This is a genomic window from Streptomyces sp. NPDC001157 (assembly GCF_053598255.1).
In genome coordinates this window covers 1-57,671 of sequence record NZ_JBSFJW010000039.1, presented here as the reverse complement: position 1 = coordinate 57,671, position 57,671 = coordinate 1, and the positions used below count along the sequence as shown (strand labels likewise).

At 75.4% G+C, this 57,671-nt stretch carries 5 protein-coding genes (1 of these 5 running past the window's edge); all 5 read right to left on the bottom strand.

What is annotated here, in order from left to right:
• Window positions 1-3,055, bottom strand: the 5' portion of a protein-coding gene (locus ACWDAG_RS40170; RefSeq protein WP_450700504.1) for an SDR family NAD(P)-dependent oxidoreductase. It extends 3,026 nt beyond the left edge of the window; only the first 3,055 of its 6,081 coding nucleotides appear in the window; its start codon is at window positions 3,053-3,055; the stop codon falls past the left edge of the window.
• A gap of 34 nt (window positions 3,056-3,089) precedes the next feature.
• Window positions 3,090-17,903 carry a type I polyketide synthase gene (locus ACWDAG_RS40165; RefSeq protein WP_450700503.1) on the bottom strand — a complete coding sequence of 4,938 codons (14,814 nt, stop codon included), beginning with the start codon at window positions 17,901-17,903 and terminating at the stop codon, window positions 3,090-3,092.
• Between the two features lie 46 nt (window positions 17,904-17,949).
• Window positions 17,950-29,589: an SDR family NAD(P)-dependent oxidoreductase gene (locus tag ACWDAG_RS40160; protein ID WP_450700534.1), complete on the bottom strand. Its 11,640-nt coding sequence runs from the start codon at window positions 29,587-29,589 to the stop codon at window positions 17,950-17,952.
• A gap of 13 nt (window positions 29,590-29,602) precedes the next feature.
• Entirely contained in the window at window positions 29,603-44,398 is a 14,796-nt protein-coding gene (locus ACWDAG_RS40155) for a type I polyketide synthase (RefSeq protein WP_450700533.1), read from the bottom strand.
• A 10-nt stretch (window positions 44,399-44,408) separates the two neighbouring features.
• Window positions 44,409-57,671: type I polyketide synthase (locus tag ACWDAG_RS40150; protein ID WP_450700502.1), on the bottom strand; the 13,263-nt coding region annotated here is incomplete at its 5' end.

Sequence of the window (57,671 nt, the reverse complement as noted above, 5' to 3'; positions counted from 1 at the left end):
GGCCGGGGGCGCCGACGGTGAGGCGCAGCCGACGGGCGTCGTCGGCCAGGATCAGCGGTGCGGACAGGGTGAGTTCCTCCACCGTGGCGCACCCGACGTGCGCGGCGGCGTGGGCGGCCATCTCCAGGAACGCCACGCCGGGAAGCAGCGCGCTTCCGGCGACGGCGTGGTCGGCCAGCCACGGGTGGGTGCGCAGGGAGAGGCGGCCGGTGAGGACCGTGCCCTCGCCGTCGGGCAGGTCGACGACGGCCGGGAGCAAGGGGTGGCCGGTGGCCGTCTGGCCTGCCGAGACCGGGTCGCCCACCGGGGCGGGGACGTCGAGCCAGAAGTGGGTGCGCTGGAAGGCGTACGTCGGCAGGTCGGTGCGGCGGGCGCCGGTGCCGTCGAAGAGCCGGCCCCAGTCGACGGGCAGGCCCTGGGTCTGGGCCTCACCGAGCGCCAGCAGCATGCGGCGCGGGCCGCCGTCGTCGCGCTGGAGGGTGGCGAGGACGGCCGTGTCGTCGGCGCCGGCGTCCGCGGCGGTGTCGGCGATGCCGTAGGTGAGCAGGGGGTGCGGGCTGACCTCCACGAAGGTGCGGTGACCGGCATCCAGCAGCCCCCGCACGGCCTCGTGGAAGCGGACGGTGTGGCGCAGGTTGCGGTACCAGTAGTCGTGGGTGAGAGTGCCGGGGCCCGCCCAGTCGGCATCCACCGTCGACATCATGGGGACCTCGGGCGCGTGTGACGTCAGCCCGGACAGGTCCTCGCGCAGCCGGTCACGCACGGCCTCGACGTCGTCGGAGTGCGAGGCGTAGGCGACCGGCATGGTCCACGCCATCATGCCCTCGCCGGTCAGGTCGTCGACGAGGCCCGCGACCTCGTCGCCGGGGCCCGCGACGACCAGCACCCGAGGGCCGTTGACGGCGGCGATCGTCACCTTGCCCGACCGGCGCTCCAGGTGGGGGGCGACCTCGTCGGGCGACATCAGGACGGTGGCCATGCCGCCCGCGCCGGTGAGACCGGCCAGGGCACGGCTGCGCAGGGCGACCACGCGGGCGGCGTCCGGCAGGCTGAGGGCACCGGCCACACAGGCCGCGGCCACCTCGCCCTGGCTGTGGCCCACGACCGCGGCGGGCTCGACGCCGTAGGAGCGCCATACGGCGGCCAGGGACACCATCACGGAGAACAGGACGGGTTGGACCACCTCCACCGGGTCCAGGTCCGGCGCGCCGGGCGCGCGGCGCAGGACGTCGGCGACGGACCAGTCCACGTACGGGGCGAGGGCCTGTTCGCACTCGCCGAGTCGGGCCGCGAACACCGGTGAGGCGTCGAGGAGTTCGGCAGCCATGCCGGGCCACTGGGAGCCCAGGCCGGGGAAGACGAAGACGGCCTTGCGGCCGGGCAGCGCACGGCCGGTGGCGACCGCCGGGTGCGGCCGTCCGGCGGCGAGGGCGGCGAGCCCGTCGAGGAGTTCGGTGCGGTCGTTGCCCGCCACGACCGCGCGGTCGGCGAAGAGCGAGCGGCCGGAGGCGAGGGAGTGGCCGACGTCTGCCGGACGGATGCCGGGGTCCGCCTCCAGGTGGGTGTGGAGGGCGGCGGCCTGGGCGCTCAGGGCGGCCGGGCCCTTGGCGGACAGGGGCCAGACGACCGGACCGGCCTCGGCGGACTCGGCCGGCTCGGGGAGCTGCTCGGACGGTGCCTCCTCCAGCACCGCGTGCGCGTTGGTGCCGCTCGCCCCGAAGGAGGACACCGCGGCCCGGCGCGGATGCCCGGTGTCGGGCCAGGCGCGGGCCTCGGTGAGGAGGGCGATGTCGCCCTCGCTCCAGTCGACCTGGGGGGTCGGTGCGTCGATGTGCAGGGTGCGGGGCAGCAGGCCGTGGCGCATGGCCAGCACCATCTTCATGATGCCGCCGACCCCGGCGGCGGCCTGGGTGTGCGTGAGGTTGGACTTGAGGGAGCCGAGCAGCAGCGGCCGCTCACGCTCCTGTCCGTAGGTCGCGAGCAGGGCCTGCGCCTCGATCGGGTCGCCGAGCCGGGTACCGGTGCCGTGCGCCTCCACCGCGTCCACCTCGGCGCCGCTCAGTCCGGCCGCGGCGAGCGCCTGCCGGATCACGCGCTGCTGGGACGGCCCGTTGGGGGCGGTCATGCCGTTGCTGGCGCCGTCCTGGTTGACGGCCGAGCCCCGCACGAGGGCCAGCACCGGGTGCCCGTTGCGGCGGGCGTCGGACAGCCGCTCCAGGAGCAGGACGCCGGCCCCCTCGCCGAAACCGGCACCGTCGGCCGCCGCGGCGAAGGACTTGCAGCGCCCGTCCGGGGCCAGCCCCCGCTGACGGCTGAAGCCGACGTAGAGGCTGGGCGTGGACATCACGGTGACCCCGCCGGCGAGCGCGAGGGAGATCTCCCCGCCGCGCAGCGCCTGGCAGGCGAGGTGGACGGCGACGAGGGAGGACGAGCAGGCGGTGTCGAGGGTGACCGCGGGCCCCTCCAGGCCGAGCGTGTAGGCGATGCGGCCGGTGACCACGCTGGGCACGGTCCCGGTGCCGATGAACGCCTCCACCTCGGGCGGCATGCTGGGCAGCCGGGCGCCGTACTCGTTGTACATGACGCCCGCGTACACGCCGGTGCGGCTGCCGCGCAGCGACAGCGGGTCGATGCCGCCGCGTTCGACCGCCTCCCAGCAGGTCTCCAGCAGGAGTCGCTGCTGGGGGTCCATGGCCAGCGCCTCGCGCGGCGAGATGCCGAAGAACTCGGCGTCGAAGGCGCAGGCGTCGTGCAGGAAGCCGCCCTCCTGGGTGCTGCTGGTGCCGGGGCTGTCGGGGTCGGGGTCGTAGAGACCGGCGAGGTCCCAGCCCCGGTCGACGGGGAATCCGGTGACGGCGTCCCGCTCGTCGACGAGCAGCTGCCACAGCTGCTCCGGGGTGTTGACACCGCCGGGGAAGCGGCAGCTCATGGCGACGACGGCGATGGGCTCGGTGATCTGCTCGCGCTGCTGCCGCAGTCGCAGGTTCTCGCCGCGCAGCCGCTCGGTCTCCTGGAGCGAGGTGCGCAGCGCCGCCACGACCTTGTCGTCGGTCATCGTGCTCCCCCTTTCGTCCGGGGTCGGTCGGGGCTCAGGCACGCTCGTCTCCCATGGCCAGGCGTACGAGGTCGTCGACACCCATGTCCTCGATCTCCTCGGTGCGGTCGGCGGCCGGGGCTTCGTCGGCGGCACCGTTCTCGTGGGGTGCGGGTCCGGCGAGCCGCAGGAGTGCGTCCAGCAGGCCCGAGCGGCGCAGTGCGGCGACCGGGATGGCCGAGACCATGCGGGCGATGTCGTCGTCGGCCGGTCCGGCGTCCTGGGTGACCGCGGGGGCCGCCGGGGCGAGGCGCTCCGCGCAGTACCCGGCGACCTCGGCCGGGCTGGGGTAGTCGAACACGAGGGTGGCCGGGAGGCGCAGTCCGGTCGCGGCGCCGAGCCGGTTGCGCAGTTCCACGGCCGTCAGCGAGTCGAACCCGAGCTGCCGGAAGGCGCGTTCGGGGTCGATCGCCGCGGCGCCGGAGTGTCCGAGCACGTCGGCGACGTGGGCGCACACCAGGTCGGTGAGGACGGCCCGGGTGTCGGCGGCGGACAGCCCGGTCAGCCGGCGGCGCAGCAGGTCCGCTTCGCCGGCGGTGCCGGTACCGGTGGCGGCGGTGCGGCGCGCGGGGACGCGCACCAGGTCGCGGAAGAGCGGCGGTACGCCCGCCGTGGCCGCCCGGGCCGCCACGCGGGCCAGGTCGAGCCGGACGGGGACGAGTGCCGGTTCGTCCAGTGCGAGCGCGGTGTCGAACAGGGTCAGGCCCTCCTCGTTGGAGAGGGCCGCCACGCCGCCCCGGGCCAGCCGTCGCAGGTCGACCTCGTCGAGCGTGCCGGTCAGCGCGCTGGTCTCGGCCCACATGCCCCAGGCGAGGGACTGGGCGGGCAGTCCCTCGGCGCGGCGGCGCCGGGCGAGGGCGTCGAGGAAGGCGTTGGCGGCGGCGTAGTTGCCCTGACCGGAGCTGCCGACGGTGCCGGAGGCGGACGAGAAGAGCACGAACGCGGTCAGCGGCAGGTGCTCGGTGACTTCGTGCAGGTTGAGGGCCGCGTCGGCCTTGGGGCGCAGGACACGGTCGATCCGTTCCGGGGTGAGGGAGCCGATGACTCCGTCGTCGAGGACGCCCGCCGAGTGGATGACGGCGGTCAGCGGGTGGGCGTCGGGGATGCCGGCGAGGAGGGCGGCGAGGGCCTCGCGGTCGGCGGCGTCGCAGGCCCGCGCGTCGACGTGGGCGCCCAGGGCGGTGAGTTCGCCGACCAGCTCCCGTGCCTCGGTGGTGTCGGGGCCGCGGCGTCCGGTCAGCAGCAGTCTGCGGACGCCGTGCTCGGTGACGAGGTGCCGGGCGACCAGTGCGCCGAGGACGCCGAAGGCGCCGGTGACGAGGACCGTGCCGTCGGGGTCCCAGGGCTTGGTGGTACCGCTCTCGTTCTCTGCGGGGGCGCGGACGAGGCGAGGCGCGAACAACTGCCCGTCCCGTACGGCGAGTTGCGTCTCCCCCGCGGCAAGGGCGGCGGCGATCGCCGGAACGTCGAGACCCTTGTCAGGGTCGCCGTCGGTGTCGAGGAGCACGATCCGGCCCGGGTGTTCGGACTGCGCGGAGCGCACGAGACCCCAGACGGCCGCCGCCGTCAGGTCGCCGATGTCGTCTCCGGGTGCCGTGGCGACGGCGCCCCGGGTGACCAGGACGAGCCGGGTGTCGGCCCAGCGGTCGTCGGCCAGCCAGTCCTGCACTAGGCGCAGTACGGCGGTGAGCCCGCCGCGGGCCGCGTCCGCGCTGTCGCCGCCCGCGGGCAGCGCGGTGACGACGGTGTCGGGCACGGCGGCGCCGGCCTCGACGGCGGCGGTGAGCGCGGCGAGTTCGGGGTGGGTCTCGGGCAGCAGCGGTTCGGCCCCGAGGGCGACCCAACGGCCGCTCGGCGGCTGAGCCGTGGCGGGCAGGAGGGTCCAGTCGAGCCGGAACAGCGAGTCCTGGCGGCTGTCCCGGGCCTGCCGCAGGGCGTCGAAGGAGACGGGCCGCACGGCGAGCGCGCCCACCTCGGCGACGGGTTGTCCCGTCGGGTCGGCCGCGGACAGGGCGATGGAGCCGGTGTCGTCGTAGCTGAGCCGGACGCGCAGGTCGGTGGCGCCCGAGGCGTGCAGCCGGACGGCACCCCAGGAGAAGGGCAGCCGCGCGGTGCCGGGTTCGTCGGTCTGGGCGGTGCCGCCGGGGGTGGTGAGCCACAGGCCGTGCAGGGCGGCGTCGAGCAGTGCCGGGTGGAGCCCGAAGGCCGCAGCCCGGTCCCGCTGGTCCTCGGGCAACCCGACCTCGGCGTAGATGTCGTCACCGAGGCGCCAGGCGGTGCGCAGGCCGTGGAAGGCGGGGCCGTAGCCGTAGCCGGAGTCGGCGAAGCGCTCGTAGAGACCGTCGACCGGGACCGGTTCCGCGCCGGCGGGGGGCCACGCGGAGGCGGTGAACGCGGCTGGGACCTGGTGGGGCTCCGGGGCGAGGACGCCGGTGGCGTGGCCGGTCCAGGCGCCCGTGTCGTCCTCGTCCCGCGAGAAGATTCCGAGGCTGCGGCGGCCGTCGTCGTCGGGGGCGCCGACCCGGACCTGGACGTGCACCACCTCGTCCCGGTCGACTACCAGGGGTGCCTGCAGCGTGAGTTCCTCGACCTGCGGGCAGCCCGCCTCGTCCGCGGCGCGCACGGCCATCTCGACGAACCCGGTGCCGGGCAGCAGGGTCACGCCGGAGACGGCGTGGTCGCTCAGCCAGGGGTGGGTGCGGGTCGACAGGCTGCCGGTGAGGAGGATCTCACCCGTGTCGGCGACCTCGACGGCCGTGCCGAGGATCGGGTGGCCGGTGGCGCCGGGCCCGGTGGGCAGCGCGGCCGGGGGCTTGATCCAGAAGCGGCGGCGTTGGAAGGCGTAGGTGGGCAGCGGCACCGGTGCGGCACCGCCGGCAGACGCGGCGGCCCAGTCGACCGTGCCGCCGCGCACCCACAGTTCGGCGGCGGAGCGCAGCATGCGGTGCGCGCCGCCCTCGTCCCGGCGGAGCGAGCCGACGGCCACGGCGGTGCGTCCGGCGGCCTCGACGGTCTCCTCGACCGCCATGGTGAGCACCGGGTGCGGGCTTACCTCGACGAAGGAGGTGAAGCCCTCGGTGGCCAGGGCACGTACGGCGGGTGCGAAGCCGACGGTCTGGCGCAGGTTGCGGTACCAGTAGTCGGCGTGCATCCGGGCGGTGTCGAGCCAGCAGGCGTCGACCGTGGAGTACAGCGGCACCTCGGCCTCGTTGGGCTCGAGCCCGGCCAGCACCTCCATGAGTACGCCCTGGATCTCCTCGACGTGCTCGGAGTGGGAGGCGTAGTCGACGTCGATGCGGCGGGCCCGTATGTCCTTGGCCTCGCAGTCGGCGAGCAGGGCGGTCACGGCGTCGGCGTCTCCGGCGACGACGGTCGCGGCGGGGCCGTTGAGCGCGGCCACGGACAGGGCGTCGGCCCAGGGGGCGATGGCCGCGCGTGCCTCCGTCTCCGGCAGGGCGAGGGAGACCATGCCGCCGCGACCGGCTAGCGCACCCAGCGCCCGGCTGCGCAGGGCGACCACCCGTGCCCCGTCCTCCAACGACAACGCACCCGCCACCACCGCGGCAGCGATCTCCCCCTGACTGTGCCCCACCACCGCATCGGGAACGACCCCGAACGACCGCCACACCTCCGCCAACGACACCATCACCGCGAACAGAGCCGGCTGGACCACGTCCACGCCCTCCCAGGCCCGCCCCGACCGCACCGCCTCCGTCAGCGACCAGTCCACGAACGGCGCCAAAGCCGCCTCGCACTCGACCATCCGCGCCGCGAACACCGGCGAGGAATCCAGCAGCTCGGCCGCCATCCCCGCCCACTGCGACCCCTGCCCCGGGAACACGAACACCGTCCGGCCCTCGGTGTCGGCGAAGCCGCGTACCAGGTCGGGGGCGCTCGCGCCGTCGGCGAGTGCGTCGAGGACGTCGGGCAGCCGGCCGGGGTCGCCGACGAGGACGGCACGGTGTTCGAACGCGGTCCGGCCCGCGAGGGTGGCGGCGACACCCGGGGCCGGGGTGTCGGGCGCCGAGGCCAGGTGCGCGGCGAGCCGCCGGGCCTGGCCGTTCAGGGCGTCCGGCGACTTGGCGGACAGGGGCCAGGCCAGGGCGCCGGAAGGCGTGCACTCCGGGGCTGCCACAGGCTCCTGCGGTACGGGCGCCTCCTCGATGATGGCGTGGACATTGGTGCCGCTCATGCCGAACGCGGACACGCCCGCGCGGCGCGGCCGGCCGGTCCGCGGCCATGGCGTCGGCTCGGTGACCACCTCGACTGCGCCGGCCGTCCAGTCGACCTCGGTGGAGCGCCGCTCCGCGTGGAGGGTGGGCGGCACCTGGCCGTGCTGGAGGGCGAGGACGGTCTTGATGACTCCGGCCACGCCGGCGGCGGCCTGGGTGTGGCCGATGTTCGACTTCAGGGAGCCGATCAGCAGCGGTCGGTCCCCGTCGCGTTCCCTGCCGTACGTCGCGAGCAGCGCCTGGGCCTCGATCGGGTCGCCCAGCTTGGTGCCGGTGCCGTGCGCCTCGACGACGTCGACCTCGGCCGGAGTGAGCCGGGCGTTGGCCAGGGCGGCCCGGATGACCCGCTGCTGGGAGGGGCCGTTGGGGGCCGTGAGGCCGTTGCTGGCGCCGTCCTGGTTGACGGCGGAGCCGCGCAGTACGGCCAGCACGGGGTGGCCGTTGCGGCGCGCGTCGGAGAGGCGCTCCAGCAGGACCACGCCGACGCCTTCGGCCATGCCCATGCCGTCGGCGGCGTCGGAGAACGCCTTGCAGCGGCCGTCGGCGGCGAGGCCGCGCTGGCGGGCGAAGCTGATGATGGCGCCCGGCGACGACATCACCGCGACGCCTCCGGCCAGGGCGAGCGAGCAGTCCCCGGAGCGCAGGGCCTGCGCGGCGATGTGGAGGGCGACCAGGGAGGCCGAGCACGCCGTGTCGACGGTGACGGCGGGGCCCTCCAGGCCGAGGGTGTAGGAGATCCGGCCGGATATCACGCTGGCGGCGCTGCCGGTGAGGAGATGGCCCTCGTTCTCCTGGGTCTGGGCGACGGAGGCGCCGTAGTCCTGGTAGTTGACGCCGGTGAAGACGCCGGTGTCGCTGCCGCGCAGGCGCTCCGGGTCGAGGCCCGCCCGTTCGAGGGTCTCCCAGGTGGTCTCCAGGAGCAGCCGCTGCTGGGGGTCCATGGCGACGGCCTCGCGCGGCGAGATGCCGAAGAAGTCGGCGTCGAACTCGCCCGCGTCGTACAGGAATCCGCCGTGCCGGACGTAGCAGGTGCCGGGCCGGTCCGGGTCGGGGTCGAAGAGGGTCTCCAGCGGCCAGTTGCGGTCGCCGGGGAACTCGGAGACGAGGTCCGCGCCCGCCGCCAGTACCTCCCACAGCTCCTCGGGGGTGTGCACCTGGCCCGGGAAGCGGCAGCCCATGGCGACGATCGCGACGGGGTCGTCGGCGGCCGCGGACACCGTCGACGGGGCTGCGGACACCGCCTGTTCACCCAGCACCTCGGCGCGGATGTGGTCGGCCAGGACGGCGGCGGAGGGGTAGTCGAAGACGAGGGTGGCGGGCAGCGGGAGGCCGGTGGCGGTGCGCAGGCGGTTGCGGAGTTCGACGGCGGTGAGCGAGTCGAAGCCCAGTTCCTGGAAGGCCCGGCCGGGCCGCAGTTCCTCGGGCGAGTCATGGCCGAGGACGGCCGCCGCGTGGCCGCGTACCAGGTCGAGGGTGACCCGGCGCTGTTCTGCCTCGGGCAGCCCGGTCAGGCGCTCGCGGAAAACGGACGCGGCGGGGGCGGTGGAGTCCGTCGCGGGTGCCTGCGCCTCCTCCAACTGGCGCCTGACCTCGGGGATGCCGGTGAGCAGGCGGCTGGGGCGTACGGAGGTGAAGACGGCGGCGAACTGCTCCCAGTCGACGTTGGCGAGGGCGATGACGCTCTCGTCGTCGTCGAGTGCCTGCTGCAGCCCGGTGAGCGCACGGTCGGGCTCGATGAGCGGCAGGCCCTGCTTCTGCACCCGGTAGAAGTCGGAGTCGTCGACGGTCTCGCGCACGGCCCACGGGTTGGCCGCGGCCCATACGCCCCAGTCGACGCTGGTGGCCGCCAGGCCGCGGGCCCTGCGGTGTTCGGCCAGGGCGTCGAGGTAGGCGTTTCCGGCCGTGTAGGCGGCGTGGTTGCTGCTGCCCCACACACCGGCGATGGAGGAGAACAGCACGAAGGCGTCGAGTTCGCGGTCGAGGAGCTCGTCCAGGTGCCGGGCGCCTTCCGCCTTGGCGGCGACGACTTCGGCGAAGGCGTCGAGCGGAGTGTCGTCGAGGGAGGCCAGCTGGATGTAGGCGGCGGCGTGGAAGACGGCGGTGACCGGGGTGCCCTGGGCGTCGAGTTCGGCCAGCAGCCGGGCCACCTGGTCGCGGTCGGCGACGTCGCAGGTGGGCAGGGTGAGGCCGGTACCCAACTCCGCCAGTTCGGCGCGCAGTTCGGCGGCGCCGGGAACGTCGCCGCCGCGCCGACCGGGCAGGACCAGGTGCTCGGCGCCGCCGCGGGCGAGCCAGCGGGCGAGGTGCGGGCCGAGGGCGCCGGTGCCGCCGGTGACCAGGACGGCGCCCCGGGGCCGCCAGGCCGGCCGGGACTCGGCGCCGGTCGGGCGGGGGGCGCGCACCAGGCGGCGGGCGAACAGGCCCGAGGCGCGCAGGGCGAGCTGGTCCTCACCGGTCGCACCGGCGAGGACGGCGCGCAGCCGTTCACGGGCCGGGGTGTTGAGGGCGGGCGGCAGGTCGATCAGGCCGCCCCAGCGGTTCGCGTGTTCGAGGCCGGCGACCATGCCGGTGCCCCAGGTCAGGGCCTGGTCGGGGGCGCTGAGCGGGTCGGCGGGGCCGGTGGAGACACCGCCGCGGGTGGCGCACCACAGCGGCGCGTCGATGCCGAGGTCGCCGAGTGCCTGCACCAGGACGAGGGTCAGCGCGGCGCCGGTGGAGACGGCGGGGTGGTGGGCGTGCGGCCGTCCGGCGAGGGCGACCAGGGAGAGGACGCCCTGGGGCTCGCGCCCGTCGAGGGTGTCGGCGAGTTTCGCGGCGAGAGCCGGACGGTCGGTGTCGGCGTCGCCGAGCCGCACAGTGGCCGTCTGTGCGCCGGCCTCTGCGAGGGCCTCCACCGTGTCGCGGACCGTGGGGTCCTCCTCGTGGCCCTCGGGCACGGCGACCAGCCAGAGGCCGGAAAGGCGGGCCGAGGAGGGTTCGGGGACCGGCCGCCAGTCGACGCGGTAGCGCCAGCTCTCGACGGTGGCGCTCTCGCGCCTGCGGCGCCGCCAGTCGCCCAGCGCGGGCAGCACCTGGCCGAGTGCGTCGGCGTCGACCTCCAGACCGGCGAAGGCGGCGACGGGGTCGGCGCCCTCCACGATGTCCCAGAACTCGGTGTCGTCGGGCGTCTCGGTGGCAGCGGCCACCGGCTCCGCCGGCCGCAGCCAGTACCGCCGGTGTTCGAACGGGTAGGTGGGCAGGTCGGCGCGGCGGGCACCGGAGTTCTCGAACAGCACCGGCCAGTCGACGGGCACTCCGCGCACCCACAGTTCGGCGGCCGAGGAGAGCGCGCGGGCGAGGCCGCCCTCGCCGCGCCGCAGTGTTCCGGTCACCACGGCCTGCGGTGCGTCGGCGGCGTCGAGGGAGTCCTGGACGGACATGGTGAGCACGGGGTGCGGCGAGACCTCGACGAAGATCTCGTGTCCTTGGGCGGCGAGGGCGGTGACCGCGGCGTCGAACTCGACGGTCTCGCGCAGGTTGCGGTACCAGTAGTCGGCGTCCATGGCCGTCGTGTCCAGCCAGTCCCCGGTGAGGGTGGAGAACAGGGGCACGTCCCCGGTGGCCGGGCGGATGCCGTCGAGCGCGGTGAGCAGTTCGTCACGGATCCGCTCGACCTGGGCCGAGTGGGAGGCGTAGTCGACCGCCACCATGCGGGCGCGGACGCCGTCGGCCTCGCAGGCGGCCTGGAGCTCGGCCAGCCCCTCGGGGGTGCCCGAAATCACCACGGCCGAGGGGCCGTTGACGGCAGCCAGGGACAAGTCGTCCCGGCCCGCGACGAGTTCGGCGGCCCGCTCGCGCGGGACGGCGACGGACAGCATGCCGCCGTGTCCCGCGAGGGCGAGGATCGCGCGGCTGCGCAGCGCCACCACCTTGGCACCGTCCTCCAGGGACAGCACTCCTGCGACGACGGCGGCGGCGATCTCGCCCTGGCTGTGCCCGAGCACGGCGTCGGGCTCGACGCCCCAGGAACGCCACAGGGCGGCCAGCGACACCATCACGGCCCACAGCGAGGGCTGGACGACATCCACCCGTTCGAAGGGGGGCGTGCCCTCCTCGCCGCGCAGGACGGCTTCCAGCGACCAGTCGACGTGCGCGGCGAGGGCGCGCTCGCAGTCGGCAAGGGCCGCGGCGAACACCTGGCAGGTGTCGAGGAGTTCGACGGCCATGCCGGCCCACTGGGCGCCTTGGCCGGGGAAGACGAAGACACGGCGGCCGTCGGTGTCGGCGGTGCCTCGGACTAGCCCCGGGCTCTCGCCGTCCGCCGCGAGGGCGTCGAGGCCGGCCAGCGGGTCCGTGCCGACGAGCACGGCGCGGTGCTCGAAGGGGGTGCGGCCGGTGGCCAGGGACCAGGCGGCGTCGAGGAGTTCGGGGGCGCCCGGGCCGTCGAGCCGGTCGCGCAGCCGCTCCGCCTGGCGGGCGAGGGCGCGCGGCGACCTGGCCGACAGGATCCAGGGCAGCGCTCCGGGGACGTCCCCGCTCTCGGTCGGCCCGGTCTCGGGCGGGGCTTCCTCCAGGATGGCGTGGACGTTGGTGCCGCTGAAGCCGAAGGAGGAGATGCCGGCCCGGCGGGGCTCGCCGGTCTCGGGCCACGGGCGGGCCTGGGTGAGCAGGGCGACGTCTCCGGAGTCCCAGTCGACGTGCGGGGAGGGCTCGTCGGCGTGCAGGGTGCGGGGCAGGACGCCGTGGCGCAGGGCGAGGACGGTCTTGATGACGCCGGCGACGCCGGACGCGGCCTGGGTGTGTCCGATGTTGGACTTCAGGGCGCCGATGTACAGCGGCCGTCCGTGCGGGCGCTCCTGGCCGTAGGTGGCGAGCAGGGCGTCCGCCTCGATGGGGTCGCCGAGCGTGGTGCCGGTGCCGTGGGTCTCGACGACGTCGACGTCGGCTGCCGTGACGTGGGCGTTGGCCAGGGCCTGGCGGATGACGCGTTGCTGGGCGAGGCCGTTGGGTGCGGACAGGCCGTTGCTCGCGCCGTCCTGGTTGACGGCCGAGCCGCGCAGCACCGCGAGGACGGGGTGACCGTTGCGGCGGGCGTCCGAGAGGCGTTCGAGGAGGACCACGCCGGCCCCCTCGGCGAGGCCCATGCCGTCGGCGCCCGCACCGAAGGCCTTGCAGCGGCCGTCGGCGGCGAGGCCGCGCTGCCGGGAGAAGCCGACGAAGACGCCCGGGGTGGCCATCACGGCCACGCCGCCGGCCAGCGCGAGCGAGCAGTCGCCACCGCGCAGCCCCTGGGCCGCGAGGTGGATGGCGACGAGGGAGGAGGAGCAGGCGGTGTCGACGGTGACCGCCGGGCCCTCCAGGCCGAGGGTGTAGGCGACGCGGCCGGAGACCACGCTCGCCGCTCCCCCGGCGACCAGGTGGCCCTCGCCGCCCTCCGGGGACGTGCCCGCGAGGGAGGTGTAGTCCTGGTAGTTGAGGCCGACGAAGACGCCGGTGCGGGTGGTGCGCAGGGTGCCCGGGTCGATGCCGGCGCGTTCGATCGTCTCCCAGGAGGTCTCAAGGAGCAGCCGCTGCTGGGGGTCCATGGCGACGGCCTCGCGCGGGGAGATCCCGAAGAAGGCGGGGTCGAAGTCGCCCGCGTCGTGCAGGAAGCTGCCTTCGCGGACGTAGGAAGTGCCCTGGTGGTCGGGGTCGGGGTGGTAGAGCCGCTCCAGCGGCCAGCCACGGTCGGTGGGCATGCCCGACAGCACCTCACCGCCGTCCTGGAGCAGCTGCCACAGCCGTTCGGGGGTGTCGATGCCACCGGGGAAGCGGCAGCTCATGGCGACGATGGCGATGGGCTCATCGGGTTCGGCGTGGGCCCTGGTCTCCGGTGGGGCCACCGGTGCCGGGGCGGCGCCGAACAGTTCGGTCCGCACATGCTCGGCGAGCAGGCCCGCGGTGGGGTGGTCGAAGACGACCGTGGCGCGCAGTCGCAGGCCGGTGGCCGCATTGAGCCGGTTGCGCATCTCGACGGCGGTGAGGGAGTCGAAGCCCAGCTCGCGGAAGGCACGGTCGGGCAGGACCGCGTCGGCGGAGTCGTGGCCGAGGACGGCGCTCGCGTGCGTGCGGACGAGTGCCAGCAGGGTGCGCCGGACCTCCGCCTCGGACAGCCCGGCGAGACTGCGGCGCAGGGCGGACGCGCCGTCGGCGGGGTCGTCCTCGGCGGGTTCCTCGGCGGCGGCGAGCGCGCGGACGTCGGGCAGGGAGGCGATGAGGGGGCTCGGGCGCACGGAGGTGAAGACGGGCACGAAACGCGCCCAGTCCACGTCGGCGACCACGACCACGGTCTCGTCGTCGTCCAGGGCCCGCTGGAGTCCGGTGACCGCGAGGCGCGGATCCATGAACGGGATGCCGCGCTGGAGCAGTTGCTGCTCCAGGTCGCTGGTGGCCAGGCCGCCGCCCTCGGCGCTCCAGATGCCCCACACGATCGAGGTGGCCTTCAGGCCGCGCCCGCGGCGGTGGCCGGCGAGCGCGTCGAGGTAGGCGTTGCCGGCGGCGTAGGCGGCGTGGTCGGCGCTCCCCCAGGTTCCCGAGACGGAGGAGTACAGGACGAAGGCGTCCAGGTCGGCGTCGGCGAACACCGCGTCCAGGTTGGCGGCGCCCTGGACCTTGGCGGCCAGGGTGGCGTTCATCGTCGCCGGGCTCTCGTCGCGCAGCGACAGCAGCTGGGCGGCCGCGGCGGTGTGCAGGACGGCGTCGATGCGGCGGCCCTCGGCGGCGAGCCGGTCGACCAGGTCGGACAGGGCCTGGCGGTCGGTGATGTCGCAGGCCGCGAGGGTGACGCCGACGCCGAGTTCGGTGAGTTCGGCGGCCAGTTCCCCGGCGCCGGGTGCCTCGGGACCGCGCCGGCTGACCAGGACGAGGTGCTCGGCGCCGCCACTGGCCAGCCGTCGGGCGGCGTGGGCGCCGAGTCCGCCGGTGCCGCCGGTGACGAGCACGGTGCCCCGGGGCTGCCAGGGGGTCGGCGTCTCGCCGCCGGCGGGTACGCGTTCGAGCCGGCGGACATGGATGCCGGAGGGACGTACGGCCAACTGGTCCTCGTCACCCGCTCCGGCGAGGATGTCGGCGAGATGCAGCGCCGCACGTTCGTCGCAGTCCTCCGGGAGGTCGATCAACCCACCCCACAGGCCGGGGAGTTCGAGCGCGGCGGTCCGGCCGAGACCCCATACGAGGGCCTGTACGGGGTGCGGCACGGGCTCGCCCGCGCGGACCGCGAGGGCACCGGTCGTGGCGCACCACACGCGGGCCGCGGTCGCGGACTCGTCCAGCACCTGGACCAGGGTGGTGGTCAGGGCCTGCCCGGTGGGCAGGGCGGGCAGACCGGGGTGCGGGCGCTCGTCGAGGGCCAGCAGGGAGAGGAATCCGGCTGGTTCGTCCGCCAGATGGGGGCGCAGTTCCCCGGCGAGCCGGGACCGGTCCGTGTGGGTGGCGTCGAGGACCACGACGCGGGGTTCGGCGCCCCGCTGTCGCAGCGCGTCCACGACGTGGGTCACGAGGGCGTCGTCGGCGCGGCCTTCGGGGACGAGGACCGGCCAGACGCCGTGCAGGGGTGCGGTGGGCCGTGCGGTGTGCCGCTGCCAGGTGATGTGGTAGCGCCAGCGGTCCAGCACGGAGGCGTCGCGGCGGCGTCGGCGCCAGTCGGCGAGAGCGGGCAGGACGTCGCTCCAGGTGTCGGCCGCGACGCCCAGGGTGGTGGCGACGGCGGCGACGTCCTCGCGCTCGACGGCGGCCCAGAAGGCGGCGTCGGCGGGGTCGTCCGCGACGGCACCGGTACCTGCCGGGGTCTCCGGTTCGAGCCAGAAACGCCGGTTCTGGAAGGCGTATGTGGGCAGGTCGACCCGCCGGGGCTCGTCGCCCTCGTACACGGCCCGCCAGTCCACGGACACGCCCGCCGCGTGCGCTTCGGCGAGTGCCGTGAGCATCCGGCGCAGTCCGCCCTCGTCGCGCCGCAGGGTGCCGGTGACGAGGGTGGGCGGGGCGGGGACGGCCGCGTCGGGGTCGGCGAGGTCGTCGACGATGTCCTGCGTCGGGACGGTGAGGACCGGGTGCGGGCTGATCTCCAGGAAGACGGTGTGCCCCTGGTCGGCCAGGGTTCGTACGGCGGTGTCGAAGTCGACCGTCTGCCGCATGTTGGCGAACCAGTAGGCGGCGTCCAGAGTCGCCGTGTCCAGCAGGGCCCCGGTCACGGTGGAGCAGAACGGGATGCGGGAGGCACGCGGCCGTACCTGGGCCAGGGCGTCGAGGACGCCCTCGCGCAGTGGGTCCATGTGGGCGGAGTGGCCGGCGACGTCGGCGGCGACGCGCCGCACCCGTGTCCCGTCGGCCTCGCAGCCCGCCAGGAACTCCTCAAGGGCCGCGGGGTCGCCCGCGACCACGGCGGAGGCGGGGCCGTTGACGGCGGCGACGGACAGCCGGTCCTCGAAGGGCCGCAGCCGCTCGCGCAGGGCGTCGGCGGGCAGCGCGACGGAGGCCATGCCGCCGGTGCCGGACAGCTCACGCTGGGCGCGGCTGCGGACGGCGACGATCCGGGCGGCGTCGTCGAGGGAGAGGGCGCCCGCCACGTACGCGGCGGCGATCTCGCCCTGGGAGTGGCCGACGACGGCGTCCGGTTCGACGCCGTACGACTGCCAGAGAGCGGCCAGGGAGACCATCACGGCGAACAGGACGGGCTGGACGACATCGATGCGCTGCAGGCTCGGTGCGTCCGGCTCGCCCCGGACGACGGCCGACAGCGACCAGTCCAGGTGGGGTGCGAGGGCCTGCTCGCACTCCGCCATGCGGGCGGCGAACACGGGTGACTCGGTGAGGAGGGTGCGGGCCATGCTCTCCCACTGACCGCCCTGTCCGGGGAAGACGAACACCGTCTTGCCGTCGCCCGCGCCGGTGCGGCCCACGACGGTTTCGGGGGTGCTGCCGCCGGCGGCCACGGCGGCGAGGCCGCGCCGGAAGCCCTCCGCGTCGTCGGCGACGACCACGGCCCGGTGTTCGAAGGCGGAGCGGGTGGTCGCCAGGGAGTGGCCGACGTCGGCAGGGCGTATGTCCGGGTGCTCGGCGAACCATGCCGCGAGGCGGACGGCCTGGTCGCGCAGCGCGTCGGGGGTGCGGGCGGCCAGCGGCCACAGAACGGGGGCGCCGCTCGCGGCCGGGGCGGCTTCGGTCTCGGTCTCGGTCTCGACCGCCGGCGCCTGCTCGATCAGGACGTGGGCGTTGGTGCCGCTCATGCCGAACGCGGACACGCCCGCGCGGCGCGGCGCCCCGGTGCCCGGCCAGTCGCGGGCCTCGGTGAGCAGCCGTACGGCGCCGGAGCTCCAGTCGACGTGCGGGGTGGGGGCGTCCACGTGCAGGGTCTGGGGCAGGACGCCGTGCCGGATCGCCATGACCATCTTGATGACGCCGGCCAGTCCGGCGGCCGCCTGGGTGTGGCCGATGTTCGACTTCACGGAGCCGAGCCACAACGGCCGTTCCACGGGGCGCTCCTGGCCGTAGGCGGCGAGCAGGGCGTCGGCCTCGATCGGGTCGCCGAGCCGGGTGCCGGTGCCGTGCGCCTCGACGACGTCGACGTCGGCGGGGGTCAGGCCCGCGTCTTGGAGGGCGGCCCGGATGACCCTTTGCTGGGAAGGCCCGTTGGGGGCGGTGAGGCCGTTGCTGGCGCCGTCCTGGTTGATGGCGCTGCCCCGCAGTACAGCGAGGACGGGCCGGCCGGCCGCCTGGGCGTCCCGCAGGCGCTCGACGAGGAGGACGGCGACGCCCTCGCCCCAGCCGGTGCCGTCGGCCGCCGCGGCGAAGGGCTTGCTGCGGCCGTTGGCGGCGAGGCCGCCCTGCCGGGCGATCTCGACGAACGCCCCGGGCAGGGCCATGACGTTGACGCCGCCGACGAGCGCCAGCGTGCACTCGTCGTTGCGCAGGGCGTGGGCCGCGAGGTGCAGGGCGACGAGGGAGGCGGAGCAGGCGGTGTCGACGGTGACGGAGGGGCCCTCCAGGCCCATGACGTACGACACCCGGCCGGACATGACGCTGACCGCGTTGCCGGTCATCAGGAAGCCCCGGACCGCCTCGGGCGCGCCGTCGGCCAGGGACATGTAGCCCTGGTCGATGGAGGCGGCGAACACGCCGGTGCGGCTGCCGCGCAGCGAGAGGGGGTCGATGCCGGCCCGCTCGACCGCCTCCCAGCAGGACTGCAGCATCAGGCGCTGCTGGGGGTCCATGGCGAGGGCCTCGCGCGGTGAGATCCCGAAGAAGTCGGGGTCGAAGCCGGCCGGGTCGTCGAGGAACGCGCCCTGGACGGGTACTCCGGAGGAGGCCAGCGCGCCGACCTCCCAGCCCCGGTCCGCCGGCATCCCGCCGATGGTGTCGCGGCCGGCGGCGACGAGCTCCCACAGGTCTTCGGGGCTGCGCACCCCGCCGGGGAAGTGGCAGCTCATCGCGGTGATCGCGATGGGCTCATGGTGTCGTTCCTCGGCCTCGCGCAGCCGCCTGCGGGTCTGCTGGAGGTCGATGGTGACGCGGTTGAGGTAGTCGCGCAGACGCTGCTCGTTGTTCTCGTTGTGCTCGCTCACTGGGCATCCTCGCCTTCTGGAAGCAGTGGTACGTGGATCCGGGGCGTCACGAGATGCCCAGCTGGTTGTCGATGAGGTGGAAGATCTCGTCGTCCGTGGCGGACTCGATGTTCGCGGCGGTGACCTCGCCGTCGGTCCCGCCGTCCGGGGCGGAGGCCTCCAGAGCGGTGAGGGCCTCGCGCAGGCGCCGGGTCAGCAGGTCGCGCTCGGGGGCCTGGGGGGACAGCCCCGCGAGGCGTTCGAGGAACCGGTCGAGTTCGGCCGGCGACGCGGCCGTCCGGGCCGGGCGGGTGCGCTCGCCGACGGCCGTGCCGATGAACCGGGCCAGCGCCTCGGGGGTGGGGTGGTCGAAGACCAGTCCGGCGGGCAGCCGCACGCCGGTCGCGGCGGAGAGCCGGTTGCGCAGTTCGACGCCGGTGAGGGAGTCGAAGCCGAGGTCCTTGAAGGGGCGGCCCTGCTGGACCCGTTCGGCCGAGGTGTGGCCGAGGACGGCCGCGGCGTGACTGCGCACGAGGTCGAGGAGGGCCCGGTGGGCGTCCGCCTCGGACAGCCCGCTCAGCCGCGTCATGAGGTCGTCGGCGGCCCGGCCCGCGGCCGCTTCGGTGGCGGCGCGTCGGCGCGGGGCGCGGACCAGGCCCGCCAGCAGCGGCGGGATCTCCTGGCCGCCCGTGCGCAGCGCGGCCGTGTCGAGCCGGGCGGCCAGCAGGTAGTCGTGGTCGCAGGCGAGGGCGCGGTCGAAGAGGTCGAGGCCCTCGGCGGAGGCGAGTGGTGTGACGCCGCCGCGGTTCATCCTGCTGAGGTCGGCGTCGCCCAGGTGCCGGGTCATGCCCGTGCGCTCCTCCCACATGCCCCAGGCGATCGACAGCCCCGGCAGGCCCTCGGCGCGCCGCCGCCGGGCGAGTGCGTCCAGGGCGGCGTTGGCGGCGGCGTAGTTGGCCTGCCCCGCCCCGCCGAAGAGGGCGGCGCCGGAGGAGAAGAGCACGAAGGCGGCCAGGTCGGTGTCCCGGGTCAGGTCGTGCAGGGCGAACGCCGCGTCGGTCTTGGGGCGCAGCACCTTGTCGAGGTGTTCGGGGGTGAGGGAGTCGACCAGGGCGTCGTCGAGGACGCCGGCGGCGTGCACGACGGCGGTGAGCGGGGCGGTGACCTCGGCGAGGGCGGCGGCGAGGCCGTCGCGGTCGGCGGCGTCGCAGGCGGCGATCCGCACCTCGGCGCCGAGGCCCGCGAGTTCGTCGCGCAGCTCGGCGGCGCCCGGCGCGTCGAGGCCGCTGCGGCTGGTCAGCAGCAGATGCCGCATGCCGTGCTCGGTGACGAGATGCCGGGCGACGAGACGGCCGAGCGTGCCGGTGCCGCCGGTGATGAGGACGGTGCCGTCCGGGTCGGGGGTGCCGGGCAGCAGCAGGACGTTCTTGCCGGTGTGCCGGGCCTGGCTCACGTGCCGGAATGCCTCGGGGGCCCGGCGTACGTCCCAGCAGGTGAGCGGCAGCGGGGTGAGGGATCCGTCGTCGAACAGGGCGACGAGGTGCCGCAGCAGCTCGCCGATCCGTTCCGGGCCGGCCTCGGCGAGGTCGTACGCCTGGTAGCGGACCCCGGGATGGGCGGCGGCCACGGCGTCCGGGTCGCGGATGTCGGTCTTGCCCATCTCCAGGAACCGTCCGCCGTGGGGCAGCAGGCGCAGTGACGCGTCCACGAACTCCCGGGCCAGACAGTCCAGGACGAGGTCGGCGCCCCGCCCGTCGGTGGCGGTCAGGAAGCGGGAGGCGAAGTCCAGGGTGCGGGAGGAGGCGATGTGCTCGTCGTCGAGGCCGAGCGCACGCAGGGTGTCCCACTTTCCGGGGCTCGCCGTGCCGTACACCTCGGCCCCGGCGTGCCGGGCGAGTTGCACGGCCGCCATGCCGACACCGCCGGCGGCGGAGTGAACGACGACCTTCTCCCCCGCCCGCAGACCGCCGAGGTCGAACAGCCCGTAGTGGGCGGTGAGGAAGGCGACGGGTACGGCTGCGGCCCGGGCGAAGGACCAGCCGGCGGGCATCGGGGCGACGGTGCGGCAATCCGCCACGGCGACCGGACCGAAGGCGGCGCCGAAGATGCCGAACACACGGTCGCCGGGGGCGAGGTCGCTCACCCCGGGCCCGGTCTCCAGGACCACCCCGGCACCTTCGCTGCCCAGGACGCGCTGGTCGGGGACGAGGCCGAGACTGATGGCGACGTCCCGGAAGTTGAGGCCGGCGGCGCGGACGGCGATCCGCACCTCGCCCTCGGCCAGCGGGGCGTGGGCGTGCGGGGCGGGCAGCAGGGCGAGGCCGTCGAGACTGCCGTCGCCGGTGACAGCCAGGTGCCAGGCAGCGGCGTCGGCCGGTGGTGCGAGGGCGGTGTCCCGGTCGGCACGGGCGAGCCTCGGCGCAAGCACCGTCCCGTCGCGCAGCGCGAACTGGGTCTCTCCGGTGGCGAGCGCCCGGGGCAGGGCGTCCTCAGAGGCGGTGGTGCCGTCCACGTCCACCAGCACGAAACGGTCCGGGTGTTCGGTCTGGGCGGCGCGTACGAGTCCCCACACCGCCGCCTGCGCCGGGTGGGGCGCGGGGGTGCCGAGGGCGGTGGAGACGGCGTGGCGGGTGACGACCACGAGGCGGGCCTCAGCGAGGGCGGGCTCGGTGACCCAGCGGGTGACGACGTCCAGCGCCTGGCCTGTGAGCGTACGCACGGCCCCGGCCCCGGACTCGGACTCGGACTCGGACTCGGTGGGACAGGACCACACGACCAGTGCGGGCACCTCGTCGGCGCCGTCCGCGAGGCGCGCGAGGAAGGTGTCGTCGAGCACCGCCGGATCCGCGGCCTCGGGCCCGTCGACGGGGACCGGTGTCCACTCCAGCCGGTACAGCCCGTCCCGGCCGGCGGCGGGCGCAAGCGCACCCGGGGTCAGCGGGCGCAGAAGCAGCGAATCGGCGGACAGGACGGGCTCTCCCGCCGGGTCCCAGGCGTCGAGGGTGACCGCGTCGGGCCCCGCGGGTCCGATCCGGATGCGCAGCGCGGCGGCGCCGGCGGCGTGCACCTCGACGCCGGACCAGGAGAACGGCAGTCGGGCCTGCCCGTCCTGCCCGGCGAGCAGCGCGGAGGCCTGGAGGGCGCCGTCGAGGAGGGCGGGGTGCACCAGGTAGCGGGCGGCGTCGGACTGCTGGTCGAGGGCGATCTCGGCGTAGACGTCGGTGCCGTGGCGCCAGGCGGCGCGCAGGCCGCGGAAGGCCGGGCCGTAGGCGTACCCGGCCTCGGCGAATCGGTCGTAGACGCCCGTCAGGTCCACTGGTTCGGCTCCCGGCGGCGGCCAGGCCGCGGGCGCGGCCGGAGCAGCCGTACGGTCGCCCGGGGCGAGGATGCCGGTGGCGTGCGGGGTCCATTCGGCGCCCGGGTCGCCTTCGGGCCGGGCGTACAGGCCGAAGGTCCGGCTGCCGTCGTCCTCGGCGGGCCCGACGCGCAGTTGCAGGTGGACGCCGTCACGCTCGGGCAGGACCAGCGGTGTCTGCAGGGTGAGTTCGTCGACGACGGCGCCGGCGGCCTCGTCGGCGGCACGCAGGGCGAGTTCCAGGAACGCGGTGCCGGGCAGCAGGTTCAGTCCGGAGACGACGTGGTCCGCGAGCCACGGCTGGGTGCGGGCCGAGAGCCGTCCGGTGAGGAGGTGTTCGCCGGAGTGGGCGAGGTCGACGGACGCGCCCAGCAGCGGATGGTCGGTGGCGCCGAGTCCGGCGGTGGCCACGTCACCGGTACGGACGGGCACGTCCAGCCAGTAGCGGGTGCGCTGGAAGGCGTAGGTGGGCAGGTCGGCGGCCGGGGTGCCGCTGCCGGGGAGGGCGGCTGCCCAGTCGACGGGCACGCCCCGGACGTGGGCCTCGCCGAGCGACAGCAGCAGCCGTTCGATTCCACCGTCGTCGCGGCGCAGCGACCCGACGACGAGGCCGCCCTCTGCCTCGTCCAGTGCTTCCTGGACGGCGGCGGTGAGTACGGGGTGCGGGCTGGTCTCCACGAACGTGGTGAACCCGGACTCGGCGAGCGCCTGGACGGCCGGTGCGAACCGGACGGTGCCGCGCAGGTTGCGGAACCAGTAGTCGGCGTCGAGTTCGGGGCCTTCGAGCCAGCCGGCTTCCAGGGTGGAGTACATGCGGACACGGGCCGGTGCGGGACGCAACCCGGACAGTGCGTCGTGGAGTTGGGCGCGCAAGGGGTCCATCTCGGCGGAGTGGGAGGCGTAGTCGACCTCGATCCGCCGGGCGCGGACGCCGTCGGCCTCGCACACGTCGAGGAGTTCGGCCAGGGCGGCCGCCTCGCCCGCGACCACGGTGGAGCGCGGGCCGTTGACGGCGGCGACGGACAGCCGCTCGCCCCAGCGCGCCAGCAGCTCGGCCGCGCGGTCGGCGGGCAGCGCCACGGACGCCATGCCGCCGCGGCCGGCGACGGCCCGCAGCAGCCTGCTGCGCAGGGCGACGACCTTGGCGCCGTCCTGAAGGGAGAGCGCCCCGGCCACCACGGCGGCGGCGATCTCGCCCTGGCTGTGTCCGAGCACCGCGTCCGGCTCGACGCCGTACGCCCGCCAGGCCGCGGCGAGGGAGACCATGACGGCGAACAGGGCGGGCTGGACGACGTCGACGCGCTCCAAGTCGGCCGCGCTGCCGAGGACTTCGGTCAGCGACCAGTCGACGTGCGGGGCGAGGGCCGCCTGGCAGTCGGCGAGGGCAGAGGCGAACTCGGGGCAGGTGTCGAGGAGTTCGAGCGCCATGCCGGTCCACTGTGCGCCTTGGCCGGGGAAGACGAAGACGGTACGCCCGACGGGTCCCGCGGCGCCCTGGGCCGTGCGGGGCCAGGGGTTGTCGTCGGCCAGGGCGCGCAGTCCGGCGGTGAGTTGCTCGCGGTCGCCGACGAGGACGGCCCGGTGCTCGTGCCGTGTGCGGCCGGTGGCGAGGGTGCGGCCGACGGCCGCGAGGTCGGCCTCCGGGTGGCTCTCGGCGTAGGCGGCGAGGAGTCCTGCCTGGGCGCGGAGGGCTTCGGGGGTGCGGCCCGAGACGGTCCAGGGGACGGGCGGCCCGTCCTGGCCCGTCTCGGCGGGGAGTTCGGGATCGGGGGACTGCTCCAGCACGAGGTGGGCGTTGGTGCCGCTCATGCCGAACGAGGAGACGGCTGCGCGGCGGGGCCGACCGGAGTCGACGGGCCATTCGCGGGCCTCGGTCAGCAGCTCCACCGCGCCCGCCGACCAGTCGACCTGTGACGACGGCGCGTCCAGATGCAGGGTCTTCGGGAGCAGCCCGTGCCGCAACGCCTGGACCATTTTGATCACGCCGCCCACTCCGGCAGCGGCCGAGGTGTGCCCGATGTTCGACTTCAACGACCCGAGGTACAGGGGCTGTTCGCGGTCCCGTCCGTAGGTGGCGAGCAGCGCCTGCGCCTCGATCGGGTCGCCCAGCCGCGTCCCCGTACCGTGTCCCTCGACGACGTCCACGTCCTCCGGGGACAACCGGGCGTCGGCCAACGCCGCCCGGATGACCCGCTGTTGGGCCGGGCCGCTGGGCGCCGTCAGCCCGTTGCTCGCCCCGTCCTGGTTCACCGCCGACCCGCGCACCACCGCCAGCACCCGGCGCCCGGCTGCCCGTGCGTCCGACAGCCGCTCCAGTACGACGACGCCGACGCCCTCGCCGAAGCCCGTGCCGTCGGCGGCGTCGGCGAAGGCCTTGCAGCGGCCGTCGGAGGCCAGGCCGCGCTGCCGGCTGAACTCCACGAACAGCTCGGGGCTGTTCATGACGGTGACACCGCCCGCCAGCGCGAGGGTGCACTCGCCGGACCTGAGGGCCCGTACCGCCAGATGCAGGGCGACCAACGAGGACGAGCACGCCGTGTCCACCGTCACCGCCGGGCCCTCCAGACCGAGGGTGTAGGAGATCCGGCCGGACAGGACGCTGCCCGAGTTGCCGGCGCCCAGGAAGCCCTCGACCTCCTCGGGGATGTGGGGCAGCAGCCGGGCCGCGTAGTCCTGGTGCATGACGCCGACGAACACGCCGGTCGGGGTGGCGCGCAGGGTGCTCGGGTCGATGCCCGCGCGCTCCAGCGCTTCCCAGGACGTCTCCAGCATCAGCCGCTGCTGCGGGTCCATGGCCAGCGCCTCGCGCGGCGAGATTCCGAAGAATCCCGCGTCGAACTCGCCTGCCGCGTCGAGGAATCCGCCTTCGCGCACGTACGACGTGCCGTGGCGTGCGCCGTCGGGGTCGTAGAGGGCGTCGAGATCCCAGCCGCGGTCGGCGGGGAAGGCGGCGATGCCGTCGGTGCCGGAGGCGACGAGGTCCCACAGGTCCTGTGGGGAGCGGACGCCTCCCGGGTAGCGGCAGCCCATGGCGACGACGGCGATGAGGTCGTCGTCGTCCGTCGCGGCCCGGGGCGCGAGGACGGTGGGCGCCTCGGCCGTGCCGGTCAGCTCCTCGTCGAGGTGGGCGGCGAGCGCCTCGGGGTTGGGGTGGTCGAAGACCAGGGTGGCGGGCAGCCGCAGTCCGGTGGCGGTGCCGAGCCGGTTGCGCAGCTGGACGGCGGCCAGCGAGTCGAAGCCGAGGTCGCGGAAGGCGCGTCCGGCCTCGACGGCCTGCCCGGAGGCGTGGCCGAGGACGGCGGCGACCTGTTCGCGCACCAGGTCCAGCAGTTCGCGCCGGCGCCCGGGGCCGTCCAGCGCGGCGAGCCGACGGCTCAGCGCCGGCCTGTCGTCGCGGGGGCCGTCGGTGGCGGCCTGCGGGCGGGCCGGGGTGCGGACCAGGCCGTGCAGCAGCCGGGGCAGGGGGTCGGCGGCGGTCCGGCCGCGCAGGGCGGCGGTGTCCAGACGCAGCGCGACCAGGTGCGGCGCGTCCAGGGTGAGCGCGCTGTCGAGCAGCGCCAGGCCCTCGTCGACGGTGAGGGGGCGCATGCCGGAGCGGGCGATACGGCGGACCTCCTCGTCGCCGAGGTGGCCGGTCATGGCGCTGCGCTGCTCCCACAGGGTCCAGGAGATCGACTGCCCGGCCAGACCGCGGGCGCGCCGGTGGTGGGCGAGGGCGTCGAGGAAGGCGTTGGCGGCGGCGTAGTTGCCCTGCCCGGGGCCGCCGAACGTGCCGGCCGCGGAGGAGAAGAGCACGAACGCGGCGAGGTCGTGGCCCTCGGTGAGGCGGTGCAGGGCGAGCGCCGCGTCGGTCTTCGGCCGCAGCACGGCGTCGACGCGGTCGGGCGTGAGGGATTCGATCACGCCGTCGTCGAGGACTCCGGCCGCATGGATCACGGCTGTCAGCGGGTGGTCCGCGGATACGTCCGCCAGCAGGTCGGCCAGTTGTCCGGGGTCGGCCGCGTCGCAGGCGGCGATGCGCGTATCGGCGCCGAGGGCGGCGAGTTCGTCGCGCAGTTCCGCGGCGCCGGGGGCGTCGGGGCCGCTGCGGCCGGCGAGCAGCAGGTGCCGTACTCCATGGTGGCGTACCAGATGGCGGGCGACGTGCCCGCCGAGGAGGCCGGTGCCGCCCGTGATCAGCACGGTGCCGTCGGGGTCCAGGGCGGGCGCCCGGTCGTCGTCCCGTGCCGGGGTCCGGGCCAGGCGCGGTGCCAGCCAGCGGCCGTCCCGCAGCGCCAGCTGCGGTTCGTCACAGGCTTCCAGTACGGCGACCAGGGCGGCCGGGTCGGTGTCGTCCCGGTCGGTGTCCACGAGGTGGAAGCGGCCGGGGTGTTCGGACTGGGCGGAGCGGACCAGTCCCCAGACGGCGCTCAGCGGCAGGTCCGTGAGGTCGTCGTCCGCCTGCGCGGCCACGGCTGACCGGGTGATCAGCACCAGCCGGGAGCCGGCCCGGCGGTCGTCTGCGAGCCACTCCTGAAGCAGGGCGAGCGCGTCGTGGACGGCGCGGTGGGTGTCGTCGGCGGGGGCGAGTTCGGCCAGGACGAAGTCCGCGTCCCGGGACTCGTCGAGGCGTGCCCAGCGGGCGCGGGCCGGTCCGGTCGCCGGGGCGAGGGGCGTCCAGTCCAGGCGGAAGAGCGCGTCGTGTTGGCGTGCCGGGCCGCGCAGTGCGTCGGGGGCGGCCGGGCGCAGGCCGAGGGAGGCCACGGACAGGACGGGCTGTCCGGCCGGGTCGTAGGCGGACAGCGCCATGCTGTCCTGGCCCGTCGGGGTGATCCGCAGGCGCAGGCGGGTCGCGCCCTGGGCATGCAGGGCGGCCCCGGTCCAGGTGAACGGCATCCGGCCGCCGCCCTCGCCGACCAGGCCGGTGGTGTGCAGGGCACTGTCCAGCAGGGCGGGATGGAGTCCGAAGCGGCCGGCGTCGCTGTGCCGGTCGTCCGGGAGGCTCGCCTCGGCGAAGTACTCCTCCCCCAGGCGCCATACGGCGTTCAGGCCCTGGAAGGCCGGTCCGTAGGCGAAGCCGCCGACCGCGAACCGCTCGTAGATCCCGGTGATGTCGACCGGTTGGGCGCCGGGCGGCGGCCAGTGCGTGAGCGGCTCGGTCGGCGCGGCGGGGGCGGTGGACAGGACGCCGGTGGCGTGCGGGGTCCAGTCGTCGGCGTCGGTGTCGTCGGGCCGGGAGTGGACGGTCAGCGGGCGGCGGCCCTCGTCGTCCGGTGCGCCGACGGTCAGTTGGAGGGCCACTCCGCCGGTCTGCGGCAGGCGCAGCGGGGCGTGCAGGGTGAGTTCCTCGACCTGGCCGCAGCCCACCTGGTCGGCGGCGGCGACGGCGAGTTCGAGGAAGGCGGTGCCGGGCAGCAGGGCGCTCTCCCCCACCGTGTGGTCGGCGAGCCAGGGGTGGGTGCGGGTGGACAGGCGTCCGGTGAGCACCTGGCCGGTGCCGTCGGCGAGGGAGACGACGGCGCCGAGCAGCGGGTGGTCGGCGGCGGCGAGGCCGGCGGAGGTCATGTCGCCCTGGGGCGCCGAGGTGTCCTCCAGCCAGTACCGGCGGCGCTGGAAGGGGTAGGTGGGCAGGTCTACGCGTGCGGGGGCCGGGCCGGTGTGGGCCGCGGTCCAGTCGACGGCCGTACCGGCCGCGTAGAGCTCGCCTGCCGCGGCGAGGAACCGGTCCCGGCCGCCGTCGTCCCGGCGCAGGGTGCCGGTGACGACGGTGTCGTCGGCGTCGGCCGCGCGGGCCGTGTCCTCCATCGGGAGGGTGAGCACCGGGTGGGGGCTGATCTCCAGCAGGATGCGGTGGCCCGCGGCCAGCAGTCCCCGGGTGGCGCGTTCGAACTCCACCGTGGTGCGCAGGTTGCGGTACCAGTAGTCGGCGGTCAGCAGTTCCCCGTCGACCGGCTCGCCGGTGACGGTGGAGTGGAAGGGGATGTCGGCCGTGCGGGGGTGGATGTCTTTCAGCAGGCGGAGCACCTCGTCGCGGATGCGTTCGACGTGCGGGCCGTGCGAGGCGTAGTCGACGGGGATGCGCCGCACGCGCAGGTCCCGTGCGGTGAGGTCGGCGAGGAAGGCGTCCAGGGCGGCCTCGTCCCCGCAGACCACTGCCGAGGAGGGCCCGTTGACGGCGGCGAGGGACAGTCCGTCGCCGCGGTCCGCGAGGAGCGCGCGCACCTCGTCCGCCGGGAGGGGGACGGAAGCCATGCCGCCCTGTCCGGCGAGCGTCCGAAGCGCGCGGCTGCGCAGCGCGACCACGGCGGCGCCGTCCTCAAGGGACAGGGCCCCGGCGACGACGGCGGCGGCGATCTCGCCCTGGCTGTGTCCGGCGACGGCGGCCGGTTCGACGCCGTAGGAGCGCCAGAGCGCGGCGAGGGACACCATCACGGCGAACAGGGCGGGCTGGACGACGTCCACCCGGTCGAGACCGGGTGCGCCCGGCGTGCCGCGGATCACCTCGTCGAGCGAGAAGTCGACGTGCGGCGCGAGGGCGTCGGCGCAGGCGGCGAAGCGATCGCGGAAGACGGGCTCGGTGTCGAGGAGGGCCCTCGCCATGCCGGCCCACTGAGAGCCCTGGCCGGGAAAGACGAAGGCGATGTCGCCGCCGGTGCCGGGCTGCGAACGGTGCTCCTCGGCAAGGGCGTTCAGGGTCTCGACGGCCGTGTCGCGGTGGGCGGCGACGACGAGGGCACGGTGCTCCAGCGCGGCCCGCCCGGTGGCCAGGGCGTGGCTCACGGCGGTGAGGGGCTGCTCGGGATGGGCCGCCAGGTGGGCGGCGAGCTGCCGGGCCTGGGCGCGCAGTCCGTCGCCGCTGCGCGCGGAGACGGGCAGGGGCACCGGGAGGCCGGTGTTGGGGGCGGGCGTGCCCGGGTCCGCCAGTTCCTCCTGTTCGTCGCCCTGTTCGAGGATGACGTGCCCGTTGGTGCCGCTGATGCCGAAGGAGGAGACGGCGGCGCGGCGTGGGGCTCCCGTCCGCGGCCAGGGTGCGGCCTCGGTGACCAGGCGGACGGCGCCGGAGGACCAGTCGACGGCCTGGGTGGGCCGCTCGGCGTGCAGGGTGGGCGGTACGGTGCCGTGCCGCATGGCCATGACCATCTTGATGATCCCGCCCACGCCGGCGGCGGCCTGGGTGTGGCCCATGTTGGACTTCAACGAGCCGAGCAGCAGCGGCCGTTCACGCTCGCGTCCGTAGGTGGCGAGCAGCGCCTGGGCCTCGATGGGGTCGCCCAGCGGGGTGCCGGTGCCGTGCGCCTCGACGACGTCGACCTCGGCCGGGGCCAGCCGCGCGTCGGCGAGGGCGCGCCGGATGACCCGCTGCTGGGCGGGTCCGTTGGGGGCGGTCAGTCGGCTGCTGGCGCCGTCCTGGTTGACGGCGGTGCCGCGGACGACGGCCAGCACCGGGTGGCCGTTGTGGCGGGCGTCGGAGAGGCGTTCGAGCAGGAGCATGCCGACGCCCTCGCCCCAGCCGGTGCCGTCGGCCTCGGCGCTGAAGGACTTGCTGCGTCCGTCGGCGGCGAGTCCGCCCTGCCGGCTCATCTCCACGAACGGCACCGGCGTCGACATCACCATCGCGCCGCCCGCCAGGGCCAGACCGCACTCCTGCCGGCGCAGCGACTGGCAGGCGAGGTGCAGGGCGACCAGGGAGGACGAGCAGGCGGTGTCGACGGTGACGGCGGGGCCCTGAAGGCCGAAGGTGTAGGCGAGGCGCCCGGAGGCGACGCTGTCGGAGGTGCCGTTGCCGATGTATCCCTGGATGTCGTCCGGCACGTGGCGCAGGCGCAGGGCGTAGTCCTGGTACATGACGCCGACGAACACGCCGGTGTCGCTGCCGCGCAGCCCGCCCGGGTCGACGCCGGCCCGTTCGAACGCCTCCCAGGTGGTCTCCAGCAGCAGCCGCTGCTGCGGATCCATCGCCAGGGCCTCGCGCGGGGAGATGCCGAAGAAGGCGGGGTCGAAGTCGGCAGCGCCGGTGAGGAAGCCGCCCTCGGCGGCGTAGGTGGTCCCCGGGCGCTCGCGGGTGGGGTCGTACAGCCCGGAGACGTCCCAGCCGCGGTCCTCGGGGAATCCGGCGACGGCGTCGGTGCCGGTGGCCACCAGGTTCCACAGGTCCTCGGGTGAGGCGACCCGGCCCGGGTAGCGACAGGCCATGCCGACGACGGCGACGGGCTCGTGCTGCCGGGCCTCGACCTCTTCCAGCTGCCGCCGGGTGCTGTGCATGTCGGCGGCGACCCGTTTGAGGTACGCGCGGAGCTTGTCGTCGTTCACCGTGCCGTCCGTCACTGGGCACCGTCCTTCGAGCGGGGGGCGTGGGGTCGCGGGGTCGCGGATGCGGGTCGGCCGGTCACGACGTGCCCAGCTCGTTGTCGATGAAGTCGAAGAGGTCGTCGTCGCTGGCCAGGTCGAGACGGTCCTCGGCCGTCTCGCCGGCCGTCGGGCGCAGGCTGCTGAGCAGGGTCTGGAGCCGGGCGAGCAGTTCCGCACTCGGCTCCGCGCCGGCGAGGGCCGCCTCCAGCTGGCCCAGTTCGGCCAGGCCTGTGGTGAAGCCCGTGGCGGCCTCGGGTGTCTCGGGGAGGAGTTCGGTGGCGAGGTGGGCCGCGATGGCCGCCGAGGTCGGGTGGTCGAAGAGCAGGGTGGCCGGGAGCCGCAGCCCGCAGGCCGCGCCGAGCCGGTTGCGCAGTTCGACGGCGGTGAGCGAGTCGAAGCCCAGGTCCAGCAGGCCTCGTTCGGCGTCCACGGAGCCGGGCCCGGAGTGTCCGAGGACGGTGGCGGCGTGGGTGCGTACCAGGTCCAGCAGGGTCCGGGTCCGCTGGGCCTCGGTCTGACCGGCGAGGGTGCGGCGCAGTGCGTCCGCCGCCTCGGGAGCGGCCGTCTCGCCGGTGGCGGCGGTGCGGCGGGCGGGTGCGCGGACGAGTCCGCGCAGCAGGGCCGGTACGCCGCCGGGGCCGGACCGGTCGGCGAGTGCGGCGGTGTCCAGGCGCAGGGGCAGCAGCGCGGGCTCACCTGTGGCGAGCGCGGCGTCGAACAGGCGGGCGCCCTCGTCGGGCGGGAAGGCGAGGATGCCGCCGCGGGCGATGCGCCGGAAGTCCGCCTCGTCCAGGCCGCCGCTCATGCCGCCCTTGTTGGCCCACAGGCCCCAGGCCAGCGATGCGGCGGGCAGTCCGAGCGAGCGCCGGTGCTGGGCGAGGGCGTCCAGGTAGGCGTTGGCCGCGGCGTAGTTGCCCTGCCCCATGCCGCCGAAGACACCGGCGATGGAGGAGAACAGCACGAAGGCCGACAGCTCGGCGTCCGCGGTCAGTTCGTGCAGGTTCCAGGCGGCGTCCGCCTTGGGCCGCAGCGCGGTGTCGAGCTGCTGCTGGGTCATCGCGTCGACGACACCGTCAGCGATCACGCCCGCCGCGTGGACGACCGCGGTCAGGGGCCGGTCGCCGGGGATGCGGGCCAGCAGCGCCGCGAGCGCGTCGCGGTCGGCGGCGTCGCAGGCCACGACCTCGGCCTCGGCTCCCCGTTCCGCCAGGTCGGCGACGAGTTCGACGGCGCCGGCGGCCGCCGGTCCGCGTCGGCTGGTGAGCAGCAGGTGCCGTACGCCGTGCTCGGTGGCGAGGTGACGGGCGATCACGGCGCCGATGGCTCCGGTGCCGCCGGTGATCAGGACCGTGCCGGGGCGGCCGAGGTCCGGGGCGGGGTCGCCGTCTCCGGTGTCGGGGACGTGTGCGAGCCGGGCCAGGTGCACCTGGCCGTCCCGCAGCGCCAGTTGGGGTTCGCCCGTGGCGACCGCGGCGGTGAGCGCCGTGTCGGAGGCTTCGGTGCCGTCGAGGTCGACGAGGACGAACCGGCCCGGGTTCTCGGTCTGGGCGGAGCGCACCAGGCCCCAGACGGCGGCCTGGACGGGGTCCGGCGCGTCGTCGCCGGGGCCGGTGACGACCGCGTGTCGGGTGAGCAGGACGAGGGCGGCGCCGCTCAGCGCCTCCTCGGCGAGCCATTCCTGGACCAGGGCGAGGGTGCGCCCGGTGACCTGGCGCACGGCCTCGGCCTGGCCCACGCCTGCTGCCGGGACCGGGGCGGCCACGAGGACGAACCCGGGCCGTACGGCCCCGTCGGAGACCTCCCGGGCGAGCCCGGCCAGGCCCGCGGCGGTACGGGTGATGCCATGGGCGGGTTCCTGCGCGACGAGTGCCCAGCCGTCGTCGGGGGCGACCGGTGCCGGCGCGGGCGCCGTCGGCCACTCGACCCGGTACAGGTCGTCGTGGTGGCCGGGGCGGACGGCGGCCACCTGGTCGGGCGCGACCGGACGCAGGCGCAGGGAGCCGACGTCGGCTACCGGGCGCCCGGTGGGGTCGGTGACCAGGACGGCCATCGCGTCGCGGCCCGCGGGGCGCAGCCGGATGCGCAAGGCGGTGGCGCCCGTGGCGTGCAGACGCACTTCGTTGAAGGAGAACGGCAGCCAGCCCTGGTCGGTGCCGTCGAGGACACCGAAGGCGAGCGCGTGCAGGGCGCTGTCCAGCAGGGCGGGGTGCAGTCCGAAGCGGGCCGCGTCGGCCCCGGTGCCGGACGGGAGTTCCGCCTCGGCGTACACCTCGTCGCCCGCGCGCCACACCGACCGCAGCCCCTGGAAGGCGGGGCCGTAGCCGAAGCCGTCCTCGGCGGACTGTTCGTACAGCCCGTCCAGGGCGACGGGTTCGGCGCCCAGCGGCGGCCACTCGGTGAGGGGCTCGGATGGGGCGGCGGAAGCGGTGGAGAGCAGGCCGCCCGCGCGCCGGACCCAGGGTCCGTCGGCCTGCCGGGAGTGCACCGAGAACGGGCGGGCGCCCGAGGCGTCGGGCGCGCCGACGGTGATCTGGAGGGTCACCGCGCCCCGCTCGGGCAGCACCAGCGGGGCCTGCAGGACGAGTTCGTCGACCTGGTCGCAGCCGGCCTCGTCGCCGGCCCGCAGGGCGAGTTCGAGCAGGGCGGTGGCGGGGACGAGGACGGTGCCGTAGATCCGGTGGTCGCCCAGCCAGGGGTGGGTGTGCAGCGAGATCCGGCTGGTGAACAGGTACCCGTCCGAGTCGGCGAGCGGGACGGCCGCGCCCAGCAGCGGGTGGTCGGCCGACTGGAGGCCGAGGGCGGTCGCACCGCCTGCCGGGGCGGTGGCCTCCAGCCAGTAACGCTCGCGCTGGAAGGCGTACGTGGGCAGGTCGGCCCGCCGCGCGTCGGTGCCGCGGAACACGGCCGGCCAGTCCACGGCCGTACCCCGCACACTGAGGTGACCGAGAGCGGCGGTGACGGCGTGGTCGTCGGGGCGGTCCTTGCGCAACAGGGGCACCAGGGGTCCGGCCGCGGTCGGGTCGGCAGGCTCGGGAAGGCAGTCGCGGCCCATGGCGCTGAGCGAGCCGTCCGGGCCGAGTTCGAGGTACGTCACGGCGCCCTCGGCGGCGAGGGTGCGCATGCCGTCGTGGAAGCGGACCGTCTCGCGTACGTGCCGTACCCAGTACTCGGGCGACGTCAGCTGCTGGGTGGTGGCCAGGGTGCCGGTGACGTCGGAGACGATCGGCACGGTGGGCGGCCGCAGGTCGAGCGAGTCCACGACCTGGCGGAACTCGTCGAGCATGTCGTCCATCAGCGGGGAGTGGAAGGCGTGGCTGACCGTCAGGCGCCGGGCCTTGCCGCCCGCCGCCTGCCAGCGCCCTGCGATGTCCGTGACGGCGTCCTCGGCACCGGAGACGACGACGGAGGCGGGGCCGTTGACCGCGGCCAGGGCCACCCGGTCCGCGTGGTCGGCGAGCAGCGGTTGCGCGTCCGCCTCGGAGGCGGTGAGCGCGACCATGGCACCGCCCTCGGGCAGGGCCTGCATGAGCCGTCCCCGGGCCGCGACCAGTGCGGCCGCGTCGCCCGCCGACAGGACGCCCGCCACGTGCGCGGCCGAGATCTCGCCGATGGAGTGGCCGAACAGCAGGTCGGGTTCGACCCCCCAGTGGGCGGCGAGCCGGAACAGGGCGACGTGCACGGCGAACAGGGCGGGCTGCGTGTACTCCGTCCGGTCCAGCAGCGCCGCGTCGGGGGACCCGGCAGGCGCGAACACGACGTCCCGCAGGGGCTTTTCGAGCAGCGGGTCGAGTACGGCGCACATCTCGTCGAAGGCGTCGGCGAAGACGGGTTGGCCGGCGTAGAGTCCGGCGGCCATGCCGGGTCGCTGGCTGCCCTGGCCGGAGAACAGGAACGCGGTCTTTCCGGTGACGGCCGTGCCGCGCAGTACACCGGCCCCGTCCGTCCCCTGCGCCAGGGCGCGCAGCGCGCCGGTGAGCGCGGGGCGGTTCTCGGCGACGAGCGCGGCCCGGTGTTCGAACGCACCGCGGGCGGTGGCCAGGGTGCGGGCGACGTCGGCGGTGGCGAGGCCGGGGTGGGCGTCGAGGTGGTCGAGGAGCCGCTCGGCCTGGGCGCGCAGGGCTTCGGGGCTGCGGGCCGACAGCAGCCAGGGCACGGCCGTGCCGTCGTCCTGTGTGCTCTCCCCTGCCTCCTCGGCCGGTTCGGCCGGCTCGGGGACGTGTTCCAGGATGGTGTGCGCGTTGGTGCCGCTGACACCGAACGACGAGACGGCGGCTCGGCGGGGGTGGCCGTTGTCCGGCCAAGGGGTGTCCTCGGTCAGCAGGGACACCGCGCCCGCCGACCAGTCGACGAACGGGGTCGGCGCGTCGACGTGGAGGGTGCGCGGCAGGACACCGTGCCGCATGGCGAGGACCATCTTCTGCAGGCCCGCGATACCTGCGGCGGCCTGGCTGTGGCCGATGTTGGACTTCAGCGAGCCGAGCAGCAGCGGCCGGTCGGCGGACCGCTCCTGTCCGTAGGTGGCGAGCAGGGCCTGCGCCTCGATCGGGTCGCCGAGCCGGGTGCCCGTGCCGTGCGCCTCCACCGCGTCCACCTCGGCGCCGGTCAGTCCGGCCGAGGCGAGCGCCTGGCGGATGACGCGTTGCTGGGAGGGGCCGTTGGGGGCGGTGAGGCCGTTGCTGGCGCCGTCCTGGTTGACGGCCGAGCCCCGTACGAGGGCCAGCACCGGGTGCCCGTTGCGGCGGGCGTCGGACAGCCGCTCCAACAGGACCAGGCCCGCGCCCTCGGCCCAGGCGGTGCCGTCGGCGGCGGCGGCGAACGGCTTGCAGCGGCCGTCCGCCGCGAGGCCGCGCTGCCTGCTGAACTCGATGAACGCGTCGGGCCTGGCCATCACCGTGACGCCGCCCGCGAGGGCCAGGGAGCACTCGCCGCCGCGCAGCGCCTGGGCGGCGAGGTGAACCGCGACGAGCGAGGACGAGCACGCCGTGTCGACGGTGACCGCGGGCCCCTCCAGGCCGAAGGTGTAGGCGACGCGTCCGGAGGCGACGCTGCCCGCGCTGCCGATGCCGAGATAGCCCTCGATCTCCTCCGTGGGCTGCTGGACGCGGGAGCCGTAGTCGCGATAGCTGGAGCCGACATAGACCCCGGAGCGGCTGCCCTTCAGCGACGTCGGGTCGATGCCGGCGCGTTCGAACGCCTCCCATGCCAGCTCCAGCAGCAGGCGCTGCTGCGGGTCGATGGCGAGGGTCTCGCGGGGCGAGATGCCGAAGAAGGCGGGGTCGAACCGGTCGGCGTCGTACAGGAACCCGCCCTCGCGGGCGTAGGTGCGGCCGACGGCCTCCGGGTCGGGGTCGTAGAGCTCCTCCAGGTCCCAGCCGCGGTCGGTGGGGAACGCGGAGATCGCGTCGGTGCCGAGGGACACGAGCCGCCACAGCTCCTCGGGCGTGGTGACGCCGCCCGGGAAGCGGCAGCTCATGGCGACGACGGCGATGGGGTCGTCGTCGGCAGGGACGGCTGCGGCAGCAGGGGTGCCGGGGGCGGCCGGCTCGGGCTCCGCGCCCCAGAGTTCGGTGCGGATGTGCTCGACGAGGGCGGTGACGGTCGGGTGGTCGAAGACGAGGGTCACCGACAGCCTGAGGCCGGTCGCCTCGGCGAGCCGGTTGCGCAGGTCGACGGCGGTCAGGGAGTCGAAGCCGAGGTCCTTGAAGACGCGGTCGGGCTCGATCGCACCGGGGTCCGGATAGCCGAGCACGGCGGCGACTTCGGTGCGGACGACGCGTTCGAGTGCGGTGAGCCGTTCGGCCGCGGGAAGGCCCGTCAGGGGGTTCGCGTCCGCGGCCGTGGAGTCGACGGCGACGGTGCGGGCGGCGGGCAGGTCGCGCAGCAGGGCGCTGGGGCGCAGCGCGGTGTAGGCGGGCAGGAAGCGTTCCCAGGCGAAGGCGCACAGCACCGGCCTGGTCTCGGCGTCGGACAGGGCCCGGCCGAGGGCGGTGAGCGCGAGCTCCGGCGGCATGGGCGGCAGGCCGTTGCGGACGAGTTGCTCGCTGGCGGCGCCCGCCGCGCTGTCCCCGGCCCACAGGCCCCAGGCGACGGAGGTGGCGGGCAGGCCCTGGGTGCGCCGCTGTTCGGCGAGGGCGTCGAGGAAGGCGTTGGCGGCGGCGTAGCTGCCCTGTCCGGTGCCGCCGAGGGTGCCGGCGAGCGAGGAGAACAGCACGAAGGCGGTCAGGTCCAGGTCCCGGGTGAGTTCGTCCAGGTTGAGAGCGGCATCCAGCTTGGGCCGCAGGACGGTGGCCGTCCGCTCGGGGGTGAGGGTGTCGAGGACGCCGTCGTCGAGGACGCCGGCGGTGTGCACGACGGCGGTGAGCGGGCGGTCGTCCGGGACGGCGGCGATCAGTGCGGCCAGGGCGTCACGGTCGGCGGCGTCGCAGGCCACGACCCGGGCCTCGGCGCCCAGTTCGGCGAGTTCCTGGACCAGGGCCGCGGCGCCGGGCGTGTCGGGGCCCCGCCGGCCGGCGAGCAGCAGGTGCCGGGTGCCGTCGGAGGCGAGCCGGCGGGCGAAGTGGGCGCCGAGCGCGCCGGTGCCGCCGGTGATGAGCACCGTGCCGGTGGGCGCCCAGGGCGTCGCCTCGGTCTGCGGCGCGGGGGGCGCCTGTTCGAGCCTGCGGCCGAAGGCGCCGGAGGCGCGGATGGCGATCTGGTCCTCGCCGTCGGCGCCCGCGAGGACGGCGGCCAGGCGGGCGCCGCTGCGGTCGTCGGGCTCGGCCGGCAGGTCGATGAGTCCGCCCCACCGCTCGGGGTACTCCACGCCCGCGACCGCGCCCAGTCCCCAGACGGTCGCCTGGAGCGGGCTGGTGAGGGCGTCGGAGCGGCCGACGGAGACCGCCCCGCTGGTCACGCACCACAGGGGCGCGGCGATCGTGGCGTCGCCGAGGGCCTGGAGCACGGAGGTGGTCAGGGCGAGTCCGGCCGGCAGCGACGTGCCGGAGGCGTACGGCTCCTGCGCCAGGGCGGCCAGTGACAACAGCCCGTCGGGGGCGCCGGATTCGTGCAGGCTGCGCAGGCGGGCGGTGAGCGTGTCACGGTCGGTCCCGTCGGGCGGGAGCTCCACGGTGACGGTGGTGGCACCGTGTCGGCCCAGTGTCCGCAGAACGCCCGCGGTCACGGGATGGTCCGCCGCCGTGCCGGGGACCAGGACCCACCAGGTTCCGGTCAGGGCCGGTGTGCCGGACGCCAGGGTGAGGGGCTTCCAGCCGACGCGGTGGCGCCAGCCGTCGATCGTGGTCCGGCTCCGACGGTCGCGCCACCAGTCGGCGAGCGCCGGCAGCACTCCGCTCAGGCCGGCGCGGGCGGCCTCGTCCGCCTCGGGCAGTCGCAGGGTGTCGGCCACGGCGGGCAGGTCCCGGCGTTCGACGGCGTCCCAGAAGGACGCGTCCACGGGCTCCCCGGTGTGCGCGGTGGTCGTGGCCGCGGTGGTTTCGAGCCAGTACCTCTGCTGTTGGAACGCATAGGTGGGCAGGTCGGCGTGACGGGCTCCGGTGCCCTCGAACGCGGGCCGCCAGTCGACGGAGACACCCCGGACGTGCGGCTCGGCGAGCGAGGTCAGGAAGCGGTCGAGGCCGCCCGCGCCGGTCTGCAGGGTGCCGGTGACGCAGCCCGTGCCGCCCGCCGCGTCCACGCTCTGCTGGAGCCAGACCGTGAGCATGGGGTGCGGGCTCGCCTCGACGAAGGTGTCGTACCCCGTGGTGATCAACGAGGTGACGGCCCGATGGAACTCGACCGGTTCGCGCAGGTTGCGGTACCAGTACCCGGCGTCGAGGGTCAGCGGGTCCACCGGGCCGCCGGTGACGGTGGAGCAGAAGGCGATGTCCGTCGGACGCGGGGTGACGTCGGCCAGGGCGTCGAGGATCTCGGTGCGCAGGGCGTCCACCTGGGGCGAGTGGCCGGCGAAGGTGACGCCCGGGATGCTCCAGCTGAGCACTCCGTCCTCGGCCAGCCGTTCGCCGATCTCCTCCAGTGCCCCGGGGTCGCCGGAGAGGGTCACGGACGTGGGCCCGTTGACGGCGGCGACGGCGACGCGGTCGCTGAAGTCGCTGATGCGCTCGCGCAGTTCGTCGGCCGCCAGCGCGGCGAACAGCATCGTGCCGTGCCCGACCAGCGGGGTCAGGGCGCGGCTGCGCAGGGCCACGACCTTCGCCGCGTCCTGAAGGGTCAGCGCCCCGGCGACACAGGCCGCGGCGATCTCGCCCTGGCTGTGGCCGACGACCGCGGCGGGTTCGATGCCGTAGGAGCGCCAGAGCGCGGCCAGCGACACCATCACGGAGAACAGCACGGGCTGGACCACGTCCACCCGCTCCAGCGGCGGACTGCCGAGTTCCTCGCGCAGTACGTCGGTCAGGGACCAGTCGACGTACGGGGCCAGGGCGCGTTCGCAGTCGGCGACGCTCTGGGCGAAGACGGGTGCGGTGTCGAGGAGTTCGGTGGCCATGGCGGACCACTGGGAGCCCTGTCCGGGGAAGACGAAGACGGTGCGGCCGGGTGCGGTGGCCGTGCCCCGGACCACGGCGGGGTGGGCCCGCCCGGCGGCGAGCGCGCCCAGGCCGTCGAGGAGGCCGTCGCGTTCGGTGCCGACGACGACGGCCCGGTGCTCGAATGCGGAGCGGCCGGTCGCCAGGGTCAGCCCGATGTCGGCCGGGCACAGTTCCGGCCGTTCGGTGGCGTGGGCGTACAACTGCTCCGCCTGGTCGCGCAGGGCCTGTTCGGTGCGGCCCGACAGGGTCCAGGCGATCGCGACGGGTGGTTGGCGGTCAGCGGGCCCGGCGGGTTCCTCGGCCTGCTCGACGATGACGTGTGCGTTGGTGCCGCTGAGGCCGAACGACGAGACTGCGGCGCGGCGCGGGTGTCCGTCCGCCTCCCAGGGCCTGGCCCGGGTCAGGAGTTCCACCGCGCCCGCCGACCAGTCGACGTCGGGTGTGGGTTCGTCGGCGTGCAGGGTGCGGGGCAGGACTCCGTGGCGCATCGCCTGGACCATCTTGATGATGCCGGCGACACCCGCGGCGGCCTGGCTGTGGCCGATGTTGGACTTCAGGGAGCCGAGCAGCAACGGCCGGTCGGCGGGCCGGTCCTGGCCGTAGGTGGCGAGCAGGGCCTGCGCCTCGATCGGGTCGCCGAGCCGGGTACCGGTGCCGTGCGCCTCCACCGCGTCCACCTCGGCGCCGGTCAGTCGGGCCGAGGCCAGGGCGCTGCGGATGACGCGCTGCTGGGCGAGTCCGCTGGGGGCGGTGAGGCCGTTGCTGGCGCCGTCCTGGTTGACGGCCGAGCCGCGCACGAGGGCCAGCACCGGGTGCCCGTTGCGGCGGGCGTCCGAGAGGCGTTCGAGGAGGAGCAGTCCGGCTCCTTCGGCGATGCCGAAGCCGTCCGCGCCGGCGCCGAAGGACTTGCAGCGGCCGTCCGCCGCGAGGCCGCGCTGGCGGCTGAAGCCGGTGAAGGACAGGGGCGTGCCCAGCACGGTGGCGCCGCCCGCGAGGGCCAGTGTGCATTCGCCCGACCTGAGTGCCTGGGCGGCCAGGTGGACTGCGACCAGGGAGGAGGAGCAGGCGGTGTCGACGGTGACGGCCGGCCCTTCCCAGCCGAAGGTGTAGGCGATGCGGCCGGACAGGACGCTGGTGGAGATCCCGGCGATGAGGTGACCCTCCACCTCTTCGGGGACGGCGCCCTGTCCGCCGTAGCCCTGATAGGCGGCGCCGGTGAAGACGCCGACCTGGGTGCCGCGCAGGGTGGCGGGATCGATGTGGGCGCGCTCCAGGGTCTCCCAGGCGATCTCCAGCAGGAGGCGCTGCTGGGGGTCCATGGCCAGCGCCTCGCGCGGCGAGATGCCGAAGAAGGCGGGGTCGAAGCGGCCCGCGTCGTGCAGGAACCCGCCGTCGGTGCTGTAGGTGGTGCCGGCGCGGTCCGGGTCGGTGTCGTAGAGCCGGTCGAGGTCCCAGCCGCGGTCGGCGGGCGGTCCGGAGACGGCGTCGCGGCCCTCCTCGACCAGCCGCCACAGGTCCTCGGGGGTGCGTACGTCGCCGGGATAGCGGCAGCCCATGGCGACGACGGCGATGGGGTCGGCGGGGTCGGCGGCCACGTGGGCGGGCAGGGCTGCCGCCGGGGCGTCGGGGCCGAGCAGTTCCTCGCGCACGTGGCGGGCGAGGGCGGTGGCGCTGGCGTAGTCGAACAGGACGGTGACGGGCAGCCGCAGCCCGGTGGCGGCATTGAGCCGGTTGCGCATCTCGACGGCGGTCAGGGAGTCGAAGCCGAGTTCGCGGAAGGCCCGCTCGGGCTGGACCGCGTCGGTGGAGTCGTGGCCCAGGACGGCGGCGGCGTGCTCGCGGACGAGGTCGGTCAGCAGCCGGTCGCGCTCGGCGGGGGCGAGCGGGGTCAGCCGTTCGCGGAGGGAGGAGGTGCCGCCCTCGGTGTCGGGCCGGGGCGCGGTCTCCTCGGCCAGGGCGCGGCGCACGTCCGGCAGGTCGCCGATGAGGGGGCTGGGCCGGGCCGAGGTGAAGACGGGGGCGAAGCGGTCCCAGTCGACGGCGGTGACGAGTTCGACGGCCGGACCGTCGGCGAGGACCTGGCCGAGTGCGGTCAGCGCGGTCGCGGGCCGCATGAACGGGATTCCCCGGCCGCGCAGTTGCTCCTCGACCAGGTTGGCGGCCATGCCGGCGCCGCCTTCGGGGTCCCAGATGCCCCAGACGACGGAGGTGGCCGTGCGGCCTCTGGCCCGCCGCTGGTCGGCGAGCGCGTCGAGGTAGGCGTTGGCGGAGGCGTAGGCGCCGTGGTCGCCGCTGCCCCAGACACCGGAGATGGAGGAGAACAGCACGAACGCGTCGAGGCCGTCGTGGTCGAAGAGGGCGTCGAGGTTGGCCGCGCCGGCGACCTTGGCGTACAGGGTCTCGGCGAACTCCTCGGGGTCGGTGTCGCCGAGCGGCACGAGCAGGCCGGTGCCGGCGGCGTGCACGACCGTCGTGATCGGGCCGTCCTGCTGTTCGAGGTCCCGCACGAGCGCGGCCAGCCGGTCGCGGTCGGCGACGTCGCAGGCGGCGACCGTGACCCGGGTGCCGTCGGCCCTGATGGCGTCGGCGAGTTCGGCCGCGCCGGGTGCCTCGATGCCCCGGCGTCCGACCAGTACCAGGTGCTCGGCGCCGCGGTCGGCCAGCCATCTGGCCAGGTGCGCGCCGACGCCGCCGGTGCCGCCGGTGACCAGGACCGTGCCGCGGGCGCGCCAGTCGTCGCGGTCCGCGCGGGCGGTGGTACGGCTGCGGACCAGGCGCCGCACATAGGCGCCTCCGGCGCGCAGCGCGATCTGGTCCTCGCCGTCCCAGCCGGCCAGGGCGCGGCACAGGCGGGCGCCGAAGCGTGCGTCGGGTGTCTCGGGGAGGTCGATGAGGCCGCCCCAGCGCTGCGGGTGTTCGAGGGCGGCCACCCGGCCCAGGCCCCACACCAGGTACTGAGCCGCGCTGGTGACGGCGTCGCCGCGCCCGGTGGTCACCGCCCCCTGGGTGGCGCACCACAGGGGGGCCTCCAGGCCGGCGTCGCCGAGGGCTTGGACCAGGCTCAGGGTGAGCGCGGTGCCGAGGGGGAGGTGCGGGCGGTCGGGACAGGGCCGCTGGTCCAGGGCGGTCAGGGACAGCACACCCTGGATCGGGCCCGCTTCCTCGACGGCCCGGCTCAGCCGGTCGGCGACGTCCGCGCGGTCGGCTCGGGTGCCTGTGGCGCCGAGCACCACGGGCACCGGGGCGGCGCCCGCCTCGCGCAGGGCCTTGAGGCAGGGGTGTGCGTCGACCGCCTCCGTGGTGGCGACCAGCCAGGTGCCGTCGAGGGTGGCCGGTCGTGCGGCCCGGACATCGGCGAGCGGGTGCCACTCGACGCCGTAGCGCCAGGAGTCGACGGTGGTCTGCTCGTCGCCACGGGTGCGCCAGTCGGCCAGGGCGGGCAGAACGGCGGAGAGCGGGGCCTCTGGGTCGACGCCCAGGGTCGTGGCGAGCCCCGTGAGGTCCTGCTCCCGCACGTTCTCCCAGAAGGCGTCCTGCAGCGGGTCCGCTGCGGCGCCGGTGCCGTCCCCGGTGTCGGCCGGTTTGCGCTGCAGCCAGTACCGGTCCCGCCGGAAGGCGTAGGTGGGCAGGTCGACCGGCCGCGCCGACCGGCCGGCGAAGAGGGTGTTCCAGTCGGGGGCGAGGCCGCCGGTGTGGGCCTCGGCCAGGGAGAGCAGGAAGCGGTCGACTCCGCCCTGGTCGCGGCGCAGGGTGCCGACGGCGACTGCGTCGGTCCGCGCTGCCTCGGCGGTCTGGTCGATCGCCATGGTCAGCACGGGGTGCGGGCTGGACTCGACGAAGAACCGGAAGCCCTCGGCGAGCAGTGCGCGGGTGGCCTCCTCCAGACGTACGGTCTGCCGCAGATTGCGGTACCAGTAGTCGGCGTCGAGGGTGCCGGTGTCCTGCCAGCGCAGGTCGACGGTGGAGTAGAACGGGATCTGTCCGGTGGTGGGGCGGATGTCGGCCAGGCTCTCCAGGAGCCGTTCGCGGATCTGCTCGACGTGCGGGCTGTGCGAGGCGTAGTCGACGGGGATCCGGCGGGCGCGGATGTCGGCTGCCTGGAGTTCGGCCACGAGTCCGTCGACCGCTTCGGTGTCGCCGGACACCACCATCGAGGCGGGGCCGTTGACTGCGGCGACCGACAACCGGCCCTCCCACCGCTCCAGATGGGCCGTCAGCTCGTCGGGGGCGAGCGGTATCGCGGCCATGCCGCCGCGTCCGGCAAGCTCGACGAGGGCGCGGCTGCGCAGGGCGACGACCTTGGCGCCGTCCTGGAGGGAGAGTGCCCCGGCTACCACGGCGGCGGCGATCTCGCCCTGGCTGTGTCCGAGGACGGCGTCCGGCTCGACGCCGTGCGCCCGCCACAGCTCGGCCAGTGACACCATCACCGCGAAGAGGGCGGGCTGGACGACGTCCACGCGCTCCAACTCGGCGGCGGAGCCGAGGACTTCCGTGAGGGACCAGTCGACGTGCGGGGCGAGGGCCGCCTCGCAGGCGGCCATCCGCTCGGCGAACACCGGTGAGGTCCGCAGGAGTTCGCGTGCCATGCCGGTCCACTGGGCGCCCTGTCCGGGGAAGACGAAGGCGACCCGTCCCGAGGCGCGCACCGTGCCCTGCACCAGCCCGGCGAAGGTGCTCCCGGTGGCCAGGGCGGTGAGCCCGGCCCGGAACCCGTCGGCCGAGTCTGCGACCACGACGGCGCGGTGCTCGAAGGCCGAGCGGGTGGTCGCCAGGGCTCGTGCGACGGCGGCGGTGTCGGCCGTGTCGTCCAGGGCCTCCAGCAGGCGCCCGGCCTGGGCCGTCAGGGCCTCCTCGGTACGGGCGGAGACGACCCAGGGCACAGCCGTGAGCGGCTTGGCCTGCGGCTCGGGCGCGGCCTCCTCCGCCAGGGGAGCCTCCTCGATGATCACGTGCGCGTTGGTGCCGCTGACACCGAAGCCGGAGACGGCGGCCCGGCGGGGCCGGTCCGCGTCGGCCGGCCAGTCCCGTGCCTCGGTCAGCAGCTCCACCGCGCCCGCCGACCAGTCCACCTGCGACGACGGCGCGTCCACGTGCAAGGTCTTCGGAAGCACCCCGTGCCGCAGCGCCTCCACCATCTTGATCACGCCGCCCACCCCGGCCGCCGCCGAGGAGTGGCCGATGTTGGACTTCAACGACCCCAGCCAGAGCGGCCGTTCACGCCGCTGCCCATAAGTGGCGAGCAGGGCCTGCGCCTCGATCGGGTCCCCCAGCCGGGTCCCGGTGCCGTGCGCCTCCACCGCGTCCACGTCGCCCGCCGACAACCGGGCGTCGGCCAACGCCGCCCGGATGACCCGCTGTTGAGCCGGGCCGCTGGGCGCCGTCAGCCCGTTGCTCGCCCCGTCCTGATTGACCGCCGTGCCCCGCACCACCGCCAGTACCCGGCGCCCGGCGGCCCGTGCGTCCGACAGTCGCTCCAGTACGAGCATCCCCAGCCCCTCGGACCAGGAGGTGCCGTCGGCGCCGTCGGCGAAGGCCTTGCAGCGGCCGTCGGGTGCCAGGGCGCGCTGGCGGCTGAAGGCGACGAAGGGGTCGGGGTGGGGCATGACGGTGACGCCGCCGGCGAGGGCGAGGCTGCACTCGCCGGACCTGAGGGCCCGTACCGCCAGATGCAGGGCGACCAGCGAGGACGAGCACGCCGTGTCCACCGTCACCGCCGGACCCTCGAGACCCAGGGTGTAGGAGACGCGGCCGGAGATCACACTGCCCGCGGTGCCGGCGTGCAGGAGTCCCTGGACGTCGGGCCGGTCGCGGGAGTCGTCGCCGTAGTCGTTGGTCATGGCGCCGATGAACACGCCGGTGGGGCTGGAGCGCAGGGAGGCGGGGTCCATGCCGGCGCGCTCCAGCGCCTCCCAGGAGGCCTCCAGAAGCATCCGCTGCTGCGGGTCCATCGCCAGCGCCTCGCGCGGCGAGATCCCGAAGAAGCCCGCGTCGAACTCCCCCGCCTCGTGCAGGAAGCCGCCGTGCCGGGTGCAGGAGGTGCCGGGATGGTCGGGGTCGGGGTGGTAGAGGGCGGAGGTGTCCCAGCCGCGGTCGGTGGGCCATTCGGAGATGGCGTCCCGGGCCTCGGCGACCAGGTCCCACAGTCGTTCGGGGGTGTCGGCGCCGCCGGGGTAGCGGCAGCTCGTGGCCACGATCGCGATCGGCTCGTGCCGGGCGTCCTCGGCTTCGCGCAGTTCGCGACGCGCCTCACCGAGGTCCGCGGTGGCCCGCCTGAGGTAGTCGAGGAGTTTCTGTTCGTCAGACATGATGGCGCGCTCCTCAGGCCATTCCGAAGTTGTTGTCAAGGAGTTCGAAGAGTTCGTCGGCGCTGGCCGAGCCGATGTCCTCGGTGTCGGAGGTCCGGTCCTCGGGCGTGGTACGCCGGGCCCAGACCCGCAGCAGGTTCTGCAGGCGGGGCCCGATGTCGTCGGCGCCGGGGGCGCCGGGGTCCGCCGCGGTCAGGGCGGCCTCCAGGGCGTCGAGTTCGGCGAGTGCCGGTGCGAGGGGGTCGGGCAGGCCGCACAGTCCTTCGTGGAGATGGTCGGCCAGGGCCAGTGGGGTGGGGTGGTCGAAGACGGCGGTAGCGGCCAGCGGCAGGCCGGTCGCGGCGCGCAGCCGGTTGCGGAACTGCACGGCGAGCATCGAGTCGAAGCCGACCGCGGAGAACGCCTGGTCCGGTGGGACCGACTGGCGGTCGGTGTGGCCCAGGACGGCGGCCGCGTGGTCAGTGACCAGATCCAGCAGAAGCCGTCGGCGGGCCGGTTCGTCCAACGGCGCGAGCCGTGCGGCGAGTTCACCGGCACCGGTCTCCTGGTCGCCGGACGGGGCGTCGGTGGTGGCTTCCGGCAGTTCGGCGAGCAGACGCAGCGCCCGGTCCGTCGGTACGGCGGCGACGACTCGGTCCCATTGCACGTCGGCCAGGACGGGATCGGGCTCGGCACCTTGCAGGGCCTGGCTCAGCGCCCGGGCGACCGTGTCGGCCGGGAGGGGACGCTCGGTCCGCGCGGACCGTGGGTCGAGTCCGCCGACGGCCATGAGGAAGCGACGCCCGCCCGAGGCCCGCAACAGTGCGCGCAGACCGGCGTAGGCGCTGGTGGACGCGGCTTCACGGGCTGCCCCCCAGACCCCGTCGAGCGGGCACAGGACGGCGACGGCGGTCTCGGGAGCGATCAGTTCGACGAGGTCGGGGACCGGGCCGAGTGTCTGGCGGACGGTCTGCTCCAGTGTCTCGGGGGTGAGGTCGGCGAGGGCCGCCCCGGGTGCCGCGGGGGCGTCGGCCAGGTGGACGACGGCCGCCGGCGGTGCCTCGGCGGGCAGCGCGGACAGCAGCCGGGGCAGGTCGGTGAGGGACTCTTCGACGGTCAACGAGGCGCCCAGTGCGGCGAGTTCGTCGCGCAGCCCGGCCGGCGGCTCGCCTCCGGTGGCAAGGACGACGTGCCGGGCACCGTCGGCGGCGAACCGGCGGGCGATGTCCGCGTCCAGCGCTCCCGTGCCGCCGGTGACCAGCACGGTGCCGCCCACCGGACTCCAGCCGGGAGATGCGGGTGCCGCGGCGGGCGACTCACGGACCAGACGTCGTACGTGGGCGCCGTCGGCGCGTACGGCGAGGTGGTCGTCCTCGTGGCCGCCGGCCAGCAGGACCGCGAGCCGCCGCACCTCGTCGGGCCCTGGGGCGGCGGGCAGGTCGGCGATGCCGCCCCAGCGCTGCGGCTGCTCCAGGCCCAGGACCTGACCGAGGCCCCAGAGCCGGGCCTGGCCCGGGTGGGTCAGGGGTTCGTCGGGGTGTACGGCGACGGCACCGCTCGTCACGCACCACAGCGGGGCCGGGGCACCGCGGGTGTCGAGTGCCCGCAGGAGTTCCAGGGTGGCGGTGAGGGTCGCCGTACTGCCGGACGCGGAGCGTTCGTCCAGTGCCAGCAGGGACAGCACACCGGTGTCGGTGGGGCTCGCGGCCTCGCTCACGGCGCGGAAGGTGTCGCCGGGGGAGGCCGGGTCCGTGACGACGGTCCGCACCCGAGCCCCTCCACCACCGAACCGCAACGCCTCCAAGCAGGCACCGGCCTGCGGGCTGTCCGCGTGCCCTTCGGGCATGACCACCAGCCAGTCGCCGGTGGGTGCGGCGGCGGGCGGTTCGGGCAGCGGCTGCCAGCGCAGTCGGTAACCGAACGTGTCCAGGGCCCGCTGTTCCTCGCGGGCGCGGCGCCAGCCGGACAGGACGGGCAGCACCTCGCGCAGTGCGGGACCGAAGCCGTCGGGGGCGTCGCCCGGGTCCGCGCCGAGGGCGGCGGCCAGCCGGGCCGGGTCACCCTCGGCGACGGCCGCCCAGAAGGCGCCGTCCACGGGGGCGTCCGCCTGCGTTGCACGGCCCGGGCTGGGCAGCCAGTAGCGGGTGCGCTGGAAGGCGTACGTGGGCAGGTCGACCCGCTGAGCGCCGGGGGCGCTGTGGAGCAGCAGCCGCGGCCAGGCCACCTCGGCACCGGCGGTCCAGGCCTCGGCGAGCGAGGTGAGCAGCCGGTCGGGGCCGCCGTCGTCGCGCCGGAGGGTGCCGACGGCGGTGGCGGGGCGTCCGGCGCGGTCGGCCGTGCCGTCGACGCCGGCGGTGAGCACGGGGTGCGGGCTGGTCTCGACGAACAGGTCGTGTCCGTCGGCGAGGAGCCGGTCGGTGGCGCGGTCGAAGGCGACGGGTTCGCGGAGGTTGCGGTACCAGTAGTCGGCGGTCAGCCGCGTTCCGTCGATCCGTTCGCCGGTGACGGTGGAGTACAGCGGCACGTCGCCCGGTCGGGGCCGTACGGCGGCCAGGGCGGTGAGCAGGTCGTCGCGCACCTGTTCCACCTGGGCCGAGTGGGCGGCGTAGTCGACGGGGATGAGCCGGGCGCGCACGCCGTCCGCCTGGCAGGCGGCGACCAGGGCGTCGAGTGCGGCGGGCTCGCCCGCGGCCACGACGGCGTCGGGGCCGTTGACCGCGGCCACGCAGACCCGGTCCCCGAAGGGAGCGAGAAGGGCGCGGGCCCGTTCCTCGCCGACGGCGAGGGAGGCCATGCCGCCCGCCCCGGACAGTTGGCGCAGCGCCCGGCTGCGCAGTGCCACGATCATCGCCGCGTCCTCAAGGGTCAGGACGCCTGCCACGCAGGCGGCGGCGATCTCGCCCTGGCTGTGTCCGACCACGGCGTCGGGCCGCACCCCTGCCGCCTGCCACTGCGCGGCGAGCGCGACCATCACGGCGAACAGGGCGGGCTGGACGACGTCGACCCGCTCCAGGTCGGCGGCGCAGCCCAGGACTTCCCTCAGGGACCAGTCGACGTGCGGGGCGAGGGCCCACTCGCACTCGGCGATCCGCGCGGCGAACTCCGGTGCGCTGTCGAGCAGTTCGACGGCCATACCGGCCCACTGCGAGCCCTGGCCGGGGAAGACGAACGCGGTCCTGCCGGCACCGCGGGCCCGGCCCTGAACGGGCGCGGCCGGCCCGTCGGCCAGCCCGTCGAGGGCCGCCAGAAGCCGGGCGCGGTCCGCACCGATCACCGCGGCGCGGTGGGGCAGGGCGGCCCGGGTGGTCGCCAGGGTGTGGGCGACGTCGGCCGGTGCGAGGTCCGGGTGTGCGGTCAGGTGGTCATGCAGGCGGCGGGCCTGGTCACGCAGGGCGGCCGGGGTACGGGCGGACAGCAGCCAGGGCAGCGGCGCGGAGGGGGTTTTTGCCGGCACGGCCGCCTGCCGCTCGGACTGGGGAGCGGACGCGGCTTCCGCCGGGGTCAAGGGCCCCTGCTCGGTATACGCGGCGACCACCTCTGCCGAGGCTGCGGGCGTGCTGCCGGCCGCCCCCACCGCCGCGTCCGGGGTCTCAGCCGACTCCAGGACCACGTGCGCGTTGGTGCCGCTCATGCCGAAGGCGGAGACGCCGGCGCGTCGGGGGTGGCCGGTGTCGGGCCAGGGGCGGGCGCGGTCCAGGAGGCGGACGGTGCCCGGCGACCACTCGACCTGCGGGGTGGGCGTGTCCGCGTGCAGTGTCCGGGGCAGCAGGCCGTGCCGCATGGCCAGGACCGTCTTCATCACGCCGGCGACGCCGGCGGCGGCCTGGGTGTGTCCGATGTTCGACTTCAACGACCCCAGCCACAGCGGTCGTTCACGCCCCTGCCCATACGTCGCGAGCAGCGCCTGGGCCTCGACGGGATCGCCGAGGGCAGTGCCTGTGCCGTGCGCCTCGACCGCGTCCACGTCCTCGGCGTGCAGGCCCGCGCTGGTCAGTGCCTGGCGGATGACCCGCTGCTGAGCCAGCCCGTTGGGGGCGGTGAGCCCGTTGCTGGCGCCGTCCTGGTTGACGGCGGTGCCGCGTACGACGGCGAGGACCGGGTGGCCGTTGCGGCGGGCCTCGGAGAGCCGCTCGACCAGGATGATGCCCGCTCCCTCACCCCAGCCGGTGCCGTCGGCGCCGTCGGCGAACGAGCGGCAGCGGCCGTCGGCCGAGAGTCCGCCCTGCTTGCCGAACTCCACGAAGACGTCCGGGGCGGCCATCACGGCGGCGCCCCCGACGAGCGCGAACGAGCAGTCGCCGGAGCGCAGGGCCTGCCCGGCCAGGTGCAGGGCCACCAGCGAGGAGGAGCAGGCGGTGTCCACCGTGACCGCCGGCCCCTCCAGGCCCAGGGTGTAGGCGATGCGGCCGGACGCCACGCTGGTGACGTTGCCGCTGAGCAGATGGCCCTCCACCTCGTCGAGGGCGGCACCGGGCCCGGTGCCGTAGCCCTGGGAGGCGACGCCGACGAACACGCCGCCCCGGCTGCCGCGTACGGAGAGGGGGTCGATGCCGGCGCGTTCCAGCACCTCCCAGGAGACCTCCAGGAGCAGCCGCTGCTGCGGGTCCATGGCCAGCGCCTCACGCGGGGAGATCCCGAAGAAGGCGGCGTCGAAGGCGCCCGCCTCGTCGAGGAAACCGCCTCCGGAGGTGGGAAAGGCCTCGGCCGCCCCCCAGCCCCGGTCGGCGGGGACCGGGCCGATGGCGTCCACCTCGTCGGCCAGGAGCCGCCACAGGTCCTCGGGGGTACGCACGCCGCCCGGGAAGCGACAGGCCATCGCGAGGACGGCGAGGGGGTCTCCCGCGAGGTCCGCTTCCGGTACCTCCACGGGAGGCTCGGCGTCGGCGTCGGTGCCGGTGAGGTCGGCGTGGATGCGGTGGGCCAGGTCGGTGCCGGTGGGGTGGTCGAAGAGGGCGGTGACGGGCAGGTTCAGGCCGGTGGCCTGCACAAGGCGGTTGCGCAGCTCGACAGCCGTGATGGAGTCGAACCCGATCTCGCGCAGCGGGCGTTCGGGATCGACGCGGTCCGAGGAGGCGTGGCCCAGGATGTGTGCCGCCTCCTGGCTGACGAGTTCGACGAGCAGCCGCCGGCCCTCCGCCGCGGGCAGAGCGGCCAGTCGCTCCTGCCAGGATTCCGTGTGTTCCTGCCGGTCACTCGGCTCCTGCGGCTCGACCGTCACCGGTTCCAGCAGCGGGCTGGGCCGCGCGGAGGTGAACACCGGCACGAACCGCGCCCAGTCCACGTCGGCCACCACGGCGTGGGTCTCGCCCGCGCCGAGGATCGCGCCGAGCGCGCCGAGCGCGACAGCGGGCGGCAGTCCGGTCAGGCCGTGGCGGCTCAGCGCGGCGCCCGCCTCGCCCGCGGCCATTCCTGTGCCCTGCCAGGGCCCCCAGGCGATGGAGGTCGCGGGCAGGCCGACGGCCGTGCGGCGCGCGGCGAGCGCGTCGAGGTGCGCGTTGGCGGCGGCGTACGCGCCCTGGCCGCCGCTGCCCCAGGTGCCGGCGATGGAGGAGAACAGCACGAACGCGTCGAGGGGTGTGTCCGCGAGCAGGTCGTCCAGGTGGTCGGCGCCTTCGGCCTTGGCGGCGAGTTCGGCGCGCAACTGCTCGGGGGTGCAGTGCTCGATGCGCGTGTCGGTGACCGTTCCGGCGGCGTGGAACACCGCGCGCGGTGTGCTGCCGTCCGCGCGGAGCCGCTCGAGGAGCGCGCCGAGGCGGGAGCGGTCGGCGACGTCACAGGCCTCTATCGTCACCCGGGCTCCCGATGCCTGGAGTTCCGCGCGGAGTTCGGCCGCTCCCGAGGCCTGCGGGCCGCGCCGCCCGGTCAGCACCAGATGCTCGGCACCCCGCGCGGCCAGCCAGCGGGCCACCTGGGCGCCGATCCCGCCGGTGCCGCCGGTGACGAGCACGGTGCCCTGCGGTGCCCAGGTGGACAGGGCGGCCGGGGCCGCGGGCACGATCCGGCGTCCGAGCGGACCGGTCCGCCGTACGGCGATCTGGTCCTCGGGACCGGCCCCACCGCTCAGGCAGGCGCACAGCGTGCCGAGGGCGGCGGCGTCGGGACGCTCGGCGAGGTCGACGAGACCGCCCCAGCGGTCGGGGTGTTCCAGCGCGGCGACCCGGCCGAGGCCCCACACCTGAGCCTGCTCGGGGTCGGGTGCCTCGTCCGGCCCGGTCGCCACCGCGCCGGACGTGACGCACCACAGCCGGGCCCGGCTGCCGTGATCCGCGAGGGCCTGGAGCAGACGCACCGTCAGCGGGAGTCGCCCGGTGAGGGACAGGACACCCGTGATGCCGTCCGAAAGGTGCTCGGTGAGTTCCGGCCCCGTGGTGTCGGCGGTGGTGCGCAGGACGGTCACCCGGGCGCCGTTCTCGCCGAGGGCGCGGCCGCAGGAGGCGACGAGATCGGCGTCGGCGTCGTCGGGTGCGACCAGCAGCCAGGTTCCGTCGAGGCGGCCCGCGGCGGGGGCGGGCAGCGGCCGCCAGTCGACGCGGTAGTGGTGGCGGGCGGCCTCGGCCTCCTCCTCGTGCCGGGAGCGCCAGGCCGTCAGCGCGGGCAGGACCTCGCTCAGGGGCGCGTGCTCCGTGAGGCCCAGCGACTCGGCGACGGCCGGGGCGTCGGCGCCGCCGATCAGGTCCCACAGGGGGTCGGTGGCGCCGGGCGGCGTGGGCTGCGGCCAGAACCGTTCGTGCTGGAAGGGGTAGGTGGGGAGGTCGACGTGCCGAGCGGACGGCGCGCTGCCGGCGCCGGCCGGCCAGTCCACCGGCACGCCCCTGACGTGGAGTCGGGCCAGGGCGTCCAGGACGGCGGGGCCCTCGGGGCGGTCCTTCGGCAGCAGCGGGATCGCCTCGCCGCCCGGAAGGCACTCGGTCAGCAGGGCCGAGAGAGCGCCCCCGGGCCCGGCCTCCACGAAGGTCGTGGCACCCGCCTCCGCCAGCGCCCGGACGCCGTCGAGGAAGCGCACGGTGCCCCGCACGTGCCGCACCCAGAAGTCCGGGGACGCGAGTTCCTCCGCGGTGGCGGGCCTGCCGGTCAGGTTGGAGACCACGGGGATGCGCGGTTCACCGTACGACAGTCCTGCGGCGACCTCGCGGAAGGCGTCGAGCATGCCGTCCATGCGGGGTGAGTGGAAGGCGTGGCTGACGGACAGGCGCCGGGTGCGGCGGCCCCGGGCGCGGAAGGTCCCGGCCACGGCGAGGACGGCGTCCTCGTCGCCGCTGAGCACGACGGACCGCGGCCCGTTGACGGCGGCGACCGCGACGCCGCCGTCCAGGTGGGCGGCGACCTCGTCCTCGGCGGCCTCGACGGCCACCATGGCGCCCCCGTTGGGGAGTTGGTCCATCAGTGCGCCGCGTGCGGCGACCAGGGCGCAGGCGTCGGGCAGGTCCAGGACTCCGGCGACGTGTGCGGCGGCCAGTTCGCCGACCGAGTGCCCGAGCAGCAGATCCGGTACGACGCCCCAGTGGCCGAGCAGCCGGAACAGGGCGACTTCCAGGGCGAACAGGGCGGGCTGGGTGTAGCGGGTGCGGTCCAGCAGGCCCGCCTCATGAGTGCCCTCTGCGGCGAAGAGGAGGTCGTGCAGGGGCACGTCGAGGTGCGGTGCGAAGTGGGTGAGCACCTCGTCCAGGGCGTCGGCGAACACGGGCTCGTCCCGGTAGAGGCGGGCACCGGCGGCGGGCCGCTGGCTGCCCTGGCCGGGGAAGAGGAACGCGGTGCGGCCGGTCGCGACGGTGCCGGTGAGCAGTGCGGTGGCCGGTCCGCCGGCGGCCAGGGCATCGAGGGCGGAACGGACCGCAGTCGGGTCGTCGGTGGTGACGGCGGCGCGGTGGTCGAGGGCCGAGCGGCCGACGGCCAGGGCGCGGGCGACGTCGGGCAGCGGGAGGTCGGGGTGCGCGTCCAGGTGGGAGGCGAGCCGGGCAGCCTGGGCGCGGAGGGCGGCCGGGGTGCGTGCGGACAGCAGCAGCGGCAGAGGTCGTACGGGCTGAGGGCTCGCGGACTGGGGCCGTACGGGCTGGGAGTCGACGGTCTGAGGGCTGACCGGCTGGGGCTGCCGGTCGGCCGGGCCGGTGGGCGCCTGCTCGATGATCACGTGGGCGTTGGTGCCGCTGATGCCGAACGAGGACACGCCCGCGCGTCGCGGCCGGTCGGTCCGCGGCCACGGCGTCGCCTCGGTGAGCAGCCTCAGCCCGGCGGTGTCCCAGTCGACGTGGGGGCTGGGTTCCGCGGCGTGCAGGGTGGCGGGCAGGACGCCGTGGCGGAGGGCGAGGGCCATCTTGATGACGCCGGCGACACCCGCGGCGGCCTGGGTGTGACCGATGTTGGACTTCACCGAGCCGAGCCGGACCGGACGGTCGGCGCCCCTGCCCTCGCCGTACACGCTCCGCAGGGCCTGGGCCTCGATGGGGTCGCCGAGGCGGGTGCCGGTGCCGTGCGCCTCCACCGCGTCGATGTCGTCGGGTGTGAGGCGGGCGTCGGTGAGCGCGGACCGGATCACGCGCTGCTGCGCCGGTCCGTTCGGGGCGGTGAGTCCGTTGCTGGCGCCGTCCTGGTTGACGGCGGTGCCGCGCAGCACGGCGAGCACGCGGTGGCCGTGGCGTTCGGCGTCGGACAGCCGCTCCAGGAGGAGCATGCCGACGCCCTCGGCCCAGCCGGTGCCGTCGGCGCCCGCGCCGAACGCCTTGCAGCGGCCGTCCGGGGCGAGGCCGCGCTGCCGGCTGAACTCCACGAACAGCTTGGGTGTGGTCATGACGGTGACCCCGCCGGCCAGGGCCTGCGCGCACTCGCCGCGCCGCAGGGCCTGTGCGGCCAGGTGCAGGGTGACCAGCGAGGAGGAGCACGCGGTGTCGACCGTGAGGGCGGGTCCGTCCAGGCCGAGCGCGTAGGACACCCGGCCGGACATCACGCTGGCCGTGTTGCCGGTCAGGGCGTGCCCCTCGGACACGTCGGGGGCACCGTCCAGGCGCAGCGGGTAGTCCTGGCCGTTGGTGCCGACGTACACGCCGACGGGCCGGCCGCGCAGGGAGGCCGGGTCGATGCCTGCGTGCTCGACGGTCTCCCAGCAGGTCTCCAGCAGGAGCCGCTGCTGGGGGTCCATGGCGAGGGCCTCGCGCGGGGAGATGCCGAAGAACTCCGCGTCGAAGCCGCCGACGTCGGTGAGGAAGCCGCCGCTGCGGCTGTAGGTGGTGCCGGGCCGGTCGGGGTCGGGGTGGTAGAGCCGGGCGGTGTCCCAGCCGCGGTCGGCCGGCCAGTCGGCGATGACGTCGCGCCCCTCGCGCAGCAACTCCCAGAAGGCTTCGGGGCCGTGGGCGCCGGGGAACCGGCAGCCGATGCCGATGACGGCGATCGGTTCGTCGTGCGCGTCCGTCGGAGCGGTCCCCGTGGTGCGGTCGTCGGCATCCGGGCCGGCGTCGCCGGGGGCCAGTTCGGTGAGCAGGCGGGCGGCCAGGGACTGGGGTGTGGGGTGGTCGAACAGCACGGTCGCGGGCAGGCGCAGTCCGGTCGCGGCGCCGATGCGGTTGCGCAGTTCCACCGCGGTGAGCGAGTCGAAGCCGAGCTCGGCGAAGGCGCGGGCGGCCGGGATGTCGGAGCCGGCCCGGTGCCGCAGTACGGCCGCCGCGTGGGTGCGGACGAGGTCGGTGACGTACCGGACGCGTTCGGCGGCGGGCAGGGCGGCGAGTTCGCCGCGGACCGGGCGCTCCTGCGGAGCCGGGGCCGCCTCGGTGGTGCCGGAGGGCAGCTCGCTGAGCAGCGCGGTGCCGGGCAGCGCGACGGCCTGCTGGAAGCGGTCCCAGTCCACGTCGGCTACGACGGCGAGCTCGTCGCCGTCCGCCAGGGCGGCGGAGTAGGCCCGGACGGCGTCCTCGGGGTCCATCGCGGCGATGCCGAGGGACTTCAGGCGCTCGGCCGTCTCGGCCTCGACCAGGCCGCCACCGGCCCAGGCGCCCCAGGCGACGGCCGTGCCGGGCAGCCCTGCCGCCCGGCGCTGTGCGACCAGGGCGTCGAGTGCGGCGTTGGCGGCGGCGTAGTTGCCCTGGCCCGCGCTGCCGAGGACGCCCATGAAGGAGGTGAAGACCACGAAGTCGGCGGGCTCCAGCGCGGCGGTGGCCTCGTGCAGCGCGCGGGCGGCGGTGACCTTGACCCGCATCAGCGTGGCGAGCCGGGCGTTGTCGAGGGTGTCGAGGGTGCCGTCGTCGAGGACTCCGGCGGCGTGGATCACGCTCGTGAGGGGCGACTCGGCGGGGACGGTCGCGAGCAGCGCCCGCAGGGCCGACTCGTCGGCCACGTCGCAGGCGGCGATCGTCACCCGGGCGCCCAGTTCGGTGAGTTCGGCGTGCAGTGCGTCGGCTCCGGGGGCGGCCGGGCCGCGCCTGCTGACCAGCAGCAGGTGGTCGGCGCCGCGTGCGGCCAGGTCACGGGCCACATGGGCGCCGACGCCGCCGGTTCCGCCGGTGACGAGCACGGTGCCGTTCCGGGCCGGGCTCTGCGCGACCTCACGGCGCCCGGCCACGGGCAGGATCCGCCGCCCGAACGCACCGGAGGACCGCACCGCGACCTGGTCCTCGTCCTTCACCCGGGCCAGCACCGCGCAGAGTCGGCCACCGGCCCGCTCGTCCACCTGGACGGGCAGGTCCACGAGGCCGCCCCACTGGTCCGGGCGTTCCAGTGCGACGGTCCGTCCGAGCCCGGCGACGGCGGCCTGCGCCCATGCGCCGGGCTGCTCGCCGCCGCCGACGGCGACCAGGCCACGCGTCGCGCACCACAGGGGCGCCGCGATGCCGCTGTCGCCGAGCGCCTGGACCAGGGCGAGGGTGAGCGCCAGGCCGCCCGGCACGTCCGGGTGGGCCGGGTGCGGGCGCTCCTCGTCGGCGAGCAGCGACAGCACTCCGGCGACCGGGCCGTCGGCCACGGCGGCACGCAGAGCCTCGGTGAGGAAGGGTCGGTCGTCGTCCGGGCCGGACACGGTGACGACGACCGGGTCGGCGCCTGCGGCGGCCAGTGCGTCGACCACGTCCTGGCCGCCGGTGTGCTGGGGACGTACGACGATCCAGCGCCCGTTGAGGGTCACCGGCGCGGCGAGGGAGAGGGGACGCCATCCGATGCGGTAGCGCAGTGCGTCGGCACGCCGCTCGCGCAGCCGTCGCTCCCGCCAGGCGGACAGCGCGGGCAGAACTTCACCGGCGGCGTCGGGAGCCACGCCGAGGGAGCGGGCGACGGTCCCGGTGTCCTCGCCCTCGATCTCCTGCCACAGCCCGGCGTCGGCCGCATCGGCGGCGGCCCCGGGGGCCGCGGCGGTGGGCGGGTTGAGCCAGTAACGGCTGCGCTGGAAGGGATAGGTGGGGACCTCGACCGTGCGGGCTCCGGTGCCGTCGAACAGAGGCTTCCAGTCCACGGGCACGCCGTGGGCGAACGCCTCCGCCAGCGACCGCACGACGCGCGGCATGCCGCCCTCGCCGCGCCGCAGGGTGCCGAGCGCTACGCCGCCGGTGTCCTGGACGGTCTCCGACACACCCATGGTGAGCACCGGGTGCGGGCTGACCTCTACGAAGGCGGTGAACTCCGCGGCGGCCAGGGCACGTACGGCGGGTTCAAAGCCGACGGTCTCGCGCAGGTTGCGGTACCAGTAGTCGGCGTCCATGCCCTCCGTGTCGAGCCATCCGCCGTCGGCGACCGTGGAGTACACGGGGATACGGCTCTTGGCGGGACGCAGTCCGGCCAGAGCGTCGAGCAGTTCCTCGCGGATCTCCTCGACGTGGTCGGAGTGGGAGGCGTAGTCGACGTCGATGCGCCGGGCGCGTATGCCGTTGGTCTCGCAGTACGCGAGCAGGGCGTCGAGGGCGGCCGGGTCTCCGGAGACGACAGCGGACGTCGGGGCGTTGAGAGCGGCGAGCGCGAGTCCCGGACGTTCCGCGACGAGTTCGCGCACCTGGTCGGGCGGCAGGGCGAGGGAGACCATGCCGCCGCGACCGGCGAGCGCACCCAGCGCCCGGCTGCGCAGGGCGACGACCCGCGCCCCGTCCTCCAACGACAACGCACCCGCCACCACCGCGGCAGCGATCTCCCCCTGACTGTGCCCCACCACCGCATCGGGAACGACCCCGAACGACCGCCACACCTCCGCCAGCGACACCATCACCGCGAACAGAGCCGGCTGGACCACGTCCACGCCCTCCCAAGCCCGCCCCGACCGCACCTCCTCCACCAACGACCACTCCACGAAGGACGCCAGGGCCGCCTCGCACTCGGCCATCCGCGCCCCGAACACCGGCGAGGAATCCAGCAGTTCGGCCGCCATCCCCGCCCACTGCGACCCCTGCCCCGGGAACACGAAGGCGACGGAGCCGGTGACAGCCGCCTCGCCCTCGGCCACGTCCGCGCTGGGGGAGCCTGCGGCCAGCGCGGTGACCGCGTCGACGGTGGTCTGCCGGTCGGTGCCGCACACTACGGCGCGGTGGTCAAAGAGGGAGCGCGTGGTCAGCAGGGAGAGGCCCAGGTCATGGAGAGGGGTCCCGCCTTCGCTCAGGAACGGGAGCAGCCGGCTCGCCTGGTCGCGCAGCGCTTGCGGCGTGCGGGCGGAGAGCACGAGCGGCACAGGCCGGTCGTCCGGGGCGACGGGTTCGGGGGCATCACCGGGAGGGGCCTCTTCGACAGAGGCCTCTTGGGTGAACTCCTCAAGGATGACGTGGGCGTTGGTGCCGCTGATCCCGAACGAGGACACACCCGCCCGGCGCGGACGCTCCCCGTCGGCCACCCACTCCCGTTCCTCGGTCAGCAACTCCACACGCCCCGCCGACCAGTCCACATGCGGCGTCGGCTCCCCCACATGCAACGTCCGCGGCAACACCCGATGACGCAACGCCTCGACCATCTTGATCACACCGGCCACACCCGCAGCCGCCTGCGTATGCCCCACATTCGACTTCAACGACCCCAACCACAACGGCCGTTCACGCCCCTGCCCGTACGCGGACAGCAACGCCCGCGCCTCGATCGGATCCCCCAACCGCGTCCCGGTGCCATGCGCCTCCACCACATCCACCTCGGACGCGGCAACCCCCGCAGCCGCCAACGCCTCCCGGATCACCCGCTCCTGCGCCGGACCGCTCGGCGCCGTCAACCCGTTCGACGCCCCGTCCTGATTCACCGCCGACCCACGCACCACCGCCAACACCCGATGCCCAAGCCGCCGCGCATCCGACAAGCGCTCCAGCACCAGCACACCCACACCCTCGGACCAGCCCGTACCGTCCGCCGACGCCGA